Origin of the sequence: Actinacidiphila glaucinigra (assembly GCF_900188405.1) — a bacterium.
GTDB lineage: Bacteria > Actinomycetota > Actinomycetes > Streptomycetales > Streptomycetaceae > Actinacidiphila > Actinacidiphila glaucinigra.
On record NZ_FZOF01000001.1, the window covers coordinates 509,749 to 566,945 of the forward strand.

Sequence of the window (57,197 nt, forward strand, 5' to 3'; positions counted from 1 at the left end):
GCGCGGCCCGGACCCGGATGTCGTCGCCGAGCCGCGGCCGGTCCGCCGCCGGGCCCCGGGACGGTCCGGGCCGGACGCCCAGCGCGGCCAGCACGGCCGCCGCCTTGGCGTGCGTCTCGGCGACCTCCGCGTACGGGTCGGACCTGCGGACCAGCGTCGCGCCCACCGGGACCTTCAGACCGCCCGCGGCGTCCACGTCGGCCGTGCGGATCAGGATGGGGGAGTCCAGGGTCTGCGCGCCGCCCGCGTCCCGCCCGATCAGCGCGAGGGCGCCCGCGTAGTAGCCGCGGCCGCCCGGCTCGTGGCGCTCGATCACCCGGCAGGCGTTCTGCACCGGCGAGCCGGTGACCGTCGCGGCGAACATCGTCTCGCGCAGGACGTCCCGCACGTCCATGGTGCTGCGGCCGCGCAGCTCGTACTCGGTGTGCGCCAGGTGCGCCATCTCCTTCAGGCGCGGGCCGACGACGACACCGCCGAGGTCGCCGACGGTGCACATCATCTTGAGTTCCTCGTCGACCACCATCGTCAGCTCCTCCACCTCCTTCGCGTCCCGCAGGAAGGCGAGCAGCCCCTCCGCGTCCGGCCCCTGCGCGGGGTAGCGGTAGGTGCCGCTGATGGGGTTCATGACGACCGTGCCGCCTGCCATCCGCACGTGCACCTCGGGGCTCGCGCCGACCAGGGTCCGCTCGGGGGTGCTCACCACGAACGTCCAGTAGGCGCCGCGCTCGCCGTCGAGCAGCCTGCGGAACAGCGCGAGCGCGTCCGCCGCCGCGAACCCCGGGATCTCGCCGCGGAAGGTGCGCCGGATGACGAAGTTCGCGCCCTCGCCGCGCCCGATCTCGTCCTCGATGACGCGCTCCACGATCCCGGCGTATGTGTCGTCGTCGACGTCGAACGCCCCGCCCTCGACGCGCACCGCGTGCGCGGGCAGGGCCGCCATGAGCTCGGGCAGCGGCAGCTCGTACGTCTCCAGGGGGCGGAGCACGAGCAGCGGCGTCCCGTCGTCGCGCACGTCGAAGCCGCGTTCCCTGATCTGCCGGTACGGCACCAGCGCCAGCGCGTCGACCGCGGGCCGGGCCCCCTCGGGGGCGCCGGTGGGCAGCGCGATGTCGGTCAGCCGCTCCGCCGTCCCGACCGGGCCGAGCAGCACTTCGACGCTGTCCGCGGCGCATCCCGGCGCTCTGCGCCTGAGCAGCGCGAACGGTGGGCACGCGGGGTCCAGCAGCCGTTCGACGAGCGCGGCGGCAAAGGGCGCGGTGCTGGGGTCGTGGTTCTCCACGGCGGTTCCTTCCGGTCTTCGGCGAGGGAAGGGACGGCCGCGCAAACACCGAAGGCCGCCCTTCGGGCGGCCTGAGCGTCTGACTGTGCGTACGCGCTGCTAGTGGGCCGCCGGATCCGCGGTCCACCACCACTGCAGGTGCGTCTGCTGCGCGTACATGTTCCGCACCCTAACGCATGCGTCCACGACGCGACGGTCGTGTCTCACGCTTTCGGGGCACCGCGGGGACGTACGGCCCCGGTACTCTCGGGGATGCGTCCGGAATCCCGTCCATGGGAGGAACCATGACCGCCGAACCATTGCCGGCCTGGGCGATTCCGCCGCGCGGCGGCTTCACCTCGGACGACCTGGACCGCATTCCCGACCTCCCGCCGCACACGGAGTTGATCGACGGGAGTCTGGTGTTCGTGAGCCCGCAGAAGAGCTTTCATTCGCTGGTGGTCGATCTGCTGGTGCTGACTCTGCGAGCGGCGGCCCCGGATACAGTGCGGGTGCGCCGGGAAATGAGCCTCGTGCTGAACCCGCGCAACCGGCCCGAGCCGGACCTCGTCCTGGTGCGCGCGGAGGCCGCGAGCGACGCGGCCGACGAGACCGGGTACCGGGCGCCCGACGCCGTGCTGGTCGTCGAGGTCGTATCGCCCGACTCCGAGGAGCGGGACCGCAAGCGCAAGCCGCAGCTGTACGCCGAGGCGGGGATCCCGCACTTCTGGCGGGTCGAGAAGGGCGAGGGCCGGCTCCCCGTCGTCTACGTCTTCGAACGGGAGCCGGCCACCGGCGCCTACGTCGCCACCGGCATCCACCACGACCGCCTCAAGGTGTCCGTGCCGTTCGCCGTGGACATCGATCTCAGCGGGATCGATCGGCTGTAGCCGCCGCCTCCTGGAAGCGGCGCAGGAGTTCCCGGCCGGGTGCGCTGCCGGCGTCGAAGGCCTGTATGCCGCGCAACTCCGCGGGCACGAGCGGGCCGAGCAGCAGCGCGCCGTTGCAGCGGAAGCAGAGGGCGACCTCGAAGAGGACCTCGTGGGCGCTGTGGGCGCGGACCGCGTAGCCCGGCACGAAGCACCGGGCCCGCTCGCCTTCCGGCACCTCGCCGAGCAGGCCGAGGACGTGCCGCGCCTCGTCCTCGACCCAGACGTCGATCGTGTCCCCCGGCACGGTGCGTGGCCGGGGGAACAGATCGGCGGTGACGCGTACGGCCTCGACGAACTCGATCGGCGCGGCGGCGACGGGAAGCAGCATGCGCACAGCATGGCCGCTTCCCGGCCGGCTCACCTCACCGCACCAGCCGCCACAGGGACGCCCACTGCGCCGCCGTGAGGTCCTTGGGCAGGGCGTACGGCGGCACTCGCTCGGCGCGGAGCCAGTCGCGCAGTGCCGCACGGTCGAAGTGACCGGTGCGGGTGAGGACTTCGCGCAGGCCGCGGCCCGGGCCGGTGAACACCCGCTGGACGAACGCCTGATACGCGTGGCGGTCGCCGGGGACGAGGGGCTCCGGGCGCCGGGTCATGGTGAGCAGGCCGCCGTCGACGGAGGGCGCCGGGCGGAAGGCGCGCGCCGGGACGCGGGAGTGGAGGGCGAAGTCGTACCAGGGCCACCAGGAGGCGGTGAGGAGGGTGGCGCCGCCGACGCCCGCCCGGCGGCGGGCGACCTCCCACTGGACGAGCAGCACCGCGGACTCCCACCGGTCGGCGGCCAGGACGCGCCGCATGATGGTGGTCGTCAGGTGGAAGGGCAGGTTGCCGACGATCACGTGCGGCTCGCGCGGGAAGCGGTAGCGCAGGACGTCGGTGTTGACGACGTGCGCGCCGCGCGGGAGCCGCCGCTGGAGGCGCTGTGCGCGCCGGGGGTCGATCTCCACGGCCGTGAGGGGGCGGCCGGTGCGGCTGAGAGGGAGGGTCAGCGCGCCGTCGCCCGGGCCGATCTCGACGATGGGCCCGCTGGTGGCGGCGACGAGGGCCTCGATGGAGGCGATGACCGTGCGATCGGTGAGGAAGTTCTGGCCGAGCTCGTGTCGGCCACCCACCATGGACCGGTGGTGAGGCATGGGTGTGCACTCCGCGACATAAGAGGTTCCGACGATGGACCCGATGCCGCGGCGAAGAGCGCCGCGGCTATGCCCGGCGCAGCCTGATGCAGTAGGTGCAACCCATGTGCGGCACGGTATCCCGGTCCCGTTCGGTTCCGCACGTGGTTTTCCGTGCCGGTCCGTGGACGCTCGCGTATGGGATGGAGCGTTCGGGCCATGTTCCGTCTCACGGTGCGCGGCTTCACTGGTCGCATGACTTCCCGAGACGCCGTCCTCGTCGCGGCCACCGTCGCCGTCGGTCTCATGGCCGGGCTGTTCTTCGCCTTCTCCACCGCCGTCATGCCGGGTCTCGCCAAGGCGGCCGACCGCACGCTCGTCGACGCGATGCAGCGCATCAACGTCGCCATCCAGAACGGCTGGTTCCTCCTGGTCTTCGGCGGTTCGCTGCTGCTGTGCGCCGCCGCCGTGGCGCTCTGCCTGCGTGACGGGGGCCGCGGACCGCTCCCGTGGGTGATCGCCGCGACCGTGCTCTACCTGGCGGTGCTCGCCGTCACCTTCGGCGTCAGCATCCCGCTGAACGACCGGCTGGACGCGGCGGGCGACCCGGGCGCCCTCGCCGATGTCGCCGCCGTGCGCGAGCGGTTCGAGGCGGCCTGGGTCCGCTGGAACCTGGTGCGCACCCTTCTGTGCACGGGTGCGCTGGGCTGCCTGGGGCGGGCGCTCGTCCTCAGCGGACGGGCCGCGGCGGAAGCGGCGATTCGCACAGGGCACATGTGAAGTCGCCGTCCTTGACGAGGCTGCGCTCGCCGCACCGCGGGCAGTGCCGGAAGACGACCGCCTGGGTGAACCACCGGGGGCGGGCGAGGCCCGCGCGGTCGAGGGCCTCCGCCAGGGCCGGCCAGGACGTCTCGGGGTCGGGGCAGTAGCCGGTCGACTGGTTGCTGACCTCGGTCACCTCCCATCCGCCGTCCTCGCGCGGGGCGAACGTGATCTCCCCGGCGGCCAGCACGGGTCCGCCTCCGGCGCACGCCACGTGCTCGCTGCGGCGCGGTGCCAGAAGGAGGGTGCCGGTCAGGTCGACGACATAGGTGAACGGCTCCTCGCGGTCGGCGGGGCCCGCCCCGTCCAGCCACTCCCGTAGGCCCACCGGTGACCGCACCGCCCGGCCCGTCGTGCCGGGCCGCACCACGGCGGCGCGGATGTCGTCCGGTCCGACGTACGTGAACTGCTCGGACGGCGCCGGCATGGCGGCGGCCCCCTTCCCATGGCGGCAGCGGTGTGCGGGGCCGAGCGTATGCCCTCGGCGGGGGCGTCTCACTGGGTGGACCCCGCGGCAGGCACAAAGGCCGGACGCGCCGTCGCCGCGCGCCGGGCGGCGCCGGCGCAAGGGCCCTGCGAGCGCACGCCGTCCGGGCCCCGGAGGCCCGCCCGGGGCGGGCCGGAGGGGGCTCCGCGGGGGTCACCCGGTCGTCTCATCCTCTGGTCCGGTGCGCAAAGGAACGGACACGACCCCGTAATGTGGGCTTCGTGACCGTGAACGCTGAAACCCACGCCGGGCGCCAGACCTGGCGCTCACTGCCCGCGGCGCAGCAGCCTGAGTACCCCGACCCCGAGGCTCTGCGCGAAGTGATCGCGGACCTCGAGTCGTATCCGCCGCTCGTCTTCGCAGGCGAGTGCGACCAGCTGCGCGACCGCCTGGGGGCCGTGGCCCGTGGTGAGGCGTTCCTGCTGCAGGGCGGTGACTGCGCCGAGGCCTTCGACCAGATCGCCGCCGACCAGATCCGCAACAAGCTGAAGACGCTGCTGCAGATGGGCGCCGTCCTCACCTACGCCGCGTCCGTGCCGGTCGTGAAGGTGGGCCGGATCGCCGGCCAGTACAGCAAGCCGCGTTCGAAGCCGACGGAGACCCGGGACGGGGTGACCCTCCCCACCTACCGCGGTGACTCCGTCAACGGCTTCGAGTTCACCGAGGCGGCCCGGGTGCCGGACCCGGAGCGGCTGAAGCGCCTGTACAACGCGTCGGCCGCGACGCTGAACCTGGTGCGTGCCTTCACCACCGGCGGTTACGCCGACCTGCGGCAGGTGCACGCCTGGAACCAGGACTTCGTACGGTCCTCGCCGTCCGGGCAGCGCTACGAGGCCCTGGCCCGGGAGATCGACGGCGCGCTGAACTTCATGCACGCCTGCGGCGCGGACCCGGAGGAGTTCAAGACCGTCGAGTTCTACGCCTCCCACGAGGCGCTGCTGCTCGACTACGAGTCGGCGCTGACCCGCGTGGACTCGCGCACCGGCCGGCTGTACGACGTGTCCGGCCACATGGTCTGGATCGGTGAGCGCACCCGTCAGCTCGACCACGCGCACATCGAGTTCGCCTCGAAGATCCGCAACCCGCTCGGGGTGAAGCTCGGCCCGACGACCACGCCCGAGGAGGCGCTGGCGCTGATCGACCGGCTGGACCCGGACCGCGAGCCCGGCCGGCTGACCTTCATCACGCGCATGGGCGCCGGCAAGGTGCGCGAGCTGCTGCCGAACCTGGTGGAGAAGGTCACCGCCTCGGGCGCGCAGGTCGCCTGGGTCTGCGACCCGATGCACGGCAACACCTTCGAGGCGGCCTCGGGCCACAAGACGCGCCGCTTCGACGACGTGCTCGACGAGGTCAAGGGCTTCTTCGAGGTGCACCACGGCCTCGGCACCCACCCCGGCGGCATCCACGTGGAGCTCACCGGCGACGACGTGACCGAATGCGTGGGCGGCGGCGACGAGATCTTCGTCGACGACCTGCACCAGCGCTACGAGACGGCCTGCGACCCCCGGCTCAACCGCAGTCAGTCCCTCGACCTGGCGTTCCTGGTGGCGGAGATGTACCGCGGCCAGTAGCGGCGGCCGTCCCGTCACGGACATCGCGGACCCTGAGAGGGGCGCGGATCACATCGATCCGCGCCCCTCGTCGGTTTTCAGCCACTCGCCCGGCGGGTAAGGTTAGGTTAACCTCAGGCCGGGATCGAGAGAGGGGAGAACCGCGTGTACGTCTGCTCGTGCTTCGGCATCACCGAAGAGCAAGTCAAGCAGCATGCGGACGCCGGCCGCTGCACCCCTCGCCAGATCGCCTCCGCCTGCAAGGCGGGTACGGACTGCGGTTCCTGCGTACGCCGGATACAGGCGCTTCTCGGCCGCGGCGAGGGCTGTGCCACCCGTACGAAGCTCGACACGGCGAAGCCCGGCACGCCCGCGGCGCCCGCCGCCCCCGCGCCGGCCTCCCTGCCGGTCCCGCCCGCGCTGCCGGTGCCGGTGACGGCTCCGCTGCCCGCGGCCGCCAGCGCCGCCTGAGCTACTACCGAGCCGCCGAGCCGCTCAGCTGTCGGGCTGCTCGATGAGCTGCGCGATGTACAGCGGCTCCCCGAGCTTCTCGATGAGTTCGAGCTGGGTGTCGAGGTAGTCGATGTGGTGCTCCTCGTCGGCGAGGATGTCCTCGAAGATGTTGGCCGACGTGATGTCGCCCTTCGCCCGCATGACCTCGATGCCGCGCCGGAGGCGGTCGATCGCCTCGACCTCGACCTGCCGGTCGGCCTGGAACATCTCGGTGACGGTCTGCCCCACGCGGACGTGGAAGAGCCGCTGGTAGTTCGGCAGTCCGTCGAGGAAGAGGATGCGGTCGGTCAGCACCTCGGCGTGCTTCATCTCGTCGAAGGACTCGTGCCGCGTGTACTTGGCGAGCTTCGTCCAGCCGAGGTTCTCCTGCATCTTGGCGTGCAGGAAGTACTGGTTGATCGCCGTCAGCTCGCCCGTCAGCTGCTCGTTCAGGAACTCGATGACCTCGGGGTCGCCCTGCATGGCAAGCCCGTCCTTTCGGGAGGAATCCACACGATGGGCGCATCTTCGCACCGCCGGTGGAAGCGATCCAGTAAGTTCACACTTACTCCGCTGACCCGGGTTGTCATACTTTGCCCAGGTGCTGGTCGGTAGCACTGCATCCGGTCTGTCACCATGGACGCATGGGTCAGTCCGAACGCCGCGAAGGGGAGCTTCCTCCCGGGCAGCGGCTCCAGCGGGGCTGGCCGGTCACCCACTACGGTCCGGTGCCCAGGTTCAAGCCCGAACGGTGGGAGTTCCAGGTCTTCGGCGCCACGGCGGACGGCGGCAAGCGCGCCTGGGGCCACGAGGAGTTCGCCGCGCTGCCGTACGCGACGGTCATGGGCGACTTCCACTGCGTGACCAGGTTCAGCATGCTCGGGGTCGAGTGGGGCGGCGTCTCCACCGCCGAGATCCTGCGGCTGGCACCGCCCGCGCCCGACGTCACGCACGTCATGGTGTGGGCCGAGTACGGCTTCAGCTCCAACCTGCGGCTGGCGGACTTCGCCGACCCCCGGTCGATATTCGCGACCCACCGCGGCGGAGAGCCGCTGACCGCGGAACACGGCTTCCCGGTCCGGCTGATCGTGCCCCACCTCTACGCCTGGAAGGGTCCCAAGTGGGTCCGCGGCGTGGAGTACATGACCTCCGACCGCCGCGGCTTCTGGGAGGAGCGCGGCTACCACAACATCGGCGACCCCTGGAACGAGCAGCGCTACTCGTACCAGGAGGAGCCCGGCGACGGGCCGGAGTTGTAGCCGCCGGGCCCCTGCCGCGGGATCAGTGGTACCCGTGCACGACCGCGTGGCCCTTGCCGCGGCCGATCATCCACTTGTTGACGGGCGTGGTCACCAGGAAGGCGACCACGAAGGCCAGTGCGAGGCTCAGCCAGAACAGCGCGTCCGACAGCGTCGCGTCCATCGCGCCCGGGAACAGCAGGATCGTCCCGTTGTCCGCGATCTCCATGAAGACGATCGAGACGGTGTCGGCGGCGAGCGCCACCCGAACGGCGCTGCGCAGGTCGAGGCCCGCGCGCAAGACGCCGCGCATGGTGAGCGAGTAGCCGAAGACGAAGGCCAGCACGATCGCCAGGGCCATCGTCGGGACGTTGTGCCAGCCGAGGGCCGTACCGATCAGCATGCCGAGGACCTCACCGATCGCACATCCGGTGAGGCAGTGCAGCGTGGCCTGGACGGCGGTGCCCCAGGAGGCCGGGCCGGCGGTGTGTCCGCCGCCGTGGTGCCCGGCGCCGGTGTGCGCGGTGTCATGACGCGCGGTGCCGTGGTGCTCGTGGTGGGAGTGCTCGACGTGCTGCATCCTGTGTCCCCCAGGGATGGGTGCGGGTGTCGCCGTGTGCTGTCCCGGGTCTCAACGGTATACCCCCCGGGGGTATTCCCTGCCCCGTCCGGTCAGGCCGGGCGCAGCGACTTCAGGACGGCGACGTCCGTGGCCATCCCGGTGCCCTTGGGGCCGCCGTTCGGCGTCTCCACGATCAGCGGCACGCCTTCCGTGGCGGGGTGCCGGAACAGCTCCCCGAAGGCGGCGGCACCGATGTGACCTGCGCCGATGTTCTCGTGGCGGTCCTTGTGGGCGCCGACGACATCCTTGGAGTCGTTGGCGTGGATCAGCTTCAGGCGGCCCTCGCCGACCGTCGCCACCAGTTCGTCCAGCGTGGCCTTGACCCCGCCGACCGCCGCGAGGTCGTGCCCGGCCGCGAACACATGGCAGGTGTCCAGGCAGACGCCCAGCCGCGGGTGGTGGTCGAGGGTGTCGAAGTACGGGCCCAGGTCCTCCACGAGCGAGCAGAGCGAGAACCCCTGACCCGCGGTCGGCTCCAGCAGCAGCCACGGGTCGTCCTCGTGTGTCAGCTCCTCCAGCAGCGGCAGCATCCGCTCCCGGACCTGCGCCAGCGCCGTGGCCCGGGAACGGCCGCCGGTCGCCGACCCGGTGTGCACGACCGTGCCCAGCGCGCCGATCGCCCGCCCCCGGCGCAGCGAGTGGCGCAGCGAGTCGACCGAGTGGTCGACGGTCGCCGCGGTGTGCGAGCCGAAGTTGATCAGGTACGGCGCGTGGACGTACGCGGGGACGCCCTGCGCGGCACAGTGCTCGCGGAACTCCTCGTCCTGCCGCGGACTGCCGGGCGGGGTCGCCCAGCCGCGGGGGTTGGCGACGAAGACCTGCACGGTCTCGGCACCCATCCGCGCGGCCTCCGCCAGGCCTGTGGCGGCCAGGCCGCCGGCCACCGCGACATGGCCGCCGACGGGGTTGCGGAGCGCGGCGGCGCCGCCCTTGGACGTGGCTATCGCACCCACAGTGTGATCGTGCTGCCCTTCGGTGCCTCGGTGCCGCCGGCCGGCGACTGGTTGTTGACCTGGCCGGTGAAGAAGAACTGGATCACGCGGACGTCGAAGCCCGCGTCCTCCAGTTTCGCCTTCGCCTCGTCGACGTCCAAGCCTTCCACGTCCGGGACCCCGATCATCTCCTGGCCCTTGGAGACCGTCAGCGTGACCGTGTCCCCGGCCGCCAGCCGCGTGTTCGCGCCGGGTGTCTGCCCGGCGACCGCGCCCTCGTCCGCCTGGTCGGAGAAGACCCGCCGCGGGTCCACCTTCACCCGGAGGCCGGCTTCCTCCAATTGCCGGCGGGCGTCCGCCAGCGGCTGCCCGAGCAGGTCGGGGGCGTCGACCGGCACGCCCTTGCTCACCACCAGCGACACGGCCGAGTCCGGCCGCCGGCTGGCGCCCGAGCCGGGGTCGGTGGAGATCACCCGGCCCTGCGGCACCTCGTCGCTGAACTCCCGGGACACGGTTCCCGGGCTCAGGCCCGCGGCCTTCAGCCGCCGCCTGGCCTCGGCCAGCTCATCGCCCACGACGCCGGGGACCGTCACCCGCTCCGGGCCCTTGGACACGGTGATCGTCACCGTGCCGTTGTCCCGGATGCGCTCGCCGGTGCCCGGGTCGGTGGAGGCCACCTTTCCCCTGGTCATGGTGGGGTCGAACGCCTCGACGACCTCGACCCGGAGTCCTGCGTCGCGCAGCTGGCGCTCCGCCTGCGCCTGCGGCAGCCCGACGACGGCGGGGGTCCTGGTGAACTGGCCGTCATTGATGTACCAGATGCCCGCGCCGACCCCGAGGATCAGCAGCAGGGTCGTCACGACCGCGATCACCCCGGGACGCCGCCGGGACCGCGACCCCGGCCGGGACGCCACCCGGGGCTGCTGCCGGGTCGGCTCGGGCGACAGCTCCAGGCGCGCGGTGCGGTGCACCACCGTCGTCGGTTCCTCGGAACCGGCAGGTGCGGAGGGGGCCGGGGCGGGAATGCGCGCGCCCGGCGGCACCAGGTCCAGCTGCTCGGGCGTCATGCCCTGGCGTACCGAGTGCAGCCGCCGCAGCAGCTCCGCGGCGTCGGCCGGACGCCGCGCGGCGACGCGGGCGGTCGCCTCGGCCACCAGCGCGTCCAGCTGCGGGGGCAGCCCGGGGGAGGCGGCGGACGGGGCGGGCACGTCCTCGTTCACCAGCTGGTGGATCACCTGCACCGGAGTCCTGCCGCGGTGCGGCTTGCGGCCGGTGAGCATCTCGTAGAGCAGCACCCCGCAGGCGTACACGTCGGTGCGCTCGTCGGTCGTGAGGTTCTCGACCTGCTCGGGTGCCATGTACGAGACCGTGCCCAGCACCCCGCTGGTCGAGGTGTCCGTGTGCGTGCCCGCGATCCTGACCAGGCCGAAGTCCGCCACCTTGACGCGGCCGTCGTCCCCGATGAGGACGTTCTCGGGCTTCATGTCGCGGTGCACCAGCCCCGCCCGGTGCGCCGCGCCGAGCGCGGCCAGCACGGGCTCCAGGATGTCCAGCGCGGCGCGGGCCGGCAGCGCGCCGCGGTCGCGCAGCACGTCGCGGAGGGTGCAGCCGGCGATGTACTCCATGGCCAGGTAGACGTAGGTGCCGTCGGTGCCCTGGTCGTAGACCTGCACCACATTGGGGTGGTCGAGGCGGGCGACGGTCTTCGCCTCGCGGATGAAGCGCTCCACGAAGCCGGGCTCGGCGGAGAGGGCGGGGTGCATGACCTTCAGGGCGAGCAGCCGGTCCAGGCGGGTGTCCAGCGCCCGGTAGACCGTCGCCATGCCGCCGACCGCGATCCGGGACTCCACCCGGTAGCGGCCGTCGAGCGTCTGCCCGACGAGCGGGTCACGAAGCGTCGTCCTGTCCACGAAGGTGCAGTTTACGGTGCCGACATGACCCTTCTGGGCTAACGCGCCCAGGTTGTACCCCACCCGTGCGGTACCGCAACCGCCCCGTGACCCGGCGCGGCGGCGGCGTCCCGCTCGGGCACGGCCCCGGCCCGGGCGGGTTCCGCGCAGGTCGCGGCCCGCGCCGGGCCGCCGGTCAGGGGGCGCCGAAGGCGGGACGCTCCGGGTCGAACGTGGCGAGGCCCACAACGGGGGAGGACGCGGTCGCGTGGTGGCGGCGGGGGATGCGTCCCGCCCGGTACGCCAGGCGCCCGGCCTCGACGGCGTGCCGCATCGCCTCCGCCATGAGCACCGGTTCCCTCGCACGGGTGACGGCGGAGGCCAGCATGACGGCCGCACACCCCAGCTCCATCGCCAGTGCCGCGTCCGAGGCCGTCCCCGCCCCCGCGTCCAGGACCACCGGCACCGTCGCCCGCTCGACGATCAGCTCGAAGTTGTGGGGGTTGCGGATGCCGAGCCCCGATCCGATGGGCGAGCCCAGCGGCATGATCGCCGCGCAGCCCACGTCCTCCAGCTTCCGGGCGAGCACCGGGTCGTCGTTCGTGTAGGGCAGCACCGTGAAGCCGTCGTCCACGAGGATCTCCGCCGCGTCCAGCAGCTCCACCGGGTCGGGCAGCAGGGTGCGCTCGTCGGCGATCACCTCCAGCTTCACCCAGTCCGTGCCCAGCGCCTCCCGCGCCAGGCGGGCGGTGAGCACGGCCTCGCCCGCGGTGTAGCAGCCGGCGGTGTTCGGCAGCACGCGGATGCCGTGCCGGGCGAGCACCGACAGCACGGAGCCCTTGACCGTCGGGTCCAGCCGCCGCATGGCGACCGTGGTCAGCTCGGTGCCGGAGGCGAGCAGTGCCTGCTCCATGATCTCCAGGCTGGGCGCGCCGCCCGTGCCCATGATCAGCCGGGAGTCGAAGGTGGTGCCGCCGATGGTCAGCGGGTCGTCGGCCATGGGGGTCAGCCTCCCTGGACTGCGGTGAGGACCTCGACGCGGTCGCCGTCGCGCAGCGGCGTCGCCGGCCACTGCGCGCGGGGGACGACGGTCTCGTTGAGCGCGGCCGCCACCCCGGACGGAGCGGTGGCCAGGGACGCGACGAGGCGGTCGAGGGTCACGCCCTCGGCCACCTCCCGCGCCTCGCCGTTGACGGAGACGGACACAAGGACGGGCGCGGTCATGCCTGCTGCTCCTGGAGGGCGAAACGGTCGGGGGAGAAGGGCTCGGCCTGCGCGGGGACCGCCGACCCGGTGAGGACCTCGGCCATCACGTCGCCGGTCAGCGGGGTCAGCAGCACGCCGTTGCGGTGGTGGCCGGTGGCGAGCACCAGGCCGTCCAGTGCGCCGCGGCCGAGCAGCGGCGCGTTGTCGGGGGTGCCGGGACGCAGCCCCGCCTGCGTCGCGGTCAGCGGGAGTTCGGTGATGCCGGGGAGCAACTCGTGGGCGTCGCGGAGCAGTTCGTACACCCCGCCGGCGGTGACGGTGGTGTCCCAGCCCATCTCCTCGCTGGTGGCGCCGACGACCAGTTCGCCGTTCTCGCGCGGCACCAGGTAGACGTGCCCGCCGCGCACCACGGCCCGCACCGTCCGCGACAGGAACGGCGCATACGCCGGCGGCACCCGCAGCCGCAGCACCTGCCCCTTCACCGGCCGTACGGGCGGCAGCGCCCGTGCGGGCAGCCCCTCGATCCGGGCGCTGAGGCTCCCGGCGGCCAGCACCACCTGCCCGGCGGCGATCCGGGTGCCGTCCTCCAGGACGACCCCGTGCGCGCGGTCGCCCGCGACCTCCACCCGCGCCACCCGCGAGCGCCGGAACTCCACCCCCGACAGCTCGCAGGCGCGCACCAGCGCCGCCGCCAGCCGCCGCGGGTCGATCTGGTGGTCGCCGTCGACCCGCAGGCCGCCGTGCACGCCGGGGGCGAGCATCGGCTCCAGGCGGCGGCACTCGCGGCCGCCGAGCCACTCCGAGGCCAGACCCAAGGACTGCTGGAAGGCGTGGAGTTCGCGCAGCTGCGCACGGTCGTCGGCGTCGAGGGCGACGGCGAGGGTGCCGCACGTGCGGTATCCGAGGTCGAGGCCCGTGGTCTCCTCCAGCTCGGCCACGAAGGACGGGTAGCGCCGCGCCGCCGCCAGGTTGAGCTCCAGCAGCGCCTGCTCGCCGTACTGCACCTCGGTGACCGGGGCCAGCATCCCCGCGGCCACCTGGGCTGCCCCGCCGCCCGGTTCGGGGTCCGCGACCGCCGTGCGCAGGCCGCGCTGACCGGCCCGCCACGCGGTGACCAGTCCGATGATCCCGCCGCCGATCACGACGGCGTCATGACGGTGCATGATGTTCCCGCTCCTCCCTTCGCCGGCATGACCCGGATCAGGTTCGTACGGTCGGCGGCCGCTCCAGCCGCCCTCTCAGCCCGGTGCGCCGGGCTCCCGCGAGTGCTCCCGACCCACCTTAGTACGCACCATCCGCGGCGAGTAGGGCACCGGTACCGGCGGACGGCGCCCCCGCGGCGTTACGGTGATCGCGTGACCAGCAGCAGCGAACAGCGCGTCGTCGTCGTAGGGGCCGGGATGGCCGGGGTGCAGACCGCCGTGTCCCTGCGCGAGCAGGGGTGGGGCGGGACGATCACGCTGATCGGCGCGGAGCGGCACGCCCCCTACGACCGGCCGCCGCTGTCCAAGGGCGTGCTCTTCGGCGCCGAGGAGGGCCCGGCGCTGGACGTCGACTTCGCCGGCATCGGCGTCGAGCTGCTGCTCGGGCGGCACGCGAGCGCCCTGCGCACCGGCGAGCGGGAGGTCCTCACCGACGGCGGCCCGGTCGCGTACGACAAGCTCGTGCTGGCCAGCGGCGCCGAGCCCGTCATGCTCCCCGGCAGCGAGGGAACGCCGGGCGTGCACGTGCTGCGCACCCTGGACGACGCCACCGCGCTGCGCCCGGTGCTGGAGGGCCGGCACCGGGTCGTGGTGGTCGGCGCGGGCTGGATCGGCGCCGAGTTCGCGACCGCGGCACGTCACGCGGGGTGCGAGGTGACCGTCGTCGAGGCCGCCGACCGCCCGCTCGCCGGTGTGCTGCCCGCGCACATCGCCGAACGGATGCGCGGCTGGTACGCGGAGGAGGGCGTCGAGCTGCGCACCGGCGCGGTCGTCGCCTCCGTCGAGCCGGGCGCGGTGCGGCTGGCCGACGGCAGCGTGCTCGCCGCCGAGGCGGTCGTCGTCGGGATCGGCGCCCGGCCGGCCACCGGGTGGCTGGCCGGTTCCGGCGTGGAGCTGGGGCCGGACCGCTCGGTCCTCGCCGACGACCGGCTGCGCACCTCGGTGCCGGAGGTGTACGCCGTCGGGGACTGCGCCTCCTTCCCGTCGGCGCGGTACGGAGAACGGCTGCTGATCCACCACTGGGACAACGCGGTGCAGGGGCCGCGCACGGCCGCCGCGAACATCCTGGGCGGGGACGAGCCCTACGACCCCGTCCCCTACTTCTGGTCCGAGCAGTTCGGGCGTTTCGTGCAGTACGCCGGATACCACGTCGACTCCGACCACATGCTGCTGCGCGGCGACCCCGACGGCACCGCCTGGTCGGTGCTGTGGCTGCGCGACGGCCAACTGGTGGCCCTGTTCGCCGTGGGACGGCCCCGCGACCTGGCGCAGGCCCGCAAGCTCATCGCGCGCGGCGCCCACCTCGACGAGGCACTGGCGGCCGACCCGGCGGTCCAGCTGCGGGCCGCGCTCGTCTGACCCGCGGGCCGGGCCGGACGGGCGCTGCGGCGTCGGCGGCGCGTAGCGGACCCGTCAGGACGGAGCAACGGGGGGCGTGAGCGGTTCCATGGTGTCGGTCCGGGATGGCACGCTTGTCCTGTGACCGAGATCGACGCAAAGACCGACTCCCTCGTCCCCTCCTGGCTGTACGTACCCGACGTCGCCGAACGCCTCGGCGTCGAGGTGACCCGGGTCCGCCAGTTCATCAAGGAGGGCCAGCTCATCGCCGTGCGGCGCGGTGAGAACCGGGCGCTGATGATCCCCGCCGACTTCATCGGCGAGGAGAAGATCGTCAAGGGCCTCGTGGGCACCCTCACCGTCCTCAAGGACGACGGGTTCAGCGACGAAGAGGCCCTGGAGTGGCTGTTCACCCCGGACGAGAGCCTGCCCGGCACCCCCGTCCAAGCGCTGCGCGACAACCGCGGCACCGAGGTGAAGCGGCGCGCCCAGGCGCTCGCCGTCTGACCGTACGACCCGCCACCGACGCAGCCACCCGAGGGGGACCCGCCCGTATGAGCACGCGTACGAGCACGAGCAGCAGCACGAGCAGCAGCACGAGCACCAGCCCGAGCAGCAGTACCCGCGCCCAGCTCGCCGATGCCCGGCTCTACCTGTGCACGGACGCGCGCAGGAGCCACGGAGGCCTGGCGGAGTTCGCGGCGTTCGCGGACGCCGTGCTGGCCTCCGGGGTGGACGTCATCCAGCTGCGCGACAAGGGCCTGGAGGCCCGTGAGGAGCTGGAGTACCTCGCGGTCCTCTCGGAGGAGTGCGGACGCCACGGCAGGCTGCTCGCGGTGAACGACCGCGCCGACGTGGCGCACGCCGCCGGGGCGGACGTCCTGCACCTGGGCCAGGGCGACCTGCCCGTGCCGGCCGCCCGCGCGATCCTCGGCGACGAGGTGATCATCGGGCGGTCCTGCCACTCCGAGGCGGAGGCGGCCGCGGCCGCCGCGGAGCCCGGTGCGGACTACTTCTGCACCGGGCCGGTCTGGCCCACCCCGACCAAGCCCGGCCGGTCCGCGCCCGGAATCGGCCTGGTCCGCTACGCGGCGGGCCTGGGCACGGACCGGCCGTGGTTCGCGATCGGCGGGATCGACCTGGCCAACGTGGAGCAGGTGCTCGACGCCGGGGCCCGCCGGATCGTGGTCGTACGGGCCGTGACGGAGGCGGACGACCCGGGTGCCGCGGCGGCCGAGCTGGCCAAGCGGGTGCGCGCGTACGACGGGTGAGCGAGGTCCCGGCGGGGGCCCGCGCCGGCCGGGTGGCTTACGGCTGCCGGGCGCCCCGCGGGGCCGTCTCGCGCCGCGAGCGCCGGATGTCCAAGGGGTGGACATTTGGGCGTCGCCTGTTGGGACGGCCCAGCTCTCGCCGCTAGCCTGAGGCGCATGGCCCTCGGAACCGCCTCCACCAGGACCGATCATGCGGTCACCATTCGTGAGCTGCTGGCCTCCGGTGAGCGCTCGTACTCCTTCGAGTTCATGGCGCCGAGGACCGAGAAGGGCGAGCGGACCCTGTGGAACGCGATCCGCCGCATCGAGGCGGTGGGCCCGACGTTCGTCTCCGTCACCTACGGCGCGGGCGGCAAGTCCCGGGAGGGCACGGTCCGGGCGACCGAGCGGATCGCCTCCGACACCACCCTGACCCCGGTCGCCCACCTGACCGCGGTCGACCACTCCATCGCCGAGCTGCGCAACATCATCGGCCAGTACGCGGACGCGGGCATCCGCAACATGCTCGCGCTGCGCGGGGACCCGCCCGGCGACCCCATGGGGGAGTGGCTGCGGCACCCGGAGGGCGTCGACTACGCCTACGAACTGGTGCGGCTCATCAAGGAGTCGGGCGACTTCTGCGTGGGCGTCGCCGCCTTCACGGAGATGCACCCCCGCTCGGCCGACTGGGAAAGTGATACGCGTCACTTCGTCGAGAAGTGCCGGGCGGGCGCGGACTACGCCATCACCCAGATGTTCTTCAACGCCGAGGACTACCTGCGCCTGCGTGACCGGGTCGGGAAGGCGGGCTGCGAGACCCCGATCATCCCCGAGATCATGCCGGTCACGAACGTGCGGCAGATCGAGCGCTTCGCCCAGCTCGGCAACGCGCCTTTCCCGCAGGAGCTCGCGGACCGTATCCTCGCGGTCAAGGACGATCCGGCCGCGGTGCGGGCGATCGGGGTCGAGTACGCGACGGAGATGTGCCGGCGGCTGATGGCCGAGGACATCCCGGGGCTGCACTTCATTACCCTTAATCACTCCACGGCGTCGTTGGAAATCTACGAGAATCTGGGACTGCACCAGAGGTCGTGAGGGCGGACCAGCCGCCCCTGTTGGCCGACGACGGTGAACGGTGAGGAAGTGCGCTCATGGCCTACACAGTGCTCTACATCGCCTTCGGGGTGGTCGCGCTGTGGCTGCTCGGTGAAGTGCTGCTGCAGTACAAGGCACGGCTGAGGTGGCGCCTGCTGGCCTTCGCGGGGTTCCTCGGAGTCGTCCTGGGCGTCTACCTGCCCTCGGTCCTCGTCATCGTGGTGGGTGCGCTCGCCTTCGGCGCCGGCCAGACCTTCGTCACGCTCTCCTACCGCCGAGGCTTCGTCGAGGGCTGGGCGCTGCGTTCCCCCAAGGAGGGTGCCGACGACGAGGACGACGACGCGCCGCCGCTGCCGCGCCGTGGCGCCGGGCGCCGCGGCCGGGGCGCGCAGTACGAAGAGCCGTCTGCCGACGACCTGTCGACGCCGTACGAGGAGCCCGGCAACGAGGCCCCGGCCGGTGCGGGCGTCGGGCAGTCCTACGACAGCTACGCCACCGCCGGCCAGGCCGCCGCGGCCCCCGCGGGGACGGACTCCACGCAGGTCTACCAGCCCATGCCCATGCACGAGGAGAGCGGCGAGTACCCGATGTACGACGGGCAGCCGCAGCCGAACTACGCCCAGGACCCCTACGCGGGCGCCGGCGCCGGCTACCAGAACTACGACGCCACCACCGGCTACGGCGACTGGAACGGCGGCCAGCAGCAACAGCAGCCCGCCGCCGCCTCGTACGACGGCTACGGCCAGCAGCAGCAGACCGGCGGCTGGGAGCAGCAGCAGACGGCCTACGGCAACTACGCGGGCGGCTACCAGGACCCGTACCAGGGGCAGGGCGCTCCACAGCAGCAGCAGTACGGCTACGACACCCCGGCGGGCGGCGTGTGGGTGCCGCAGCAGGGCGGGGAGCAGCAGCCCTACGCCCCGCAGCAGCAGAACTCCTACGACCAGCAGGGCCAGCAGCAGGCGCAGCAGCAGGGCCAGGGCCAGGGGCAGTACGACCAGTACGACCCCTACCGCTACAACTAGCGCCCGACGGCGGGCCCGTCGGCAGGCCGGCGGCGGCAGCGGCGCGCGCGACTCAGCGGCTGCCGCCCGGGCCGCCCATGACGAGGTCGGCGGCGATGGCACCGGACATGCCGGTGTGGGCGAGGCCGCCGCCGGGGTGGGACCAGCCGCCCACCAGGTACAGACCCGGGACGAGCAGCCGGTTGCCGGGGTGCAGATGTGTCCCGTCCGCGCCCGCCAGGGCGGGGCGGGGGAGCCGGCCGCCCGGGGTGCCGGTCTCCTCCTCGGTGTCGGCGGGGGTGTGCACGGCCCGCCACAGCAGGCGGTCCGTCAGATCGGGCAGCACGGCGGCCGCGGCCGCCTGCGCCGCGTCCGCGGCGCGCTCGGCCAGGCCCGGCGCACGCCAGTCCACCCCCGAGGGGCCGTGGGGCGGGACCGTCACGCCGAGCGTGACCGACTCCGAGGCGCCGTCGGGCCGCAGGGCGTCGTCGTCGGGGCGCAGCACCGTGACCGTCGGGCTGTCGTACAGCTCGCCGCGCGCCACGGCCGCCGCCTCGGCCTGCAGGTCCGCGGTGTGCACCACCGTACGGTGCACGGCGTCCGAGGGCCGGGCCCCGCGCAGCGCCAGGCAGACCGTGAGGCGCCCTGGGCCCTCGCAGCGGGGGCCGGGACCGACCCCGTCCCACACCCGGTCGGCGGGCCAGGCGCCAGCGGCGCCGTGCGAGACCAGCGGGGGCAGCAGCCACGGGGCGACACCGGCGACCACGGTGTCGGCCTCCACCCTTGTGCCGTCGGCGAGTTCGAGGCCGGCCGCGCGGCCGTCCTTCTCCACGATCCCCGCGACCCCGGTCCCGAAGTGGAACTCCACCCGCCGCGCCACGCACCGCGCGTGCACGGCGTCGGCCAGTGCCCGCATGCCGCCGCGCACGTACCAACTGCCGAAGGTCTGCTCCATGTACGGCAGCACGGCGGCGCTCGCGGGCGCGGTACGCGGGTCGAAGCCGTACGCCAGGGCGTGGGAGCCGAGCAGTGCGGCGAGCCGCGGATCGTCCAGTTCACGCCGGGCGACGTCGGCCAGGGTGGGTGCGCCGCGCCGGAACAGCCCACGGCGTACGGCGGGCGCCGGATACGGATCGCGGCCGAGCGCGGACGGGTCGCCCGCGAGCGCGTCCTCCAGCAGGGGGCGGCGCGTGGCGTCCCAGACCTCCCGGGCCCGCACCAGCAGCTCGCTCCAGCGCTCGCCCGCGCCGGTGCCGAGCGCCGCGTCCAGGGCCGCGACGACGCCGCCGCGCGACGCGTTGGGCAGCGACACGGACGTGCCGTCGGAGAAGACGTGGCGGCTCGCCGGGTCGACCTGGGCGAGTGAGACGCTGTCCTCCAGACTCTCCCTGCCGGTCTTGACGAACAGGTCGCGGTAGACCGCCGGCAGGTGCAGCAGACCGGGGCCCGTGTCGAACCCGAAGCCCGCGCGCTCCAGCCGCCGCACCGCGCCCCCGTGGGTGCCGGCGCGCTCGTACACCGCCACCCGGTGCCCGCCGATCGCGAGCCGGGCGGCGGCAGCCATGGCGCCCATCCCCGCGCCGATCACCGCAATCCGTGCCATGAGGGGGACTCTAGCCCCAGCCACCGACAACGCCGCGACCGGCCTTGCGGCGCTCTCTTCGGGCCTTCCAGCGCTGCCAGGCACGGCGGATCCGCGACAGTATGAAGATCACCAAAATGATGCCCAGCACCAGCAGCACCGCCGCGACGCAGGCCGCGGCCACCGGGTGGAAGAGCGCGAAGACGATGATCGTGGCGACGCCGGCGTCCTCCGCCAGGCTGATAACGATGTTGCTCGCGGGTTCCGGAGAGGTGTTGACGCCCAACCGGAGCCCGGCCTTCACCAGATGGCTCACCAGCGCCGTCGTCCCGCCGACCGCGCCCGCCGCCAGTTGCGGCAGCGAGCCGTCCTGTCCGGCCAGCAGGGCCGCCACCACAGCTCCGGCGACCGGCCGGATCGCCGTGTGCACGGCGTCCCACGTGGTGTCCACGTACGGGATCTTGTCCGCGACCGCCTCGCAGAGGAACAGGATCCCCGCGACGACCAGCACGTCGGTGCGCTCCAGCGCCGGCGGCACCTCGTCGCTGACGCCTGTGACGCCCATCAGGCCCAGCAGGAAGACCACGGCGTAGGCGTTGATCCCGCTCGCCCAGCCGCTGGTGAACACGAGCGGAAGTACCGACATGGGCCGTGATGCTACCGAACCCCCGGAAAGGCACCGCCGCCTTTGAGCGATACGACCCGGTGATGAGTACCTGTACTCAGACCCCCACTTGAGTACCTGCGCGGATGAGCGCGGACCGGCCCGGACGCCAAGGTGGAGGCAACGGAAGGGCACGGCACCGGCACCGCCGACACGGGGCGGCGGAACGGCTGCGACGCCCGGCCGGAGCGGGGGTGCACGGGGGAGCGCCGTCCCGGAACGGCCCGACGGGGGATCGGGCCGCGCCGGGGCGGTGCGCCACCGGGCGCGCTCAGGCGCGGGCGTGCCCCGCGACCCGTCCCTGCAGGAGCCGCGACAGGGCCGCGTGCACGTCGTCGATCGAACGCTCGGGCTGGAAGGACAGCCAGTCCAGCGCCGCCACGAGCACCATCCCGAAGAGCGCGGCCGCCGTGAGCGGCACGTCGATCTCCTCGGACAGCTCGCCCGCCGCCACCGCGTCGCGCAGCGTCTGCTCCACGACCGCGACCGCCTCCTTGCGCAGCACCATGAGCGTGTCCTGCCAGGCGCGGTTGGTCCGCCACAGCTCGGCCACGTACAGCTGCGTGAAGGACGGGTACTCCGCGATGAAGGCGAGCCCGGCCCTGACCATCGCGTCGATGGCGTCCACGTGGCTGCCGCCGCGCGCGGTGACGTCGGCGCCCGCCTCCCGCAGGGAGGCCGTCAGCAGGCCCACGCCGTGCCTCAGCAGCTCCTCGAAGAGCTCGTTCTTGCTGGCGAAGTTGTAGTAGACGGTGCCCTTGGCCACCCCGGCGCGCTCGGCGATCTCGTCGACCGTCGTCGCGGAGAAACCCTGCTCGGCGATGAGCGTGACCGCGGCCTGGAAGAGCCTCTGCCGGGTGGCCTGCCGTCGTGCACTGTTCATGACGACGATTCTCTACGCTCCGGGCGGTCGTATCGGCGCGGCCTCACAGGGAGAGCTCCGGATGCAGCCGGTCCACCGTCCACACCTGCTTGCGGCGGGCCGACACCGCGGTCAGCGCCAGCGCCCCCGCGGTGAAGGCGAGCAGCACCAGGACGGCCCGCCACACCGGCCAGAGCCCACCGCCCGTGATGAGGTGGCGCAGCCCCTCGACGACGTAGGTCATCGGCAGGAAGGGGTGGATCGCGTTGAAGAAGTCCGGACTGGTCTGCACCGGGTAGGTGCCGCCCGCCGAGGTGAGCTGCAGCATGAGCAGCGCCAGCACCAGCACGCGGCCGGCCGGCCCGAAGCGGGCGTTGAGCCACTGCACGACGGCGGCGAAGCAGGCGGTCACCAGCAAGAGGAAGCCGATCGTCCCGGCCGGCCGCACCATCTGCAGGCCGATCGCCCAGTGCAGCACCGCCATCAGGGCCAGCGTCTGTAGCACCCCTATGGCCAGCACCGGCAGCCACCCGGCCACGGCGATCCGCCGGGCGGGGGCGCCCGCGGCCATGGCGCGCCTGCTGAGCGGCTGCAGCAGCATGTAGGCGACCATCGCGCCGACCCACAGCGACAGCGGGATGAAGTAGGGGGCGAAGCCCGTGCCGTAGTTGGGCGCCCTGTGCACCGACCGCGCGGCGAGCCGGACCGGGTCGGCCATCACCTCGGTGCGGCCGGCGCGCTCCGGGCCGTCGTAGTCGGGGATCCGGGACGCGCCGTCGTGCAGGCCGTCGGCGAGCTGCCCGCTGCCGTCGGTGAGCCGGGTCAGGCCGGTCGTCAGCCGGTTGCTGCCGTCCGAAAGCCGGTACATACCGCCCGCCAGGGTGTCGGCGCCCGAGGCCAGGTCCCGCAGCCCGGCGTCCAGGGCGCCCGCGCCGGCGGAGGCGGTCCGCAGTCCCTTCGCCACCTTGTGGGCGCCGTCGTTGAGCCGGTTGACGCCGTCGACGGCGCTCTGGAGCTTCGTGGCGAGCGCCGGGTCGGACAGCTCCACGGCCGCCGAGTGCAGCGTGCCCAGGTCGTCGCGGAGCCCGTCCAGGTCCGCGGAGTGCCCGTGCACATAGGTGTCGAGGCGGCGCGCGACGTCCGCCACGTCGTCGGCGGCGTCGACGGCCTTCCGCAGCGTCCGGCACTGCGGGGTGACCGCGCCCAGGGGGCACTGCTCGTCATAGGCGTCGTGGATCCCCGCGGCGGCGTCCTCGGCGTCCTGGGCCGACCGCGCCGCCTGCCCCGGCAGGTCGTCGATGCCGTCGCGGGCGGCCTGCGAGCCGCGGGCGACGACCAGCGCCACCGCGTTGATCTCCTTGACGTGCTCTCTGACGAAGGTCAGTTCGTCCGAGGCGCCGTTGACCTTGTCCGCCAGTGACTGCGTCCCCGCGGCGACCTGCCCCGCTCCGGTGTCGAGCGCTCCCAGCCCGCCGGCGAGGGAACCGCTGCCCTGCTTCGCCGTGTGCAGGCCGTCGGCCAGCCGCCGCGCGCCGTCCTCGGCGCCGGAGATGCCGTCGCCGAGCTTCTTGGAGCCCGTACGGGCCGTGCCCGCGCCCTTGGTGACGTCGTCGGCGCCGTCGGCGGCCTCGACCGTCTCGTCGTGGAGGTCGGAGAAGGCCACGAAGATCCGGTCGTAGAAGTTCCTCGACGCCTTGGTGGAGGCGGCGGACCGCACTTCGGAGAAGACCGTTCGCGAGATCTGCCCCACGATGTAGTTGTTGGCGTCGTTGGTGCGCACCTGGAGCGCGCCGGTGCGCGGGTGGTCGCCCGAGCTCGACGCGACGCGCGCGCTGAAGTCCCGCGGGATGGTGAGCGACAGGTAGTAGTCGCCGTCCTGGACGCCCCTGGCGGCCTCGGCGGCGCCGGTCTCGTGCCAGTCGAAGGTGCCGCTCTCCCGCAGGCCGTCCACGATGGAGTCGCCCGCGGCGAGCCGTCGTCCGTCCACGGTGGCGCCCTCGTCGGCGTTCACCAGGGCGACGGGGATCTTGTCCAGCCGCCCGTAGGGGTCCCAGAACGACCACAGGTACAGGGCGCCGTAGAGCAGCGGCAGGAGCAGCAGCGACACCATGGCCGCGCGTGGCAGCCGACCCCTGCCGAACTTCCTCAGCTCAAGCGCTGCCAGCCTCGGCGTGCGCATCGGCCGCCCCTTCCTCGTCGGTGTCGTCGTGGTGCTCGTCGCGGTGCTCGGCGTCGCGCTCGGTCGCGTGGCCGTCCGCGTGGCCGTCCGCGGCGGGTGCCCGGGTGCGTACCACCACGGCGTCCTCCGGTGCCTGCGTGCACACCGCCAGCACGGTCGTGCCGTTCGCGGCGATGCCGCGCAGCATCGCCCAGGCCCGCTCGCGTTCGGCCGGCGCCAGCTTGTGGTCGGTGTCGTCCACCGCCAGCACCTCGGGACGGGTCAGCAGCGCGAGGGCGGTGCCCAGGCGCAGGGCCTCGAGCCGCTCCAGGTCCCGGGCGGCGGTGCGTTCGGCCTTGGGCAGTGCCGACAGGTCCAGCCCGGCGGCCGAGAGCGCCTCGTCGACGCGCGCCGCTTCGGTCCCGCCGGGCCGCAGCAGTTCGCGCAGCGAGCCACCGAACCGCCGCCGCAGCAGCGCGCGTTCGCGCAGGTGCTCGCCGACGGTGAGGGCGGGGTCGAGTTCCGAGACCCCGGTGACGGAGCCGAGCGCGGCGACGCGGCGGACCGCGGCGAGTTGCTTGGGCAGCCGGAGCCCGGCCACCTCGGCCCGGCCCTCGGTGGCGCGCATACGCCCGGTCAGCGACAACAGCAGGCAGGTCCGGCCCGAGCCGGAAGCTCCCTCGACGGCGATCAGACTGCCCGCCGGCGCGGTGAAGGTGACGTCCCGGAACACCCGGCCCCGGGGCCCCTCGAGCCCGAACCCCTCGGCGGTGATCACCCGGTCACTCCTTTCTTTTGAACTGACTGGTCAGTGCAAAAACTCTAGCCCACGGGGCCGCCGGGCCGCGAATCCCGGGACGTTCGAGGACGTACGAGGGACCGCCGTCCGGCCCGCGGCCGCCGTTTTCGCAGGTCAGCGCGATTGTCAGAGGTGTGCTTCACGATGAGTGGTGAAGGCAGGGAAGTGTCGGACACGTCATGCGAAGACAGGAGGTATGTGATGACCGCGTCAGTCCGCAGCGGCGCCGTCGCCAGCGGCAGTGCCGCCGACGTCCACCCCGTGCTGCGCAGGGCCAACGCCCCCGCGGCCGCCCTCGACCTGCTCGTCCAGGCCCGGCGGGGGCTCGACGAGGCCGCCGTCCTGGAGATCCCCAACGACCGCTTCGCCACCGCCCACTTGGCCGCCCTGCGTACCGCGGCCGCCGTCCTCGCCGTGCGCGGCCGCCCCGAACCCACCAGGCGGCGCCGGCAGCGGATACGCAGCGCCTGGGAGGTGCTGCCCGAGGTCGCGCCCGAACTGGCGGAGTGGAGCGCCCTGTTCGAGGCGGGCGCCCAGCAGCGGGCCCGCGCCGAGGCCGGCATCCAGGGCGCGGTCAGCGCCCGCGAGGCCGACGACCTCGTCCGCGCGACGGAGATGTTCCTGCGGCTCGTGGAGCGCATGCTGGCGCTGCAACCCGTGCTGGACCGGCCGCAGACCGGCCGTCCCGCTTGATCGGCCGCCGGGCGGCAGCCCACTAGAGTGGGTCCCAGGCTGGGCCGACCGGTCCCCAGCCCCGCCCGTCCGCGAGGAGCCGTCCGCATGTCCCGTCCAGGAGGGGCCGAACCGCTGCGGCCCCGCGCAGCCCTGCGTACCGCCGTGGTCTGGGAGGTCCTGCGCGATGCGCTGGACCGGCAGGCCAAGGCCGCCGGACGGGACGTCCTCGACGTGCTCGACACCGGTGGCGGCACCGGCAACTTCGCGGTGCCCGTTGCCAGTCTGGGCCACCGGGTCACCGTGGTCGACCCGAGCCCCGACGCCCTCTTCGCCCTCGAACGCCGTGCGGCGGAGGCGGGCGTCACCGAACGTGTCCGCGGGGTCCAGGGCGACGCCCACGGGCTGCTCGACGTCGTGCCGGCCGGCAGCCACGACGTCGTGCTCTGCCACGGCGTCCTGGAGTACGTGGACGACCCCGCCGAGGGAGTGCGGAACGCCGCCGGCACCCTGCGCGCCGCCGGCGCCCTCAGCCTGCTCGCCGCCGGCCGCCACGGTGCCGTCCTCGCCCGGGCACTCGCCGGTCACTTCGGCGAGGCCCGGCACACCCTGGACGACCCCGACGGCCGCTGGGGCGAGGGCGATCCGATGCCCCGCCGCTTCACCGCCGACGAGCTCACCGCCCTGGTCGCCGACGCCGGGCTGCGGGTCGGATCGGTGCACGGCGTCCGCGTCTTCGCCGACCTGGTGCCCGGCGTCCTGGTGGACACCGAACCGGGCGCGATGGACGCCCTGCTGAGGCTGGAACTGGCCGCCGCCGAGCAGCCCGCCTTCCACGCCGTGGCGACCCAGCTGCACGTGCTTGCCGAGCGCGGCTGAGCCGGAACGGGAGGCGGCCGGCGTTGCCTCTTCCGGTCACCCAGCGGGAGGAGTCCGTCACACGCCCCCCGATTCCCGGTCAAGGGCCTTATGCTGGCATGACGTGGCGTTCGACGGGGAAAACACCCCCCGTCGGATTGGCGTAGTGGGGCGGGTTTCACGGGGGCGATTCCCTGCCTATCCTGGAAGGGTCGTACCGGTCGCTCCCCCGCGACCGACGAGGAGGAGGACTCCGTGCCGCTCTCGGAGCACGAGCAGCGCATGCTCGAGCAGATGGAGCGAGCGCTGTACGCCGAAGATCCCAAGTTCGCGTCGGCGCTTGAGGGAAGCGGGCTGCGCACCTACACCAGGCGGCGCGTCTACCTGGCTGTGGCGGGCTTCCTGGTGGGCATCGGGCTGCTGATGGGCGGCATGATCGCCCAGCAGCCCTGGATCAGCGTCGTGGGCTTCCTCGTGATGCTCGGCTGTGCCGTTCTCGCCGTCACCGGCTGGCGTCGTGCCGCCAAACCGGGTGCGGCCGCCGCTCCCGCGGGGCAGCCCCAGCAGGGGGCCGCCGGACGGGGCCGTCGCAACCAGCCGCGGCGCAAGATGATGGACCGCATCGAGGAGCGCTGGCAGCGGCGCCGCGACGAACAGGGCCACTGACACACAGACGAAGACGAAGGGGGCGGGGTTCCGGTCGGAACCCCGCCCCCTTCGCCATGCCGCTCTGCTGTCGCCCCGTGGTGCCGCGGCGTGCGACACACGGCGTGCGCGCCGTGCGGGCTCCCGGGGGCGGCCATCCGGCCGCCCCCGGGAGCCCTCAGGAGGTCCGGCGCTGCCGCAGCGGCCGCTTCACGGCGTCACCCGCACCGCGCAGCCGGGCCGACACGCGGGCCGAGAACGCGGACCAGCGCTCCGCGGACCGCCACACGACCCGGACCGCGGACCGCGGCAGCAGCACGGCGCGGATCCGCGTCTTGGCGTCCGCGTTCCTGCGCAGCCCCTCCCGGACCAACTGCACGTCCTTGGCCGAGCCCGTGGCGGTCGGCGGCCGCGGCGAGAACAGGGCCTGCTCCACCGCGGTCGCCAGACGCTGCGCCGCCTCCGCGGCGGCCCCTTCCAGGCCACCGTCGCCGACGAGGCGCCCCGCGACCCGGCGCGGTGTCTCGGACTCGTCGGGCCGCAGACCGTAGTCCCAGGCGGTGTCGATCAGCTCCAGCCAGGCCGCCAGGGTCCGGGCGCCGTCGCGGGCGCCCATGGCGTCCAGCTCGCCGGGGGTGAGGGCCTTCGAGGCCCCGCCCTGCCCGTCCCCGCCGTCCGCCGCCGTGCCCCGGGCGCGCCCGGTGAGCTCCAGCCACGCCGCCAGGGCGGCCGGGTCCTGGCCGCCGCCCAGCCGCTGGAAACGCTGCCTGCGCCGCCAGAACAGCGGCAGCAGCAGGACGAGCACCACCAGCGGCACCACGGCCCAGGCGAGGACGCGCAGCGTCCACTCGAAGATCCGCGGCCACAGCCCCTCGTCATCCCCGTCGATGCCCGAGGCCTGCGCCAGGGGGTCGCAGTTGCCGAGCTGGGCGTCCTTGCCCACGCAGGTCGGGGCCACGGTCGGGCCGGTGCTCGCGCCCGCCCCCGCGGACTCCTCCGGCGTGTCGGGTGCCGAGGGCCCCGTGTCGGAGGTGGCCGTCTCCTGGGTGTAGCCCGGCAGGGTGCCACGGGTGGGCGTGGGCTCGAACCGCGTCCAGCCGACACCCTCGAAGTACAGCTCGGGCCAGGCGTGAGCGTCCTTCAGCCCCACCGCGTACGCGCCGTCCGCCTCCGCGGTGCCGGGCGTGAAGCCGACCGCCACCCGCGCCGGGATGCCCAGGGTCCGCGCCATCGCCGCCATGGTGAAGGCGAAGTGGATGCAGAACCCTTCCTTGTTGCGCAGGAAGCGGGTGATCGCCTGCACGCCGGTGCCGGAGCGCACCGAGGTGTCGTACGAGAAGGCGCCCGAGGTGAACCACCGCTGTAGGGCGAGGGCCCGCTCGTAGTCGTTGCCGGCGTCCTTGGTGACGTCCAGGGCCGTCTGCGCCACCACCTGCGGCAGCGAGTCCGGCACCTTCGTGTACTCGGCCCGCAGCCGGTCGTCGGCCGGCGGCGCGCTGGCCAGCTGCTGCGCGGTCGGCTCCAGGGCCAGGCTGCTGACCTGGTACTGCGTGCCGGAGGTGGTCTGGCCCCGGTCGCCGATGATGGTGCGGCCCGTGGTCTCGAAGCGCCAGCGCCCGTCGACCTGCACCTGGGTGGCCGGGTACGGCAGCGGCAGCCACATCTGGACGTAGCTCTTGTCCGCCGCGACCGAGGTGGCGACCTCCGCGGCCTTGACTTCGGGGCCGAGCCCCTGGGGGCTGGGCAGCACCTTGGGCACGCCGGTGAGGGAACGCTGGGCGGGCTCCCACTTGTCACCGGTGAAGCGGTCGAGCGCCACGATCCGCAGATACATGTCCGCGTTGGAGACGGCGTTCGTCCGGTAGCGGAGCACCACCCGGTCATCGGACTGGTTCAGGTTGTCCTGGAGCGCGACCACGGGGTTGACCGCGGAGATCGTTCCGCCGCCGCGCCCGTTGCCCGAGCCGGAGCCCCCGGTCGGCAGCAGCCCCACGCCCATGGAGGGCAGCACGGCCGGCGCCACCAGGGCGATGCCGAGTGCCATCGCCCCGATACGGCGCCCGGTCCGCACCGGGGCCACCGCCCCGGTCGGCCCTCCGTAGCCGGCGCGCGCCCCGGATCCGACGCCGCCGAAGACCCGGCCCCAGCGGGAGATCCGGTCGCGGCCCTCGGCCAGCAGGAGCATCAGGTAGCCGACGGCGGCCAGCAGGAAGTACGGCCAGCGGGTGCCGTCGCCCCCGGCCAGTCCCGCCGCGATCGAGTACAGCGCGAGCAGCGGCAGCCCGGCCGGGGCCGCGCTGCCGTAGGTCACCGCCAGCGCGTCCACGGCCAGCCCGATCAGCAGCACCCCGCCGAGCAGCAGCAGCCGGATGCCGGGGGTGACCGGCGCCGGGATGGCGAACTGGGTCACGTCCTGCATCGCGGCCGTCAGCAGGTTGCCGAACTGGGTGTAGGCGGCGGGCCCGGGCAGGAACCCGAGCAGGGCCTGCTCGCTCGCGAACATCAAGGTCAGCACCAGCAGCGAGAACACCGCCTGTGCCAGTACGGTCAGCGGCCGGGCCAGTGGCGCCCGGCGGGTCAGCGCACCCACCCCGCTCTGCAGCAGCACCAGGAAGACGGCCTGCAGGATCCACGAGTTCGGCGTCGCCAGCGGCAGCAGCGAGCAGGCGGTCATCAATGTCGCCGCCGCCGCGCAGACCGCGAGCCGTCCCCGTCCGCTCATCATCGCGTCCCCGCCTCCTCGCGCGACCGGTGCCGGTCGGCCCGCTGCCACAGATCGGGCAGCCCGTCGCCGGCGGAGGCCTGGAGCACCGTCCAGCCCGCCTCGTGCAGCATCCGCACGGTCCGCGCCGCGGCGCCCTCGGGGGCGTCCCCACCGGTGTCCGGCCGCGGGGCCGCGGGCTGTGCCGTCCCGTCCTCGTCCAGGGCGCCCCAGGCTGCGCTGTCCAGGACGAAGGCGACGGCCGCCCCCGCCCGCTGACGCATCCGCCCCGCCATCGCGGCCTGCTCCTCGTCGAGGTCCCCGAAGAAGGCCACCAGCAGGCCCTCGCTGCCCGTGCGCAGCACGTCGAGCGCGCGGGAGAGCCCGGCGCCGTCCGAGTGGTCGACCACGGCCAGGGTGTCCAGCATGGCGCCTGCCGCGTCCGAGGATTCGGTGCCGCCGAATCCCTCGGACCCGGGCACCGTGCTGCCGGTGTCGGTGAGCAGCCGGACGGAGTACCCGCGCTCCAGCATGTGCATCGCCACCGACGCCGCCCCGGACACCGCCCACTCGAAGGCCGAGTCGGGACCGGCGCCGAAGTACCCCACGGCACGGGTGTCCAGCAGCACCGTGCACCTGGCGCGGTGCGGCTGCTCCTCCCGGCGCACCATGAGCTCGCCGTACTTGGCGGTGGAGCGCCAGTGCACCCGGCGCAGGTCGTCGCCGTGGCGGTAGCCGCGCGGGATCACGTCGTCCTCACCGGCCAGGGCCAGCGCCCGGGTGCGGCTCTCCCCGTAGCCGGAGGAGTCGCCCTTGAGCTTGACCGGCGGCAGCGGCTCCACGCGGGGCACCACGGTCAGGGTGTCGTACGCGCTGAAGGAGCGGGTCAGCTCGCACATGCCGAAGGGGTCGGTCAGCCGCAGCTGCAGCGGCCCCAGCGGGTAGCGCCCGCGCAGGTCGGAGCGGACCCGGTAGGACACCTCGCGGTGCCCGCCGGGCTCCACCCGGTCCAGGATGAAGCGGGGCCGGGGCCCCAGCACGTAGGGCACCCGGTCCTGGAGCATCAGCAGCCCGGTGGGCAGCCGCGACACGTTGTCCACCCGCAGGTGCACCCGCGCCTCGGACATCGCCGGCACGCGCGAGGGCGACAGCCTGCGGCTGCCGGCGACGCGGTAGCGCGTGCGGTACAGGACCGCGACGCAGACCAGCGGCAGCACGGCCAGCAGCAGGCCGACCCGCAGCAGGTCCGGCTGCCCCAGGACGTAGGCGCAGACGGCCGCCGCGATCCCCGCGGCGAGGAAGGAGCGGCCGCGTGTGGTGAGGCCGCCCAGGGCGGCCCGGAAGCCGCTTTCACGCTCGGTCACGCGGCACCTCCAGCGCCCCCGCCCGTCGTCCGGGTCACCGGTTGCCGTACGGGTCGGGGACCGGCGTGCGCTGCACGATCTCCGCGATGACCTGCTCCGGGGTGCGCCGGTTCAACTGGGCCTGCGCGGTCGGCAGCAGACGGTGCGCCAGTACGGCCGAGGCCAGCGTCTGGACGTCGTCGGGGAGCACGTAGTCCCGGCCGTCCAGGGCCGCCGCCGCGCGTGCCGCGCGCACCAGGTGCAGCGTGGCGCGCGGGGAGGCGCCGAGCCTCAGGTCCGGGTGGTCCCGGGTGGCCGACACCAGGCTCACCGCGTAGTGCCGCACGGCCGCGGACACGTGCACCGTCCGTACCGCTTCGACCAGTTTGACGATCTCGTGCGCGTGGGCGACCGGCTGCAGATCGTCCAGCGGGCTGACGCCCGCGTGCACGTCGAGCATCTCCAGTTCGGCCTCCAGGCTGGGGTAGCCGATGGAGACCCTGGCCATGAAGCGGTCCCGCTGCGCCTCGGGCAGCGGATACGTTCCCTCCATCTCCACCGGGTTCTGGGTGGCGATGACCATGAAGGGGCTCGGCAGCGGGTAGGTGCTGCCGTCGATGGTTACCTGCCGCTCCTCCATCGACTCCAGCAGCGCCGACTGCGTCTTGGGCGACGCGCGGTTGATCTCGTCGCCGACCACGATCTGCGCGAAGATCGCGCCCGGTTTGAACTCGAAGTCGCGGCGCTGCTGGTCGAAGACGCTCACGCCGGTGATGTCCGACGGCAGCAGGTCCGGCGTGAACTGGATGCGCCGGACCGAGCAGTCGATCGACCGGGCCAGCGCCTTGGAAAGCATCGTCTTGCCGACGCCGGGGACATCCTCGATCAGCAGATGTCCCTCGGCGAGCAAGACCGTCAGCGCAGTCCGTACGACCTCGGGCTTGCCCTCGATCACGTTCTCCACCGACCGGCGTACGCGGTCCGCCGTGGCAGTCAGATCGCTGAGGCTCGCTCGTGCGTCATAGGTCGTCACCCGGTTCTCCTCGGCCCGTTCCTAGGGTCGCGGTCATCCCTGGACCGGCCCTCCCCGTCACACGAAGCATTCTCTCCTTCAACTATGCTCCGCGTCACTCCGCTTCCGTTACTCGTTTGTGATTTCGCGCAGCAGGCCGGTGTGCACGTCGAACACAAACCCCCGCACATCGTCCGTGTGGGCCAGGAAGGGGGACGTCCGGACCCGCTGCATCGACTGCCGCACATCCTGGTCGACGTCGCGGAAGGACTCCACCGCCCAGGTGGGACGCTGGCCCACCTCCTCCTCCAGCTCCGTGCGGAACTCCTCGGTCAGCGACTCCAGGCCGCAGCCGGTGTGGTGGATCAGCACGACCGAGCGGGTGCCCAGCGCGCGCTGGCTGATGGTGAGCGAGCGGATGGTGTCGTCGGTGACCACGCCGCCGGCGTTGCGGATGGTGTGGCAGTCGCCGAGTTCCAGGCCCAGCGCCTTGTGCAGGTCGAGGCGGGCGTCCATGCAGGCGACCACGGCCACCTCGAGCACGGGGCGGGCGTCCATGCCGGGGTCGCGGAACTTCTCCGCGTAGCGCCGGTTCGCCTCGACCAGCCGATTGGTGACGGACGCCGTGCCTGTGCCGGCGGGAACCGCGGACTGATGCGCGTTTATCGACATGACACGACCGTAGAGCGCGCGGTCTCTTCCGACCTGCTGTGGGGTCCGGCAAATCTCGGTCAAACCGGTGCACTGTGAGGTAACCCACAGGCGTCGCGCGCGCTCGCCCGTGCGGGTGATTCGCTCGCCCGGGCCCGCGAGGGCGCCTGCGCCAGTGCGGGCTTCTCGTTGACCGTGGGGACCGGTGGAGTAAAGTGGCGCGAAGTGGGTCGCCAGCCTAGCGCGGGAGGTGCGGATGTTCCTCGGGACGTACGCGCCACGGCTGGACGACAAGAGCCGGCTGGTCCTCCCCGCGAAGTTCCGCGAGCAGTTCGCGGACGGCCTGGTCATCACCAAGGGCCAGGAGCGCTGCCTGTACGTATGGCCGGTCGAGGGCTTCCGCGCCCTCACCGAGGAGCTCCGCCGGGCCCCCCTCACCTCCAAGGCGGCACGCGACTACATGCGGGTCCTCTTCGCCGGCGCCCACGACGAGGTCCCCGACAAGCAGGGCCGGGTCACCCTCCCGCAGCCCCTGCGCGACTACGCCGGACTGCGCCGCGAATGCGCGGTGATCGGCGCCAACACCCGGGTCGAGGTGTGGGACGCGGCGGCCTGGGAGGACTATCTGGCGGGTCAGGAAGACGCCTTTTCGGCGTTGTCCCAGGAGGTGCCTCCCGGCTTACTGTGACCTCGCCCGTAGCCTGATGACTCACGTCCGTGTACGTGACGCTCGGCCTCCTCCCGCTCCCCGGTCCGCTGGCACTCCTTCCCCGGTGCCAGATGGCCGCCCACGAGCGGGCGGGGACCCAGTGGTACGTCCCCGCGAGCAGATGAGAAGGGCTTCATGAGCACCACCCCGTCCGAGCCACGCCACGTCCCGGTCATGCTGGACCGCTGCCTGGACATGCTGGCCCCCGCCGTCGAAGCGCCGGGCGCCGTGGTCGTGGACGCCACCCTCGGCCTCGGCGGGCACAGCGAGGCACTGCTGAGGCGGTTCCCCGAGGTCCGGCTGATCGCCGTCGACCGCGACCCCGCCGCGCTCAAGCTCGCCGGTGAGCGGCTCGCGCCGTACGGGGACCGGGCCACCCTCGTGCACGCGGTCTACGACGAGATCCCCGAGGTGCTGGAACGGCTGGGCGTCCCCAAGGTGCAGGGCGTCCTGTTCGACCTCGGCGTCTCCTCCATGCAACTGGACGAGGCCGACCGGGGCTTCGCGTACGCCCAGGACGCGCCGCTGGACATGCGCATGAACCAGACGGCGGGCATCAGCGCCGCCGAGGTCCTCAACACCTATCCGCCGGGCGAGCTGGTGCGGGTGCTGCGCGAATACGGCGAGGAGAAGTTCGCCCGCAAGATCGTGGAGGCGGTCGTCCGCGAGCGGGAGCGCGAGCCCTTCACCAACAGCGCCCGGCTGGTCGAGCTGATCCGCGAGGCGCTGCCGCAGGCCGCCAAGCGCACCGGCGGCAACCCGGCCAAGCGCACCTTCCAGGCGCTGCGCATCGAGGTCAACGGAGAGCTGACGGTTCTGGAGCGGGCCATCCCGGCGGCCGTCGCCGCGCTCGCGGTGGGCGGCCGGATCGCCGTGCTGTCGTACCACTCCCTGGAGGACCGCCTCGTCAAGGGCGTCCTCGCGGCCGGCGCGGCCACCACGGCGCCGCCCGGGCTGCCCGTGGTGCCGGAGCAGTACCAGCCGCGGCTCAGGCTGCTCACCCGCGGCGCCGAGCTGCCCACGGAGGACGAGATCGCCGCCAACCGCCGGGCCGCCCCGGCCCGCCTGCGCGGCGCCCAGCGGATCCGCGAGGCACTGAAATGAGGCGGCGCAGCTCGGCGGCGCGCTCACCCTTCGTGCTGCTGATCGTGCTGCTGCTGGGCGGCGGCCTGATCACCCTGCTGCTGCTCAACTCGGCGGTGAACCGGGACTCCTTCAAGTTCAGCGAACTGCAGAAGAAGACCACCCAGTACACCGACGAGGAGCAGGCGCTGCAGCAGGAGGTCGACCGGTACTCGGCGCCGGACGCGCTGGACGAGCAGGCCCGCGAGCTGGGCATGGTCCCCGGCGGCAACCCGGCCTTCCTCGCCCCCGACGGCACCGTCCTCGGCAAGCCCGGCGCCGCGCCGTACGTTCCGGCGCCCAGCCCGAGCACGGCGCCCGCCACCGTCGCGCCCAGCGGCTCCGCGGCCGCCTCCCTGGGCCCGACGCCGTCAGCCAAGCCCAGCACGAGCCCGCAGGAGACCCCGTGACCACAGCTCCGGGGCCCCGTGCCCTCCGCCCGCCCCGATCCGCCCGTCCGGCCGGCCGGGAAGGTGCCGGGGCGTGGTGACCCGCGACGGGGAGCCGCCGCGCGAACGGGGCGAACGGGGCGAGCGGCGTGACCGGGCCGGTCGGCCCGACCGGGAGAAGGGCGCCGGACGCCCGGGGCGCGATGCCCAGGGCCGCGGTGACCGCGGTGACGGTGGCGGGGCCGCCCCCCGGCGCCGGCAGGTGCCCCGAGGGCGCGACGGCGACGCCGGAGCCCCCGCACGCGGCGGCGAGGCCGCGGAGCCCCGGCGCAGGACGACGCCCGGCCAGCAGGGGGCGCGGCGGCCCGCCGCACGCGGCGCCCGGCCGCGCGAGGACGCCGCCCGGGCCGCCCGGGGGGCGGGCCGCGACCCGCGCGCCCGCAGGACCACCCCCGGCGAGGAGGGACCGGGCACCTCCGGCGTGGCGCACGGCCGCACCCCCGGCGCCCGCAGGCCGGCCGGCGGGCGTGACCGCGACGCCGCCGCCCGGGACCGGGCCGGCCGCGCGGCCGTACCGCCGCGGCGCAGGCCCCCGCGCCCGGTCACACCGGCCGGTGCCCCACTGCTGCGGCTGGGCCGGCCGCGTCCGCGTCTGCGGCTGGTCAGCTTCGCGCTGACCCTGGTGATGCTGACCTTCGTCATCCGGCTCTTCCAGGTGCAGGCCGTGGACGCCGCGACGTACGCCGCCAAGGCCGAGGTCAACCGGAACGTCAAGGTGACCCTCGCCGCCGAGCGCGGGACGATCACCGACCGCAACGGGGTCGACCTGGCCACCACCGTGGACGCGTACGACATCACGGCCGACCCGATGCTCTTCACCCCCAAGTACGCCAAGGCCGAGGACGCTCCGGCCCGCGCCGCCGAACTGCTCGCGCCGATCGTCGACGGGGACGAGAAGAAGATCGCGAAGCAGCTCGCCAACTACCCGGGGTCGCGCAACGAGATCATCGCCCGGCAGCAGTCGCCGCAGGTCTGGAACCAGATCAAGGACCTGCAGAGCGCGCTCGCCGACCGGGCCGACAAGGGCGACGGCGTCAACTACCTCGCCGGCGTCTTCCGGCTCCGGCACGCCAAGCGCGTCTACCCCGCGAGCGACCTCGCGGCGGGCGTGGTCGGCTGGGTGAACGCCTCCGGCGCGGGCGGCGGCGGCCTGGAGAGCCGCCTGGACAAGGCGCTCGCGGGCAAGGACGGCACCGTCACCTACGCGCAGTCCGGCGGCCGCCGGGTGCCGACGGCCAGCATGCAGGAGCGTGCCGCCGAGCCCGGCACCGACGTGGAGCTGACGCTGGACCGGGACATCCAGTGGGCGGCCCAGCGGGCGATCACCCAGCAGGTGCGGGCGTCCGACGCCGACCGCGGCTACGTGATCGTCCAGGACACCCGCACCGGGCAGGTGCTGGCCATGGCCAACGCCCCCGGTTTTGACCCCAACGACCTGACCCGGGCGGACCCCACCGCCCTCGGCAACGCCTCCCTGCAGGACGCGTACGAGCCCGGCAGTGTCAGCAAGCTGATGTCCATGGCCGCGGTTCTCGACGAGGGCGTGGCCACCCCCGACACCCACGTCACGGTGCCCGGCACCCTGCCGCGCGCCGACCGGGTCTTCCACGACGACGTGGACCACGGCACCTGGTACCTCACCCTGAACGGCGTGCTCGCCAAGTCCAGCAACATCGGCACGATCCTGGCCGCCGAGCAGCTCGGCAAGAACCAGAAGCAGGCCAACCGCGTCCTCTACTCTTATCTGAGGAAATTCGGCATCGGGCGGCCCACGGGGGTCGGGTTCCCCGGGGAGACGCCCGGCATCCTGGCGAGGCCGGACCAGTGGAACGCGTCCCAGCAGTACACCATCCCCTTCGGGCAGGGCCTGTCGCTCAACGCGCTGCAGGCCACCTCGGTCTACTCGACGATCGCCAACGGCGGGGTACGGGTCGAGCCCAGCCTGGTGCGCGGCACGACCGGCCCGGACGGCCGCTTCGTCCCGTCCCGGGAGCCGGCGAGGACCCGGGTGGTCAGCACCAAGACCGCCAGGACGCTCTCCACCATGCTGGAGTCCGTGGTCGGCGACGAGCAGGGCACCGGAACCAAGGCCCGGATCGCCGGGTACCGCGTGGCGGGCAAGACCGGCACGGCCAACCGGGTGGACCCGGAAACGGGCACCTACAGCGGCTACACGGCCTCCTTCATGGGGTTCGCCCCCGCGGACGACCCGCGCCTGACCGTGTCGTGCGTGATCCAGAACCCGACCCGCGGCAGTTATTTCGGTGGTCAGATCTGCGGCCCGGTGTTCAAGCGGGTCATGGAGTTCGCCCTGAAGTCCCTGCAGGTGGCACCGAGCGGAGCCAAGACCCCGAACCTGCCGGTCGAGTGGGACCCCTCGAAGCCGTGACCGGCGAGCAGGGGAGGAAGGAACGGCGGCCGTGAACGGACACGACCCCACAGCTCCGGGTACGGGCGGTAGCCCCGCGCACGCGGACCGTACCGGAGGAAGCAGCAGGCCGGAAGCCCGGCGGGGAGCTTTTGGCCCGGACCCGGGCCCGGCGGGTACTCTCACGGCCGTGTCACACGCTGATCAGTCCCCCGGCCCCGAACAGAAGCAGCCGGGCGCACCCCGCCCGGCCCAGGTCCGCCCCGTACCGCCCGCGGAACTGGCCGCGCGGCTGGGCGTGGAACCGCCCGCGCCCGGTGCCGCCCCGGTCACCGGGATCACGCACGACTCACGGGCCGTCCGCCCCGGCGACCTGTACGCCGCGCTGCCCGGCGCCCGCTTCCACGGTGCCGACTTCGCACCGCAGGCGGCCGAACTGGGGGCCGCGGCGATCCTCACCGACCCCGCCGGCGCCGAGCGCGCCGCCGCGACCGGCCTGCCGGTGCTGACGGTCGAGGACCCCCGGTCCCGGATGGGCGACCTGGCCGCCGAGATCTACGGCCGGCCGGGTGAGGGCCTGCTGCAGATCGGGATCACCGGCACCTCCGGCAAGACCACCACCGCCTACCTCATCGAGGGCGGCCTGCGCGCCGTGCACGGTGACAGGACGGGACTGATCGGAACGGTCGAGTCGCGGATCGGCGACGAGCGGCTCAAGAGCGAGCGCACCACCCCCGAGGCCACGGATCTGCAGGCGCTCTTCGCGGTGATGCGCGAGCGCGGTATCGAGGCGCTGGTCATGGAGGTCTCCAGCCACGCCCTGGTGCTGGGCCGGGTGGACGGCGCGGTCTTCGACGTCGCCGTCTTCAACAACCTCAGCCCCGAGCACATGGAGTTCCACTCGGGCATGGAGGACTACTTCCAGGCCAAGGCGCAGCTGTTCACCCCGCGCCGCAGCAAGGCCGGGGTGGTCAACATCGACGACGAGTACGGCCGCCGCCTGGTCCGCGAGTCCCAGGTCCCGGTCACCACCTTCTCCGCCGAGGGCCACCCGGACGCCGACTGGCGCGCCGAGCACGTCGTGACCGGGCCGCTGCGCTCCACCTTCACCGTGGCCGGTCCCGGCGGCGTGCGGATCGAGGCCGCCTCGCCCCTTCCCGGGCCCTTCAACGTCGCCAACGCGCTCGCCGCGATCACCGCCCTGGCGGCGGCCGGGATCGACCCGCAGACGGCCGCCCAGGGCGTCGCCGCCGTCCCGGGCGTACCGGGCCGGCTGGAACGCGTCGACGCCGGACAGCCGTACCTCGCGGTCGTCGACTACGCGCACAAGACCGACGCCGTGGAATCGGTGCTGCGGGCCCTGCGCAAGGTCACCAAGGGCAGCCTGCACATCGTCCTCGGCTGCGGCGGAGACCGCGACGAGACCAAACGCGGCCCGATGGGCGCCGCCGCGGCACGGCTGGCCGACACGGCCGTGCTGACCTCCGACAACCCCCGCTCCGAGGACCCGCTCGCGATCCTCACCGCGATGCTGGCGGGAGCGGCCGGGGTGCCCGCGCACGAGCGGGGTCATGTCGTCGTCGAACCCGACCGGGCGGCGGCCATCGCGACCGCCGTCGCCCTTGCCCGGCCGGACGACACCGTACTGGTGGCCGGCAAGGGCCATGAGCAGGGCCAGGACATCGCCGGAGTGGTACGCCCCTTCGACGACCGACAAGTGCTGCGCGCGGCCGTCGAACGGGCCGCCGCCACACCAGCGCAGGAGAAGGACCAGGACCAGCTGTGATCCCACTCACCCTCGCCGAGGTCGCACACGCGGTCGGCGGGAGCACGCACGACATACCGGACCCGACGCTGCCCGTCACCGGGTCCGTCGAGATCGACTCCCGCAAGGTGACGCCGGGCGGCCTGTTCGTCGCTTTCCAGGGCGAGCACGTGGACGGCCACGACTACGCGAAGCAGGCCGTCGCGGCCGGAGCGGCGGCCGTGCTGGCCGCCCGGCCGGTCGGCGTGCCCGCGATCGTCGTGGACGACGTCCAGCTCGCCCTCGGCGCCCTGGCCGCGCACGTCATCGAACGGCTCGGCGCGACCCTCGTGGCGCTGACCGGATCGGCGGGCAAGACCAGCACCAAGGACCTCACCGCACAGGTCCTCAAGCGGCTGGCCCCGACCGTCTGGACGCCCGGCTCGCTCAACAACGAGATCGGGCTGCCGCTGACCGCGCTGAGCGCCGACGCCTCCACCCGGCACCTGGTGCTGGAGATGGGCGCCCGCGGCATCGGCCACATCCGCTACCTCACCGAGCTGACCCCGCCGCGCATCGGCGTCGTCCTCAACGTCGGCACCGCCCACATCGGCGAGTTCGGCGGCCGCGAGCAGATCGCCCAGGCCAAGGGCGAGCTGGTCGAGGCGCTGCCGGAGGCCGCCGAAGGCGGCGTCGCCGTACTGAATGCGGACGATCCCCTCGTACGTGCCATGTCCTCCCGCACCGCGGCGCGCGTCGTGCTGTTCGGCGAGTCCGCCGACGCCGACGTCCGCGCCGAGAACGTCCGCCTCAACGACCGAGGTCAGGCCGTCTTCACGCTCACAACACCTACCGGGTGCAGCGAAGTGACCTTGCGCCTGTACGGTGAGCACCACGTGTCGAACGCGCTTGCCGCGGCCGCCGTTGCCCGTGAACTCGGCATGCCCGTCGACGAGATCGCCACCGCGCTCTCCGAGGCGGGGACGCTGTCCCGCTGGCGTATGGAGGTCGTCGAACGGCCTGATGGCGTAACGGTCGTGAACGACGCCTACAACGCGAACCCCGAGTCCATGCGAGCCGCCCTGCGCGCGCTCGCGGCCATGGGGCGTGCCGCCGAGGCACGCGGGGGACGCACGTGGGCGGTGCTGGGCGAGATGGCGGAGCTCGGCGGGGAGGCCCTCGCGGAGCACGACGCTGTCGGACGGCTCGCCGTCCGGCTCAACGTCAGCAAGCTCGTGGCAGTCGGCGGCCAGGCGGCCGCCTGGGTGCAAATGGGCGCCTACAACGAGGGTTCGTGGGGTGAGGAGTCGGTGCACGTGTCCGACGCTGAGGCGGCGATCGACCTGTTGCGCAGTGAACTGCGTCCGGGGGACGTCGTGCTGGTGAAGGCATCGAGGGCGGTCGGCCTGGAGCGGGTCGCACTCGCGCTGCTCGACGGCGTCGAGGGCGGGGGCGCTCAGTAATGAACCAGATCCTGGTCTCGGGCGTGCTCGGGCTGTTCCTGTCCCTCATCGGCACTCCGATGCTGATCAAGCTGCTGGCCCGCAAGGGCTACGGGCAGTTCATCCGCGACGACGGCCCGAAGGAGCACCACAGCAAGCGCGGTACGCCCACCATGGGCGGCATCGCCTTCATCCTGGCCACGCTCGTCGCGTACGCGCTCACCAAGGTCATCACCTCGGAGCGCCCGACGATCTCCGGCGTGCTGGTGCTCTTCCTGTTCACGGGCCTGGGCGTGGTCGGGTTCCTCGACGACTACATCAAGATCGTCAAGCAGCGCAGCCTCGGTCTGCGGGCCAAGGCGAAGATGGCGGGCCAGCTGATCGTCGGCATCACCTTCGCGGTGCTGTCGCTGCAGTTCGCCGACTCCCGCGGCGTCACCCCGGCCTCCACCCGGCTGTCCTTCACCCAGGACTTCGGCTGGTCGCTAGGCCCGGTGATCTTCGTGATCTGGGCGCTGTTCATGATCCTGGCGATGTCGAACGGCGTGAACCTCACCGACGGCCTCGACGGCCTGGCCACCGGCGCCTCGGTGATGGTCTTCGCCTCCTACACCGTCATCGGCGTGTGGCAGTACGGCCAGTCCTGCTCCAACGTCATCACCGCGGGACCAGGCTGCTACGACGTACCGCACCCGCTCGACCTGGCGGTCGTGGCCGCCGCGCTCATGGGGGCCTGCTTCGGCTTCCTGTGGTGGAACACCTCGCCGGCCAAGATCTTCATGGGTGACACCGGCTCCCTCGCGCTCGGCGGAGCCCTGGCCGGTCTGGCCATCTGCTCCCGCACCGAGATGCTGCTGGCGATCCTGGGCGGCCTCTTCGTCCTGATCACCCTCTCCGTGGTCATCCAGGTCGGCTCCTTCCGCCTGACCGGCAAGCGCGTCTTCCGCATGGCACCGCTCCAGCACCACTTCGAGCTCAAGGGCTGGAGCGAGGTCCTGGTCGTGGTCCGCTTCTGGATCATCCAGGGCATGTGCATGGCCGTCGGTCTCGGTCTCTTCTACGCGGGCTGGGTGGCCGCACAGTGACCCCGGTCCCCGGGCAGGATCCCGGCCCCCGTCAGGACGGACCTCCGCCGGCCGCCGTCGAGGCGGCCGGGCGGCTCGGCCTGCCGGGCCGCCGGGTCACCGTCGCCGGCCTGGGCGTCTCGGGGGTGCCCGCCGCCAAGGCGCTGCACGCCCTCGGCGCCCGGGTGACGGTCGTCAACGACGGCGACGACGAGCCGGCGCGGGCCCAGGCCGCCGAACTGGAGGCGCTGGGCGTCACCGTGCGGCTCGGGGACGGCCGGACCCTGCCCGAGGGCACCGAACTGATCGTCACCTCGCCGGGCTGGCAGCCCGCCGCCCCGCTCTTCAGGGCCGCCGAGGCCGCGGGTGTGCCCGTCTGGGGCGACGTGGAGCTGGCCTGGCGGCTGCGCGGCCCCGGGGCGGCGCCCTGGCTCGCCGTCACCGGCACCAACGGCAAGACGACGACCGTGCAGATGCTCGCCTCCATCCTGGCCGCCGCGGGCCTGCGCACCGCCGCGGTCGGCAACATCGGCACGCCCGTCCTGGACGTCGTCCTGTCCGGCGAGGAGTACGACGTCCTCGCCGTCGAGCTGTCCAGCTACCAGCTGCACTGGGCCCCCTCGGTCCGCCCGCACTCGGCCGCGGTCCTCAACCTCGCCCCAGACCATCTCGACTGGCACGGCTCCATGGCCGCCTACGCCGCCGACAAGGGCCGCATCTACGAGGGCAACCAGGTCGCCTGCGTCTACAACCTCGCCGACCCGGCCACCGAGGCGCTGGTGCGCGAGGCCGACGTCGAGGAGGGCTGCCGCGCGATCGGCTTCGGCCTGGGCAGCCCGCGGCCCTCGGAGCTCGGCGTCGTCGACGGCATCCTGGTCGACCGGGCCTTCGCGCCCGAGCGCCACAAGAACGCCCAGGAGCTGGCCGAGGTCTCCGACGTGCACCCGCCGGCGCCGCACAACATCGCCAACGCCCTGGCGGCGGCCGCCCTCGCCCGCGCGTTCGGCGTCCCGCCGGCCGCCGTCCGGGACGGCCTGCGCGCCTTCCGGCCGGACGCCCACCGCATCGCCCACGTGGACCGGATCGACGACGTGGACTACGTCGACGACTCCAAGGCCACCAACACCCACGCCGCCGAGGCCTCCCTCGCCGCGTACGAGCACATCGTCTGGATCGGCGGCGGCCTCGCCAAGGGCGCCGCCTTCGACGAGATGGTCAAGGCCGCGGCCAAGCGGCTGCGCGGCGTGGTGCTGATGGGCGCCGACCGCGCCGTCATCCGTGAAGCGCTCGCGCGACACGCCCCCGAGGTCCCGGTCGTCGACCTCGACCGCACCGACACTGGGGCGATGGCGGCGGCCGTCCACGCCGCGCGGGACCTCGCCCACCCGGGGGACACGGTGCTCCTGGCACCGGCCTGCGCCTCGATGGACATGTTCGCGAACTACAAGGCTCGCGGAAACGCCTTCGCGGAGGCCGTACGGGATCTGCGGGCGCCCGGCGCCGGGCAGTAGCCGGAGCCGCTCCGGCCCGCACCGCGACCTAGGAGGGGACATGACGGCAGCCGACCACGGCGACGCCTCCGGTTCTCGTTCCCGCAACGCCCTGAAGGCGCCCGCCCGCTCCCCGCGGGCGGCGCCGCCCCGCCCCGGGGCCGCGGCCCGCGGGGCGCGTACGCCCGGCGGCAAGGCGCCGCGGGGCAGCGTGCTGCGCGGCGCCAGGGTCGTCCTGGACCGCGCCATGCGGGCGTGGGACCGCCCGCTGACCGCGTACTACGTCATCCTCGGCAGCAGTCTGCTGATCACCGTGCTCGGCCTGGTGATGGTCTTCTCCGCCTCGCAGATCAAGGCGCTGGAGTACGGGCTGCCGTCCACGTACTACTTCCGCAAGCAGCTGTTCGCCGCCGTGCTCGGCACCGGCCTGCTCGTCGCGGCCTCGCGGGTGCCGGTACGGCTGCACCGCGCGCTGTCCTACCCGCTGCTCGTCGGCTCGGTGTTCCTGATGGCCCTGGTCCAGGTGCCGGGGATAGGGCAGTCCGTCAACGGCAACCAGAACTGGCTCTACCTCGGCGGCCCGTTCCAGCTGCAGCCCAGCGAGTTCGGCAAGCTCGCGCTCGTCCTGTGGGGAGCGGACCTGCTGGCCCGCAAGGAGGACCTCAAGCTCCTCGTCCAGTGGAAGCACCTGCTGATCCCGCTGGTGCCGGTGGCCTTCCTGCTGCTCGGCCTGATCATGCTCGGCGGTGACATGGGCACCGCGATCATCCTCACCGCGATCCTGTTCGGCCTGCTGTGGATCGCCGGCGCCCCCACCCGGCTGTTCGCGGGCGTGCTGGGCGTCGCGGGGGCCATCGGCTTCCTGCTGATCAAGACCAGCGGCAACCGCATGGAGCGGCTGGCCTGCATCGGCGCCACCGATGTCACTCCCGGTGGCGGGTGCTGGCAGGCCGTGCACGGGATCTACGCCCTCGCCTCGGGCGGATGGTTCGGTTCGGGACTCGGTGCGAGCGTGGAGAAATGGGGCCAACTGCCCGAACCGCACACCGACTTCATCTTCGCCGTGACCGGGGAGGAACTGGGGCTGACGGGCACGCTGTCGGTGCTCGTCCTCTTCGCGGCTCTAGGCTATGCGGGTATCCGCGTGGCCGGTCGAACGGAGGACTCCTTCGTCAGGTTTGCCGCGGGAGGCGTGACGACGTGGATCACGGCGCAGTTCGTGGTCAACATCGGTGCGGTGCTCGGCCTGCTGCCGATCGCCGGAGTCCCGCTCCCGCTGTTCTCCTACGGGGGCTCGGCCCTCCTGCCGACCATGTTCGCGATCGGGCTGCTCATCTCCTTCGCGAGGAGCGAGCCCGGCGCGCGAGCGGCGCTCAACGCGCGGGGGCCCGGCTACTGGCCGGGGGCAATGACACGGACGATGAGGCGGTTCGTCAGACGGCGACCGTCCGGAGAGCGGTGAATTTCGGTGCATGTCGTACTCGCCGGTGGGGGGACCGCCGGCCACATCGAGCCCGCGCTCGCGCTCGCCGACGCCCTGCGCAGGCAGGACCCGACCGTGGGGATCACGGCACTCGGCACCGAGCGGGGTCTGGAGACCCGCCTCGTGCCCGAACGCGGCTACGATCTGGCGCTCATCCCCGCGGTCCCGCTGCCGCGCAAGCCCACCCCCGAGCTGATCACCGTCCCAGGGCGGCTGCGCGGCACCATCAAGGCCGCGGAGCAGATCCTGGAGCGCACCAAGGCCGACGCGCTCGTCGGCTTCGGCGGCTACGTCGCCCTGCCCGGCTACCTGGCCGCCAAGCGGCTCGGCGTGCCGATCGTGGTGCACGAGGCCAACGCGCGTCCGGGCCTCGCCAACAAGATCGGCTCCCGCTACACCAGCTTCGTGGCCGTGAGCACCCCGGACAGCAAGCTCCGGCACTCGCGCTACGTCGGCATCCCGCTGCGCCGGTCCATCGCGACCCTCGACCGCGCCGCGGTCCGCGCCGAGGCGCGTGCCGCCTTCGGCCTCGACCCGACCCTGCCGACGTTGCTGGTCTCCGGCGGCTCGCAGGGCGCCCGGCGGCTCAACGAGGTGATCGCCTCCGTCGCCCCGCGCCTGCAGCAGTCCGGCGTCCAGATCCTGCACGCGGTCGGCCCGAAGAACGAGCTGCCGCACGCGGACAACATGCCCGGCATGCCGCAGTACATCCCGGTCCCCTATCTGGACCGGATGGACCTCGCCTACGCCGCCGCCGACATGATGCTCTGCCGGGCAGGCGCCATGACCGTCGCCGAGCTCTCTGCCGTGGGCCTGCCGGCCGCGTACGTCCCGCTGCCGATCGGCAACGGCGAGCAGCGGCTGAACGCGCAGCCGGTCGTCAAGGCGGGCGGCGGCGTCATCGTCGACGACGCCGACCTGAGCGCGGACTGGGTGCTCGGCAATGTGCTGCCGGTCCTGACCGACCCGCACCGCCTGTACGAAATGTCGCGCGCGGCCGCCGAGTTCGGCCGGCCCCACGCCGACGAGCTGCTCGTCGGCATGGTCCACGAGGCGATCGCCGCCCGCCGCGGCTGAACCCCGGTGCCGGCCGGGCACCTCCGGCACCCCCCGCGCCCGGCGCCGGGGGTGCCCCCGTGCTCCGTTGGGGTCACGGGGGAGGGGGCCCGGCCCGCCGGGCGGCGCGCGGCCGCCCGGCCACCCAGCACGACGACTAGCCTGCCCGGAAGCGGAAGGCAGTTCCGACGACCCCGGAGGCGAACGTGGCCGTACCGACGACCGTCGAGGCGGCCGGCGACCAGGACGGCGGGACCGGACTCCCGCCGCGCCGGAGCCGGCGCGTCATCGTCCTGACGGCGCTCGCCGCAGCCACCGTGCTGGGCGGCACCGGGACCTGGCTGCTGTACGGCTCCGCCTGGCTGCGCGCGACGCAGGTCCGCGTGACGGGCACCGAGGTGCTCCACCCCGACGAGGTCCGCGACGCCGCGCAGGTCCCGCTCAACGGGCCGCTGGTTTCCGTGGACACCGACGTGATCGCCCGCCGGCTCAAGGCCCGGCTGCCGCGCATCTCCGCGGTGGAAGTGGAGCGTTCGTGGCCGCACGCGATCACACTGAAAGTGACGGAGCGAACTCCCGCCGCCCTGGTGAAAGGTGACGGGTACTTCGCCGAAGTGGACGCGGACGGCTTCCGGTTCGACGAACGGGACACTCCCCTGAAGGGTGTACCCATCATCGAATTGCGCCCCGACCGCGACTCCGCGAGCTATCGACTTTTCGGTACAAAACGACTATTGGCAGCGGCTGTTCGAGTCGCGGCGGACCTGCCGAAGGTCGCATACCGGGACGCGCAGCTCATTGAGGTGCGCTCATATGACGACATTACGGTCGAACTGACGGGTGGGCGCGCGGTGATGTGGGGGAGCGCGGATCAAGGGGCGGAGAAAGCGGTTGCTCTGGCCGCCCTGATGAAAGTCGAGCGGCATGCCGAGTTCTTCGACGTGAGTGCCCCAACATCCCCTGCGGCATCGGACGGTTGACGTCCCAGCCTTCTGTTCGACACCCTGGTTGGTCCGGCTCTGGCGTGATCACATAGGGTCAAAAGAAAAGCGGGAGGTTCGGCGTGTTCGTTGAACGCGAACCGCTTGTCGATTTAGTGTCCTGTCCCAAAGACAGTGCGGGACAGACATACTGGTAACCCTAAACCTCAGGGTTAGGGTTCGGATCGGCCGGCCTTCCCGACCGTCCCCACAGGTATACGTAACTCGAGGCGAGAGGCCTTCGACGTGGCAGCACCGCAGAACTACCTCGCAGTCATCAAGGTCGTCGGCATCGGCGGCGGTGGCGTGAACGCCATCAACAGGATGATCGAGGTCGGTCTCAAGGGCGTCGAGTTCATCGCGATCAACACCGATGCACAGGCCCTGCTCATGAGCGACGCCGACGTCAAGCTGGACGTCGGCCGGGAGCTCACTCGTGGACTCGGCGCCGGCGCCAACCCCGATGTCGGCCGCAAGGCCGCCGAGGACCACCGCGAGGAGATCGAAGAGGTGCTCAAGGGCGCCGACATGGTCTTCGTCACCGCGGGCGAGGGCGGCGGCACCGGCACCGGCGGGGCGCCCGTGGTCGCCAACATCGCCCGTTCGCTGGGTGCCCTCACCATCGGTGTGGTGACCCGCCCGTTCACCTTCGAGGGCCGCCGCCGGGCCAACCAGGCCGAGGACGGCATCGCCGGGCTGCGCGACGAGGTCGACACCCTCATCGTGATCCCCAACGACCGCCTCCTGTCGATCTCCGACCGCCAGGTGAGCGTCCTGGACGCCTTCCGTTCCGCGGACCAAGTACTCCTCTCCGGTGTCCAGGGCATCACCGACCTGATCACCACCCCCGGTCTGATCAACCTCGACTTCGCCGACGTGAAGTCCGTGATGTCCGAGGCGGGTTCGGCCCTGATGGGCATCGGCTCGGCCCGCGGGGACGACCGCGCGGTCGCCGCCGCGGAGATGGCCATCTCCTCGCCGCTGCTGGAGGCGTCCATCGACGGCGCCCGGGGCGTGCTGCTCTCCATCTCCGGCGGCTCGGACCTCGGCCTGTTCGAGATCAACGAGTCCGCCCAGCTGGTCAGCGAGGCGGCCCACCCCGAGGCCAACATCATCTTCGGCGCGGTCATCGACGACGCCCTGGGCGACGAGGTGCGGGTCACGGTCATCGCGGCCGGCTTCGACGGCGGGCAGCCGCCGACCCGCAACCGCGACAAGGTGCTCGGCTCGTATTCCTCCTCCCGCGAGGAGAACTCCTCCCCGGCCCCGGCCCGTCCGGCCGCCCAGCCCGCCGAGCCGGCCCGCCCCGCCTTCAGCGGCCTGGGCAGTGTCACGCAGCGTGAGGAGGAGCCGAAGCCCGAACCGGTCGCCGAGGTTCCCGCCCAGCCGATCGCCCCGCAGGTTCCCCCGGCGCGTCCCTACCAGGACACCGCCGCCGAGGAACTCGACGTACCCGACTTCCTGAAGTAAGCACAGCCACACGTGATAACGCTCAGCAACGCACGTCCGGGCGGCGCCCACTTCGCCTTTACCGACAGGTGGGGCGGGGTGAGCGCCGCTCCGTACGACAGTCTCAATCTCGGCGGCGCCGTCGGTGACGACCCGGCCGCCGTCCTTGCCAATCGCGAAGCCGCCGCACGCGGTCTGGGCCTCGACCCCGCCCGCGTGGTGTGGATGAACCAGGTGCACGGCAACGACGTCGCCGTCGTCGCCGCCCCCTGGGCCGACGGCCGCGTCCCCGACGTGGACGCCGTCGTCACCACCCGGCCCGGACTCGCCCTCGCGGTGCTGACCGCCGACTGCGTCCCGGTCCTGATGGCCGACGCGCACGCCGGGGTGGTGGCCGCGGCCCACGCCGGCCGCCCGGGTCTGCTGGCCGGAGTCGTCCCCGCCGCGGTCGAGGCCATGGTCGGCCTCGGCGCCCGCGCGGAGCGGATCACCGCGATGACCGGGCCCTCCGTCTGCGGCTCCTGCTACGAGGTGCCCGAGGCGATGCGCGACGAGGTGGCCGCGGCCGTCCCCGAGGCCCGCGCCACCACCAGCTGGGGCACCCCCTCCCTGGACATCGCCACCGGAGTGCACGCCCAACTCGCCCGGCTGGGTGTGCCGATGGGTGAGAAATCCCATATTTGTACGATGGAGTCCGGGGATCACTTCTCGTACCGCCGCGAGCGGACCACCGGACGGCTCGCGGGATATGTCTGGCTGGACGGACCGAGTGACTGACCGTACGCAAGAGCGAAGGGCCGAGCTGGCCGGGAACCTGGCCGCGGTCGAGGAGCGCATCGCGGCGGCCTGCGCGGCGGCCGGCCGGGCGCGGGACGAGGTGACCTTGATCGTGGTCACCAAGACCTACCCGGCGAGCGACGTGCGGATCCTGTCGGAGCTCGGTGTGCGCGAGGTGGCGGAGAACCGCGACCAGGACGCCGCCCCCAAGGCGGAGGCCTGCGCCGACCTGCCGTTGACCTGGCACTTCGTGGGACAGCTGCAGACGAACAAGGTGCGCTCGGTGGTGCGCTACGCGGACCTCGTGCACTCGGTCGACCGCCTCCGGCTGGTCGACGCGCTCTCCTCGGCCGTCATGAAGTCCGAGCGGGCCGACCGCGAGCTCGGCTGCCTGCTCCAGGTCGCGCTGGACGCCGAGTCCGGGGCGGAGGGCTCCCGCGGCGGAATCGCACCCGATGCCGTCGAAGGGATCGCCGAAGCCGTCGCGGCTGCCCCCGGGCTCCGCCTCGACGGACTGATGACGGTCGCACCGCTGGCGGGGCCGTACGCGGGTCAACCCCGCGCCGCCTTCGATCGGCTGGCGGAAATCGCATCCTGCCTGCGCGCCGCGCATCCGGCTGCAAACATGGTCTCGGCAGGGATGAGCGCGGACCTCGAAGAGGCCATCGCCGCCGGTGCGACACACGTACGCATCGGTAGCGCGGTACTCGGAGTCCGGACCGGGCTCGGGTAACGTCACCAAACAAGTCGGACCACACAAAAAATATGGTCTTTCCCCGCTGAGAGGACGCAGAGCATGGCCGGCGCGATGCGCAAGATGGCGGTCTACCTCGGCCTCGTGGAGGACGACGGGTACGACGGCCCGGGATTCGACCCCGACGACGAGTTCGAACCCGAACCCGAGCCGGAGCGCTCCCGCCGACCGCACCAGTCCCACCAGCCACCACATCAGACACAACCGGAGGAACCGGTACGCATCGTGCATGCCCCGGCCCCCCGGGAACCCCGGATCGCCGCAGTGGCATCCATCACACAAGAACGCCATAGCCTGGAGAAGAACGCGCCGGTGATCATGCCCAAGGTCGTGTCGGAACGAGAGCCGTACCGGATCACGACACTCCACCCCCGGACGTACAACGAAGCCCGTACGATCGGGGAACACTTCCGTGAAGGCACTCCGGTGATCATGAATCTGACGGAGATGGACGACACGGACGCGAAGCGACTTGTCGACTTTGCCGCCGGACTGGTCTTCGGGCTGCACGGCAGCATCGAGCGGGTGACGCAGAAGGTGTTTCTGCTGTCGCCTGCTAACGTCGATGTCACGGCGGAGGACAAGGCCCGCATCGCCGAAGGCGGGTTCTTCAATCAGAGCTGAGATACGCAACCGTACGAAACCGGCCGTGAGGCCCATGAACAAGCAGGGGAGAGGGCAGCGCGATGGACATCGCACTCCAGGTGCTGTGGATCGCGTTGATGTGCTTCCTGCTTGTCCTGATCTTCCGGTTGGTGATGGACTATGTTTTCCAGTTCGCTCGATCGTGGCAGCCTGGGAAGCCCATGGTGGTCGTCCTGGAGGCCACCTACACTGTCACCGATCCGCCACTCAAGCTTCTGCGGCGGTTCATCCCGCCGCTGCGCCTCGGGGGCGTGGCGCTCGACCTGTCCTTCTTCGTATTGATGATCATCGTGTACATCCTGCTCACCGTCGTAGGGGGCTTGCGAGGATGACCGATGCGGGCTCCCGATATGTCGACGATCACGTTGAGGTGAAGAGATGCCACTGACCCCCGAGGACGTGCGGAACAAGCAGTTCACGACCGTCCGCCTCCGAGAAGGCTATGACGAGGACGAGGTCGACGCCTTCCTTGACGAGGTCGAGGCGGAACTGACGCGACTGCTCCGCGAGAACGAGGACCTGCGCGCCAAGCTGGCCGCGGCGACCCGTGCCGCCGCCCAGAACCAGCAGCAGGGCATGCGCAAGCCCGAGCCGCAGGACGGCCGCGGTCCCGGGGCTCCCGTGCCCGCCGCCATATCCGGACCGCAGCCGGTGCCGCCCCAGCAGATGGGCGGCCCCGGTCCCCAGGGACCCGGCAGTGGCCTCGCCCTGCCCGCCGGGCCCAGCGCACAGCAGGGCCCCGGTCCGATGGGCCAGGGTCCGATGCAGGGCGGTCCCATGGGTCAGGGCCCGATGGGGCAGGGCCCCATGGGTCAGGGTCCGATGGGTCAGCAGCACCCCATGCAGGGCGGCCCCATGGGTCAGGGCCCGATGGGTCAGCAGCAGCACCCCATGCAGGGCGGCCCCATGGGTCAGGGCCCGATGGGTCAGCAGCACCCCATGCAGGGTGGTCACCCGATGCAGCAGCAGGGCCCCGGTGGCGACAGCGCCGCCCGTGTGCTCTCGCTCGCCCAGCAGACGGCCGACCAGGCGATCGCCGAGGCGCGTGCCGAGGCGAACAAGATCGTCGGCGAGGCCCGCAGCCGCGCCGAGGGCCTGGAGCGCGACGCCCGCGCCAAGGCCGACGCCCTTGAGCGGGACGCGCAGGAGAAGCACCGCGTGGCCATGGGCTCCCTGGAGTCCGCCCGCGCCACGCTGGAGCGCAAGGTCGAGGACCTGCGCGGCTTCGAGCGCGAGTACCGCACCCGCCTGAAGTCGTACCTGGAGAGCCAGCTGCGCCAGCTGGAGAACCAGGCCGACGACTCGCTCGCCCCGCCGCGCACCCCCGCGGCCGCGTCCCTCTCCTCCGGTTCCGGAGGGATGGGCGGCACCATGGGTGGCGGCGGCATGGGCGGCACGATGGGCGGCGGCATGGCCACCGCCGGTGCCGGCACCATGGGTGGCAACCAGGGCTACGGCGGCCAGGGCATGGGCGGCGTCGGCGGGCAGAACCCGACGTACGGCGGCCAGCAGCAGATGTCGCCGGCCATGACGCAGCCGATGGCACCGGTGCGGCCCCAGGGGCCGGCACCGCTGCAGCAGGCGCCGACGCCGATGCGTGGGTTCCTGATCGACGAGGACGACAACTAGTCGCTTGCGCGACTGCGGCACCACAGGGCCGGGCCCCCAGGGAATCGCTTCCCTTGGGGGCCCGGCCCTTTCCCGCGCCGCGGTCGCGGTGCCGCTTCTGCGGGGGTGCCGTGGTTGCGGCCGGTGGTTGTGTGCGGGTGCGTTGCGCCTACGGCGGGCATCCCCCGCCCGCCCGCCCGATTGCCCGGCGCGGTCAGTGCGGGCCTCGCACGGTTCGTGGTGGGCCGGGGTCGGGGCCTCCGGGGCTGGGCATTCTGTACCGCATATTTATGTGCATGGCGGGCGGTCCAGGTCGGACCCGGGATGCCGCACAACAAATACACGTCAGCGTCCAGAACACCCACCCCTACGACCCCGCCCCCTCCGTATCGATGGGCGACAACGGCCGGAGGATGGTGAGGGGAGGGCGCCCCTCCCCGCACCGCTGGAAGCTGCCCTCACCAGGGGGTCCCCCGGCCGCAGGCCGAGCGATGGGTGCGCGCACCGGTAGCGCGGCCGACTCACCGGCATCGAGCCGGATTGTGTGGGCGTTCGGTGAGGCGCGTGCGGCAACCCCGGACTGCCCCCTCACCACCCTCCGGCCGTCATGCGCCCAACCCACCGGAGGGGGTGTGGCGGGGTGCGCCCGGAAACGACGAGCGGCGGACCCGGCGCGGAATGATGTCGGGGTAAACCGCGAGCGTTGAGGACGTGCGCCGGCGCGGCCCCGCCCCACAGACGAACGGAGCGCAGGCCCGCACTGACCGCGCCGGGCAATCGGGCGGGCGGGCGGGGAAACAGCCCGCCGCAGGCGCAACGCACCCGCACACAACCACCGGGCAGCCCGGCGCAGCCGCCCGCAGGCGCAACGCACCCGCACACAACGACGCCCCCCGCCCACGGGAAACGTGGGCGGGGGGCGTCGTGCGGTAACCGACCCCGGAGGGGTCAGCGCTTGCGGAGGTGGAACGTGAGCCCCAGGGCCTCGTCCGTGAAGGCGGGGCCGTAACCCTCCTCCGGGGCGCCGGAGGCGAAGTCCGTCGCGAGGACCTCGTCCGCGACGAGCCGCGCGTGCTCCGCGAGCGCCTCCGCCAGTTCCGCGTCGGCGGCGGCCCAGCGCAGCGCGATGCGGTCGGCGACGTCCAGGCCGCTGTTCTTGCGGGCCTCCTGGACGAGCCGGATGACGTCGCGGGCCAGACCCGCCCGGCGCAGCTCCGGGGTGATCTCGAGGTCGAGCGCCACGGTCGCGCCGGAGTCGGACGCGACGGACCAGCCCTCGCGCGGGGTCTCCGTGATGATCACTTCCTCCGCGGACAGGGCGACCGGCTCGCCGTCCACGACCACGGAGGCGTTGCCCTCGCGCAGAGCCATCGACAGCGCCGCCGCGTCGCACTCGGCGACGGCCTTGGCGACGGCCTGGACGCCCTTGCCGAAGCGCTTGCCGAGGGCGCGGAAGTTGGCCTTGGCCGTGGTGTCGACCAGGGAGCCACCGACCTCGCTCAGGGACGCCAGGGAGGCGACGTTGAGCTCCTCCGCGATCTGCGCCCGCAGTTCCTCGCCCAGCGCCTCGAAGCCCGAGGCGGCCACCAGGGCCCGCGAGAGGGGCTGGCGGGTCTTGACCCCGGACTCGGCACGCGTGGCGCGGCCCAGCTCCACCAGGCGGCGTACGAGGGCCATCTGCTCGGACAGGACGGGGTCGACCAGCGCCTCGTCCACCGTGGGCCAGCTCGCCAGGTGCACCGAGCCGGGGGCGCCCGGGGTGACCGGGACGACCAGGTCCTGCCAGACGCGCTCGGTGATGAACGGCACCAGCGGCGCCATCAGCCGGGTCACCGTCTCGACGACGTCGTGCAGGGTGCGCAGCGCAGCCTTGTCGCCCTGCCAGAAGCGGCGCCGCGAGCGGCGCACGTACCAGTTGGACAGGTCGTCGACGAAGGACGAGAGCAGCTTGCCCGCGCGCTGGGTGTCGTAGGACTCCAGCGCGTCGGTGACGTCGCGCACGAGCGCGCCCAGCTCGCCCAGCAGCCAGCGGTCCAGCAGCGGGCGGTCGGCCGGGGCCGGGTCGGCCTCGCTCGGGGCCCAGCCGGAGGTGCGGGCGTACAGGGCCTGGAAGGCGACCGTGTTCCAGTACGTCAGGAGGGTCTTGCGGACGACCTCCTGGATCGTTCCGTGGCCGACCCGGCGGGCCGCCCAGGGCGAGCCGCCGGCCGCCATGAACCAGCGCACGGCGTCGGCGCCGTGCTGGTCCATGAGCGGGATGGGCTGGAGGATGTTGCCCAGGTGCTTGGACATCTTCCGGCCGTCCTCGGCGAGGATGTGGCCCAGGCAGACCACGTTCTCGTAGGCGTTCCGGTCGAAGACGAGGGTGCCGACCGCCATCAGCGTGTAGAACCAGCCGCGCGTCTGGTCGATCGCCTCGGAGATGAACTGCGCCGGGTAGGTGCCCTCGAAGAGCTCCTTGTTCCGGTACGGGTAGCCCCACTGCGCGAACGGCATGGAGCCCGAGTCGTACCAGGCGTCGATGACCTCGGGCACGCGCACGGCCGCGGCGGAGCACTGCGGGCAGGCGAAGGTCACGTCGTCGATGAACGGACGGTGCGGGTCGAGGCCGGTCTGGTCGGCGCCGGTCAGCTCCGACAGCTCGGCCAGCGAGCCGACGCAGGTGAGGTGGCCCTCCTCACAGCGCCAGATGGGCAGCGGCGTGCCCCAGTAGCGGTTGCGGGACAGCGCCCAGTCGATGTTGTTGTTGAGCCAGTCGCCGAAGCGGCCGTGCTTGACCGCCTCCGGGTACCAGTTGGTGCGCTCGTTCTCGCGGAGCAGGGCGTCCTTGACCGCGGTCGTGCGGATGTACCAGGACGGCTGCGCGTAGTAGAGCAGCGCGGTGTGGCAGCGCCAGCAGTGCGGGTAGCTGTGCTCGTACGGCAGGTGACGGAAGAGCAGCCCGCGCGCCTGCAGGTCGTCGACGAGGGCCTCGTCGGCCTTCTTGAAGAACTGGCCGCCGACCAGCTCCAGGTCCTCCTCGAAGGTGCCGTCGGGGCGCACCGGGTTGACCACGGGCAGTCCGTAGGCGCGGCAGGTCCTGAGGTCGTCCTCGCCGAAGGCGGGCGCCTGGTGGACCAGGCCGGTGCCGTCCTCGGTCGTGACGTACTCGGCGTTGACGACGAAGTGCGCGCCCTCCAACTCGACCAGGTCGAAGGGGCGCTGGTACGTCCAGCGCTCCATCTCCCGGCCGGTGAAGCTCTGGCCGGTGGCCTCATAGCCCTCGCCGAGCGACTTGCCGAGCAGCGGCTCGGCGACGACCAGCTTCTCCCGGCCGTCGGTGGCGACGACATAGGTGACGTCGGGGTGGGCGGCGACCGCGGTGTTGGAGACGAGCGTCCAGGGAGTGGTCGTCCACACCAGGAGCGCGGCCTCGCCCGCGAGCGGGCCGGAGGTGAGCGGGAAGCGCACGTACACCGAGGGGTCGACCACGGTCTCGTAGCCCTGCGCCAGCTCGTGGTCGGACAGACCCGTGCCGCAGCGCGGGCACCAGGGCGCGACGCGGTGGTCCTGGACCAGCAGGCCCTTGTCGAAGATCTGCTTGAGCGACCACCAGACGGACTCGATGTACTCCGGGTCCATCGTCCGGTAGGCGTCGTCGAGGTCGACCCAGTACCCCATGCGGGTCGTGAGCTCGGCGAAGGCGTCGGTGTGCCGGGTCACGGACGCGCGGCACATGGCGTTGAACTCGGCGATGCCGTACGCCTCGATGTCCTTCTTGCCGGAGAAGCCCAGCTCCTTCTCTACGGCGAGCTCGACCGGAAGACCATGGCAGTCCCAGCCGGCCTTGCGGGTCACGTGGTGGCCCTGCATCGTCTTGAAGCGCGGGAAGACGTCCTTGAAGACGCGGGCCTCGATGTGGTGCGCGCCCGGCATGCCGTTGGCGGTCGGCGGGCCCTCGTAGAAGACCCACTCCGGCTTGCCCTCGGTCTGCTCCAGGGAGCGGGCGAAGACCTTGTTCTCCTGCCAGAACGCGAGCACCTCGTGCTCCAGCGCGGGCAGGTCGACCTGGGCGGGGACCTGGCGGTACTGCGTCATCGGATCTGCCTCCGGCGGACACGTTCGCGTGCGTATTCCGTCGGAGGGACGAGAGCGCCTGCTGTGAGTGCTCCCGCGGTACCACCCTCCTTGGCCGCGGACGGGCCCCTTCGGGCTCGCTCCGCAACCCCCTCATTGGGGTCGCGCTGCCGGTTCTACTCGCCCTCGCGGGCTTTCCTCCGGCGGCTCCGGGGTGATCTTCACGTCGCGCACACCCCCGGGCTTCCACCGTCCCCGGGTCGCTATGGGCTGCGTACGGCGCTACTCGTCCCCTTCCACGCCTTTCGCTCCGCCCAGTGTAAGGGGCCGCGGGGTGCGGTGTCGGCCGGGTTTCCGCGGGGGGCAGGAGTGACCCGAATGGCCCGGTCCGCACCCTGTTACCCGTTGGTACCGGAATACCTCGCGGAGAGCTGGGCACAACGGATGCAGACCTGCCTCCCGACCCGGCACGGCAGGCGGATCAGGCGGCGTGCCCCGTTGCCGCGGGTCCGGAGCCGATTTATCGTTCCGGCACGATTCGCGAGCAAGATCGCAATATGTGAAGGGGCCTCGGCCATGGTGGGGAAGAAGACCACCGTCACGAAGAAGACGACGGCGAAGAAGACGGCACCGGCGGCCGCCTCCGCGGCCCGCACGAATGCCGCGCCCCCCGCGCGGAAGGCGGCGGCCAAGCGCCCGGCCACGGCCGCTTCCCCCGCTCGCAGGAAGGCCGCCGCGGCAGGCGGAGGGGCGTCCGAGGGGAAGCGGGGCACCGCGAAGAAGGCCGCGGCCGGGAAGAAGGCGCCCGCGAAGAAGGCTGTCGTACGCAAGGCGGCACCCGCCGCGAAGAAGGCCGCGGCGCCCGCCGCGGGGAAGACCGCGGCCAAGGCCGCAGGAAAGAAGGCGGCCGTGGCGGAGGAGACGACGACGAAGGCGGCGTCCACGCGCAAGACCACGGGACGTACGGCGAGCAAGACCGCGCCTCCCGCCAAGAAGGCGGTGACGGCGGCGGAGAAGCCCGCGAAGGCGCCGGCCGCGGCCAAGAAGGCCGCACCGGCGAAGAAGGCCGCGAAGACGGCCAAGACCGCCACCGCCAGGACCACCGGCAGCACCAGGGGCACCAGCACCGCCAGGACGGCCGCTGCGGCGGCACCCGCGAAGACCACGAAGGCCGCGAAGGCCACGAAGACGGGAGCCAAGAAGGTGGCAGCGAAGAAGACGGCGGCCGGTACGGCCGCGGCAGGGGCGTCCGCCTCCGCGGTTCCCACGGCCCGCATCGCCGAGGCGGCGGGCGCCGTCGCCGCGGGCGACCTGGCCGTACGGCCTGACGAGGAGCCGTGGTCCGAGGCGGAGGTGGAGGCGGCGCGCACCGAGCTGCTGGCCGAGATGGACCGGCTGCGGTCCGAGATCACCACCTCGGAGGACGCCATCACCGGGCTGCTGCGCGACTCGGGCGACGGGGCCGGTGACGACCAGGCCGACACCGGCACGAAGAACATCACGCGCGAGCACGAGATGGCGCTGACCGCCAACGCCCGCGAGATGCTCGCGCAGACCGGGCACGCGCTGGAGCGGCTGGACTCCGGCACGTACGGGCTCTGCGAGTCCTGCGGCAAGCCGATCGG

Annotated in this window: 52 protein-coding genes and 1 riboswitch (2 of these 53 only partly in view); of the genes, 31 read left to right on the plus strand and 21 right to left on the minus strand. The window is 72.9% G+C overall.

Translation table 11 applies throughout. The features are described 5' to 3' along the window. On the minus strand, positions 1-1,279 hold the 5' portion of the coding sequence (locus CHF15_RS02350) for an anthranilate synthase family protein (protein ID WP_089221875.1). Its footprint begins 665 nt before the window's first position; 1,279 of the gene's 1,944 nt are visible here — the first part of the coding sequence; the start codon lies at positions 1,277-1,279; its stop codon lies off the left edge, out of view. Between the two features lie 284 nt (positions 1,280-1,563). Between CHF15_RS02350 and CHF15_RS02355 the strand changes: the two genes are divergently transcribed. Continuing rightward, positions 1,564-2,148, plus strand: coding sequence for a Uma2 family endonuclease (locus CHF15_RS02355; RefSeq protein ID WP_089221876.1), 585 nt, complete (start codon positions 1,564-1,566; stop codon positions 2,146-2,148). Here the strand turns inward: CHF15_RS02355 and CHF15_RS02360 are convergent. Next, on the minus strand, positions 2,126-2,518 hold the full coding sequence (locus tag CHF15_RS02360) for a hypothetical protein (protein ID WP_143681511.1): 393 nt from the start codon (positions 2,516-2,518) through the stop codon (positions 2,126-2,128). The genes CHF15_RS02355 and CHF15_RS02360 overlap by 23 nt on opposite strands. 34 nt (positions 2,519-2,552) lie before the next feature. Then, positions 2,553-3,305: a 23S ribosomal RNA methyltransferase Erm gene (erm, locus tag CHF15_RS02365; RefSeq protein WP_089221878.1), complete on the minus strand. Its 753-nt coding sequence runs from the start codon at positions 3,303-3,305 to the stop codon at positions 2,553-2,555. A 252-nt stretch (positions 3,306-3,557) separates the two neighbouring features. Between erm and CHF15_RS02370 the strand changes: the two genes are divergently transcribed. After that, positions 3,558-4,082 (plus strand): anthrone oxygenase family protein, encoded by a 525-nt coding sequence (locus CHF15_RS02370; protein ID WP_245938626.1) that lies wholly within the window; start codon positions 3,558-3,560, stop codon positions 4,080-4,082. Here CHF15_RS02370 and CHF15_RS02375 read toward each other — a convergent pair. Continuing rightward, positions 4,033-4,551: a hypothetical protein gene (locus tag CHF15_RS02375; protein ID WP_089221880.1), complete on the minus strand. Its 519-nt coding sequence runs from the start codon at positions 4,549-4,551 to the stop codon at positions 4,033-4,035. The two genes, CHF15_RS02370 and CHF15_RS02375, sit on opposite strands and share 50 nt — an antisense overlap. Before the next feature lie 281 nt (positions 4,552-4,832). On the opposite strand from CHF15_RS02375, the gene CHF15_RS02380 reads away from it, so the two are divergent. Both CHF15_RS02380 and CHF15_RS02385 read left to right on the plus strand, forming a co-directional pair. Beyond that, positions 4,833-6,182, plus strand: coding sequence for a class II 3-deoxy-7-phosphoheptulonate synthase (locus CHF15_RS02380; RefSeq protein ID WP_089222178.1), 1,350 nt, complete (start codon positions 4,833-4,835; stop codon positions 6,180-6,182). A 144-nt stretch (positions 6,183-6,326) separates the two neighbouring features. Next, complete coding sequence (locus CHF15_RS02385) at positions 6,327-6,632, plus strand: (2Fe-2S)-binding protein (RefSeq protein WP_089221881.1); 306 nt, start codon at positions 6,327-6,329, stop codon at positions 6,630-6,632. Positions 6,633-6,656: 24 nt separating this feature from the next. Here CHF15_RS02385 and bfr read toward each other — a convergent pair whose 3' ends face one another. Continuing rightward, on the minus strand, positions 6,657-7,136 hold the full coding sequence (gene bfr / locus CHF15_RS02390) for a bacterioferritin (protein WP_089221882.1): 480 nt from the start codon (positions 7,134-7,136) through the stop codon (positions 6,657-6,659). A 161-nt stretch (positions 7,137-7,297) separates the two neighbouring features. On the opposite strand from bfr, the gene CHF15_RS02395 reads away from it, so the two are divergent. Further along, positions 7,298-7,912, plus strand: coding sequence for a sulfite oxidase-like oxidoreductase (locus CHF15_RS02395; RefSeq protein WP_089221883.1), 615 nt, complete (start codon positions 7,298-7,300; stop codon positions 7,910-7,912). A 22-nt stretch (positions 7,913-7,934) separates the two neighbouring features. On the opposite strand, the gene CHF15_RS02400 is transcribed toward CHF15_RS02395, so the two are convergent. From CHF15_RS02400 to thiO, 6 genes are all read right to left on the minus strand, one after another. Then, positions 7,935-8,471 (minus strand): DUF4396 domain-containing protein, encoded by a 537-nt coding sequence (locus tag CHF15_RS02400; RefSeq protein WP_089221884.1) that lies wholly within the window; start codon positions 8,469-8,471, stop codon positions 7,935-7,937. A 92-nt stretch (positions 8,472-8,563) separates the two neighbouring features. Then, on the minus strand, positions 8,564-9,466 hold the full coding sequence (locus CHF15_RS02405; RefSeq protein WP_089221885.1) for a deoxyribonuclease IV: 903 nt from the start codon (positions 9,464-9,466) through the stop codon (positions 8,564-8,566). Next, positions 9,454-11,355 carry a Stk1 family PASTA domain-containing Ser/Thr kinase gene (gene pknB / locus CHF15_RS02410; protein ID WP_089221886.1) on the minus strand — a complete coding sequence of 634 codons (1,902 nt, stop codon included), beginning with the start codon at positions 11,353-11,355 and terminating at the stop codon, positions 9,454-9,456. Before pknB ends, CHF15_RS02405 begins: the two co-directional genes overlap by 13 nt. A 175-nt stretch (positions 11,356-11,530) precedes the next feature. Beyond that, the gene (locus CHF15_RS02415; RefSeq protein ID WP_089221887.1) at positions 11,531-12,334 is read right to left on the minus strand and encodes a thiazole synthase; all 804 of its coding nucleotides are present in this window, start codon (positions 12,332-12,334) and stop codon (positions 11,531-11,533) included. Positions 12,335-12,339: 5 nt separating this feature from the next. Then, a complete protein-coding gene (gene thiS / locus CHF15_RS02420) occupies positions 12,340-12,558 on the minus strand; it encodes a sulfur carrier protein ThiS (RefSeq protein ID WP_089221888.1) in 219 nt (72 codons plus the stop codon). Beyond that, positions 12,555-13,703 (minus strand): glycine oxidase ThiO, encoded by a 1,149-nt coding sequence (gene thiO / locus CHF15_RS02425; RefSeq protein ID WP_089221889.1) that lies wholly within the window; start codon positions 13,701-13,703, stop codon positions 12,555-12,557. The genes thiS and thiO overlap by 4 nt, the downstream gene beginning before the upstream one ends. Next, positions 13,700-13,813: riboswitch (TPP riboswitch) on the minus strand. It overlaps the preceding gene by 4 nt. Positions 13,814-13,895: 82 nt before the next feature. Here thiO and CHF15_RS02430 point away from each other — a divergent pair. The 5 genes from CHF15_RS02430 to CHF15_RS02450 all read left to right on the plus strand — a co-directional run bounded on the left by CHF15_RS02430 (position 13,896) and on the right by CHF15_RS02450 (position 18,450). After that, positions 13,896-15,101 carry an NAD(P)/FAD-dependent oxidoreductase gene (locus CHF15_RS02430; RefSeq protein ID WP_089221890.1) on the plus strand — a complete coding sequence of 402 codons (1,206 nt, stop codon included), beginning with the start codon at positions 13,896-13,898 and terminating at the stop codon, positions 15,099-15,101. A gap of 120 nt (positions 15,102-15,221) precedes the next feature. Then, on the plus strand, positions 15,222-15,587 hold the full coding sequence (locus tag CHF15_RS02435; protein ID WP_089221891.1) for an Rv2175c family DNA-binding protein: 366 nt from the start codon (positions 15,222-15,224) through the stop codon (positions 15,585-15,587). 47 nt (positions 15,588-15,634) lie between these two features. Continuing rightward, positions 15,635-16,351 carry a thiamine phosphate synthase gene (thiE, locus tag CHF15_RS02440; protein ID WP_089221892.1) on the plus strand — a complete coding sequence of 239 codons (717 nt, stop codon included), beginning with the start codon at positions 15,635-15,637 and terminating at the stop codon, positions 16,349-16,351. Positions 16,352-16,507: 156 nt separating this feature from the next. Further along, entirely contained in the window at positions 16,508-17,425 is a 918-nt protein-coding gene (metF, locus tag CHF15_RS02445; RefSeq protein ID WP_089221893.1) for a methylenetetrahydrofolate reductase [NAD(P)H], read from the plus strand. A 56-nt stretch (positions 17,426-17,481) separates the two neighbouring features. Beyond that, entirely contained in the window at positions 17,482-18,450 is a 969-nt protein-coding gene (locus CHF15_RS02450) for a hypothetical protein (protein WP_089221894.1), read from the plus strand. A 52-nt stretch (positions 18,451-18,502) separates the two neighbouring features. Here the strand turns inward: CHF15_RS02450 and CHF15_RS02455 are convergent, their stop codons facing one another. From CHF15_RS02455 to CHF15_RS02475, 5 genes are all read right to left on the minus strand, one after another. Beyond that, positions 18,503-20,032 carry a phytoene desaturase family protein gene (locus CHF15_RS02455; RefSeq protein WP_179279624.1) on the minus strand — a complete coding sequence of 510 codons (1,530 nt, stop codon included), beginning with the start codon at positions 20,030-20,032 and terminating at the stop codon, positions 18,503-18,505. A 10-nt stretch (positions 20,033-20,042) separates the two neighbouring features. After that, entirely contained in the window at positions 20,043-20,657 is a 615-nt protein-coding gene (locus tag CHF15_RS02460; protein WP_089221896.1) for a DUF4126 domain-containing protein, read from the minus strand. A gap of 289 nt (positions 20,658-20,946) precedes the next feature. Continuing rightward, a complete protein-coding gene (locus CHF15_RS02465; protein ID WP_089221897.1) occupies positions 20,947-21,558 on the minus strand; it encodes a TetR/AcrR family transcriptional regulator in 612 nt (203 codons plus the stop codon). A gap of 43 nt (positions 21,559-21,601) precedes the next feature. After that, positions 21,602-23,716 carry a YhgE/Pip domain-containing protein gene (locus tag CHF15_RS02470; RefSeq protein ID WP_089221898.1) on the minus strand — a complete coding sequence of 705 codons (2,115 nt, stop codon included), beginning with the start codon at positions 23,714-23,716 and terminating at the stop codon, positions 21,602-21,604. Next, positions 23,688-24,473, minus strand: coding sequence for an ATP-binding cassette domain-containing protein (locus tag CHF15_RS02475; protein WP_089221899.1), 786 nt, complete (start codon positions 24,471-24,473; stop codon positions 23,688-23,690). The genes CHF15_RS02470 and CHF15_RS02475 overlap by 29 nt, the downstream gene beginning before the upstream one ends. Positions 24,474-24,695: 222 nt before the next feature. Between CHF15_RS02475 and CHF15_RS02480 the strand changes: the two genes are divergently transcribed. The 3 genes from CHF15_RS02480 (at position 24,696) to CHF15_RS02490 (ending at position 26,690) form a co-directional block, all read left to right on the plus strand. Beyond that, positions 24,696-25,187, plus strand: a complete 492-nt coding sequence (locus tag CHF15_RS02480; protein ID WP_089221900.1) for an SAV_6107 family HEPN domain-containing protein — start codon at positions 24,696-24,698, stop codon at positions 25,185-25,187. 87 nt (positions 25,188-25,274) lie between these two features. Continuing rightward, positions 25,275-26,045 (plus strand): class I SAM-dependent methyltransferase, encoded by a 771-nt coding sequence (locus tag CHF15_RS02485; RefSeq protein WP_089221901.1) that lies wholly within the window; start codon positions 25,275-25,277, stop codon positions 26,043-26,045. A gap of 234 nt (positions 26,046-26,279) precedes the next feature. Continuing rightward, positions 26,280-26,690 carry a DUF3040 domain-containing protein gene (locus CHF15_RS02490; protein WP_089221902.1) on the plus strand — a complete coding sequence of 137 codons (411 nt, stop codon included), beginning with the start codon at positions 26,280-26,282 and terminating at the stop codon, positions 26,688-26,690. Positions 26,691-26,847: 157 nt separating this feature from the next. Here CHF15_RS02490 and CHF15_RS02495 read toward each other — a convergent pair whose 3' ends face one another. From CHF15_RS02495 to CHF15_RS02510, 4 genes are all read right to left on the minus strand, one after another. Continuing rightward, entirely contained in the window at positions 26,848-29,391 is a 2,544-nt protein-coding gene (locus tag CHF15_RS02495) for a transglutaminase TgpA family protein (protein ID WP_089222179.1), read from the minus strand. Further along, positions 29,391-30,734, minus strand: coding sequence for a DUF58 domain-containing protein (locus CHF15_RS02500; RefSeq protein WP_089221903.1), 1,344 nt, complete (start codon positions 30,732-30,734; stop codon positions 29,391-29,393). Before CHF15_RS02500 ends, CHF15_RS02495 begins: the two co-directional genes overlap by 1 nt. Positions 30,735-30,768: 34 nt before the next feature. Next, complete coding sequence (locus tag CHF15_RS02505) at positions 30,769-31,746, minus strand: AAA family ATPase (RefSeq protein WP_089221904.1); 978 nt, start codon at positions 31,744-31,746, stop codon at positions 30,769-30,771. Positions 31,747-31,854: 108 nt separating this feature from the next. Next, a complete protein-coding gene (locus CHF15_RS02510; protein ID WP_089221905.1) occupies positions 31,855-32,397 on the minus strand; it encodes a beta-class carbonic anhydrase in 543 nt (180 codons plus the stop codon). Between the two features lie 235 nt (positions 32,398-32,632). On the opposite strand from CHF15_RS02510, the gene mraZ reads away from it, so the two are divergent. From mraZ to CHF15_RS02595, 17 genes are all read left to right on the plus strand, one after another. Beyond that, a complete protein-coding gene (gene mraZ / locus CHF15_RS02515; RefSeq protein WP_089221906.1) occupies positions 32,633-33,064 on the plus strand; it encodes a division/cell wall cluster transcriptional repressor MraZ in 432 nt (143 codons plus the stop codon). A 156-nt stretch (positions 33,065-33,220) separates the two neighbouring features. Continuing rightward, a complete protein-coding gene (gene rsmH / locus CHF15_RS02520) occupies positions 33,221-34,189 on the plus strand; it encodes a 16S rRNA (cytosine(1402)-N(4))-methyltransferase RsmH (RefSeq protein WP_089221907.1) in 969 nt (322 codons plus the stop codon). Beyond that, positions 34,186-34,617: an FtsB family cell division protein gene (locus CHF15_RS02525; protein WP_089221908.1), complete on the plus strand. Its 432-nt coding sequence runs from the start codon at positions 34,186-34,188 to the stop codon at positions 34,615-34,617. The genes rsmH and CHF15_RS02525 overlap by 4 nt, the downstream gene beginning before the upstream one ends. Positions 34,618-34,690: 73 nt before the next feature. Beyond that, positions 34,691-37,045, plus strand: coding sequence for a peptidoglycan D,D-transpeptidase FtsI family protein (locus tag CHF15_RS02530; RefSeq protein WP_089221909.1), 2,355 nt, complete (start codon positions 34,691-34,693; stop codon positions 37,043-37,045). A 169-nt stretch (positions 37,046-37,214) separates the two neighbouring features. Continuing rightward, positions 37,215-38,810: a UDP-N-acetylmuramoyl-L-alanyl-D-glutamate--2,6-diaminopimelate ligase gene (locus tag CHF15_RS02535; protein WP_089221910.1), complete on the plus strand. Its 1,596-nt coding sequence runs from the start codon at positions 37,215-37,217 to the stop codon at positions 38,808-38,810. Then, positions 38,807-40,231, plus strand: a complete 1,425-nt coding sequence (locus CHF15_RS02540) for a UDP-N-acetylmuramoyl-tripeptide--D-alanyl-D-alanine ligase (RefSeq protein ID WP_089221911.1) — start codon at positions 38,807-38,809, stop codon at positions 40,229-40,231. The genes CHF15_RS02535 and CHF15_RS02540 overlap by 4 nt, the downstream gene beginning before the upstream one ends. Beyond that, on the plus strand, positions 40,231-41,295 hold the full coding sequence (gene mraY / locus CHF15_RS02545) for a phospho-N-acetylmuramoyl-pentapeptide-transferase (protein WP_018557111.1): 1,065 nt from the start codon (positions 40,231-40,233) through the stop codon (positions 41,293-41,295). The genes CHF15_RS02540 and mraY overlap by 1 nt, the downstream gene beginning before the upstream one ends. 80 nt (positions 41,296-41,375) lie before the next feature. After that, positions 41,376-42,785, plus strand: a complete 1,410-nt coding sequence (murD, locus tag CHF15_RS02550) for a UDP-N-acetylmuramoyl-L-alanine--D-glutamate ligase (protein WP_089222180.1) — start codon at positions 41,376-41,378, stop codon at positions 42,783-42,785. Between the two features lie 40 nt (positions 42,786-42,825). Next, a complete protein-coding gene (gene ftsW, locus CHF15_RS02555) occupies positions 42,826-44,226 on the plus strand; it encodes a putative lipid II flippase FtsW (protein ID WP_089221912.1) in 1,401 nt (466 codons plus the stop codon). A 6-nt stretch (positions 44,227-44,232) separates the two neighbouring features. Continuing rightward, positions 44,233-45,324 carry an undecaprenyldiphospho-muramoylpentapeptide beta-N-acetylglucosaminyltransferase gene (gene murG, locus CHF15_RS02560; protein ID WP_018557114.1) on the plus strand — a complete coding sequence of 364 codons (1,092 nt, stop codon included), beginning with the start codon at positions 44,233-44,235 and terminating at the stop codon, positions 45,322-45,324. A gap of 185 nt (positions 45,325-45,509) precedes the next feature. Then, on the plus strand, positions 45,510-46,283 hold the full coding sequence (locus CHF15_RS02565; protein ID WP_089221913.1) for a cell division protein FtsQ/DivIB: 774 nt from the start codon (positions 45,510-45,512) through the stop codon (positions 46,281-46,283). 246 nt (positions 46,284-46,529) lie between these two features. Beyond that, positions 46,530-47,753 (plus strand): cell division protein FtsZ, encoded by a 1,224-nt coding sequence (ftsZ, locus tag CHF15_RS02570; RefSeq protein ID WP_089221914.1) that lies wholly within the window; start codon positions 46,530-46,532, stop codon positions 47,751-47,753. A 78-nt stretch (positions 47,754-47,831) separates the two neighbouring features. Then, complete coding sequence (gene pgeF / locus CHF15_RS02575; RefSeq protein WP_245938627.1) at positions 47,832-48,509, plus strand: peptidoglycan editing factor PgeF; 678 nt, start codon at positions 47,832-47,834, stop codon at positions 48,507-48,509. After that, the gene (locus tag CHF15_RS02580; RefSeq protein WP_089222181.1) at positions 48,481-49,242 is read left to right on the plus strand and encodes a YggS family pyridoxal phosphate-dependent enzyme; all 762 of its coding nucleotides are present in this window, start codon (positions 48,481-48,483) and stop codon (positions 49,240-49,242) included. The genes pgeF and CHF15_RS02580 overlap by 29 nt, the downstream gene beginning before the upstream one ends. A gap of 63 nt (positions 49,243-49,305) precedes the next feature. After that, a complete protein-coding gene (locus CHF15_RS02585) occupies positions 49,306-49,887 on the plus strand; it encodes a cell division protein SepF (protein ID WP_089222183.1) in 582 nt (193 codons plus the stop codon). Between the two features lie 62 nt (positions 49,888-49,949). After that, a complete protein-coding gene (locus CHF15_RS02590; protein WP_018557120.1) occupies positions 49,950-50,240 on the plus strand; it encodes a YggT family protein in 291 nt (96 codons plus the stop codon). Positions 50,241-50,286: 46 nt separating this feature from the next. Further along, complete coding sequence (locus tag CHF15_RS02595; protein WP_089221915.1) at positions 50,287-51,537, plus strand: DivIVA domain-containing protein; 1,251 nt, start codon at positions 50,287-50,289, stop codon at positions 51,535-51,537. A gap of 927 nt (positions 51,538-52,464) precedes the next feature. Here the strand turns inward: CHF15_RS02595 and ileS are convergent. After that, complete coding sequence (ileS, locus tag CHF15_RS02600) at positions 52,465-55,593, minus strand: isoleucine--tRNA ligase (protein WP_089221916.1); 3,129 nt, start codon at positions 55,591-55,593, stop codon at positions 52,465-52,467. 555 nt (positions 55,594-56,148) lie between these two features. Between ileS and CHF15_RS02610 the strand changes: the two genes are divergently transcribed. Then, on the plus strand, positions 56,149-57,197 hold the 5' portion of the coding sequence (locus CHF15_RS02610) for a TraR/DksA family transcriptional regulator (RefSeq protein WP_089221917.1). It continues 73 nt past the right edge of the window; the window shows 1,049 of its 1,122 coding nt (coding positions 1-1,049); its start codon is at positions 56,149-56,151; the stop codon falls past the right edge of the window.

Bases quoted from the DNA above. Each gene is read 5' to 3' on its own strand.
- mraZ (WP_089221906.1), top strand. From the start codon at position 32,633: ATGTTCCTCGGGACGTACGCGCCACGGCTGGACGACAAGAGCCGGCTG.
- thiS (WP_089221888.1), bottom strand. From the start codon at position 12,558: ATGACCGCGCCCGTCCTTGTGTCCGTCTCCGTCAACGGCGAGGCGCGG.
- CHF15_RS02485 (WP_089221901.1), top strand. From the start codon at position 25,275: ATGTCCCGTCCAGGAGGGGCCGAACCGCTGCGGCCCCGCGCAGCCCTG.
- erm (WP_089221878.1), bottom strand. From the start codon at position 3,305: ATGGTGGGTGGCCGACACGAGCTCGGCCAGAACTTCCTCACCGATCGC.
- CHF15_RS02400 (WP_089221884.1), bottom strand. From the start codon at position 8,471: ATGCAGCACGTCGAGCACTCCCACCACGAGCACCACGGCACCGCGCGT.
- CHF15_RS02415 (WP_089221887.1), bottom strand. From the start codon at position 12,334: ATGGCCGACGACCCGCTGACCATCGGCGGCACCACCTTCGACTCCCGG.
- CHF15_RS02455 (WP_179279624.1), bottom strand. From the start codon at position 20,032: ATGGCACGGATTGCGGTGATCGGCGCGGGGATGGGCGCCATGGCTGCC.
- CHF15_RS02525 (WP_089221908.1), top strand. From the start codon at position 34,186: ATGAGGCGGCGCAGCTCGGCGGCGCGCTCACCCTTCGTGCTGCTGATC.
- bfr (WP_089221882.1), bottom strand. From the start codon at position 7,136: ATGCAGGGCGACCCCGAGGTCATCGAGTTCCTGAACGAGCAGCTGACG.
- CHF15_RS02465 (WP_089221897.1), bottom strand. From the start codon at position 21,558: ATGAACAGTGCACGACGGCAGGCCACCCGGCAGAGGCTCTTCCAGGCC.
- ftsW (WP_089221912.1), top strand. From the start codon at position 42,826: ATGACGGCAGCCGACCACGGCGACGCCTCCGGTTCTCGTTCCCGCAAC.
- metF (WP_089221893.1), top strand. From the start codon at position 16,508: ATGGCCCTCGGAACCGCCTCCACCAGGACCGATCATGCGGTCACCATT.
- CHF15_RS02460 (WP_089221896.1), bottom strand. From the start codon at position 20,657: ATGTCGGTACTTCCGCTCGTGTTCACCAGCGGCTGGGCGAGCGGGATC.
- CHF15_RS02580 (WP_089222181.1), top strand. From the start codon at position 48,481: ATGTCTGGCTGGACGGACCGAGTGACTGACCGTACGCAAGAGCGAAGG.
- CHF15_RS02360 (WP_143681511.1), bottom strand. From the start codon at position 2,518: ATGCTGCTTCCCGTCGCCGCCGCGCCGATCGAGTTCGTCGAGGCCGTA.
- ileS (WP_089221916.1), bottom strand. From the start codon at position 55,593: ATGACGCAGTACCGCCAGGTCCCCGCCCAGGTCGACCTGCCCGCGCTG.
- mraY (WP_018557111.1), top strand. From the start codon at position 40,231: ATGAACCAGATCCTGGTCTCGGGCGTGCTCGGGCTGTTCCTGTCCCTC.
- CHF15_RS02450 (WP_089221894.1), top strand. From the start codon at position 17,482: ATGGCCTACACAGTGCTCTACATCGCCTTCGGGGTGGTCGCGCTGTGG.
- CHF15_RS02375 (WP_089221880.1), bottom strand. From the start codon at position 4,551: ATGCCGGCGCCGTCCGAGCAGTTCACGTACGTCGGACCGGACGACATC.
- CHF15_RS02480 (WP_089221900.1), top strand. From the start codon at position 24,696: ATGACCGCGTCAGTCCGCAGCGGCGCCGTCGCCAGCGGCAGTGCCGCC.
- CHF15_RS02595 (WP_089221915.1), top strand. From the start codon at position 50,287: ATGCCACTGACCCCCGAGGACGTGCGGAACAAGCAGTTCACGACCGTC.
- CHF15_RS02355 (WP_089221876.1), top strand. From the start codon at position 1,564: ATGACCGCCGAACCATTGCCGGCCTGGGCGATTCCGCCGCGCGGCGGC.
- thiE (WP_089221892.1), top strand. From the start codon at position 15,635: ATGAGCACGCGTACGAGCACGAGCAGCAGCACGAGCAGCAGCACGAGC.
- CHF15_RS02585 (WP_089222183.1), top strand. From the start codon at position 49,306: ATGGCCGGCGCGATGCGCAAGATGGCGGTCTACCTCGGCCTCGTGGAG.
- CHF15_RS02495 (WP_089222179.1), bottom strand. From the start codon at position 29,391: ATGAGCGGACGGGGACGGCTCGCGGTCTGCGCGGCGGCGGCGACATTG.
- rsmH (WP_089221907.1), top strand. From the start codon at position 33,221: ATGAGCACCACCCCGTCCGAGCCACGCCACGTCCCGGTCATGCTGGAC.
- CHF15_RS02590 (WP_018557120.1), top strand. From the start codon at position 49,950: ATGGACATCGCACTCCAGGTGCTGTGGATCGCGTTGATGTGCTTCCTG.
- CHF15_RS02395 (WP_089221883.1), top strand. From the start codon at position 7,298: ATGGGTCAGTCCGAACGCCGCGAAGGGGAGCTTCCTCCCGGGCAGCGG.
- CHF15_RS02370 (WP_245938626.1), top strand. From the start codon at position 3,558: ATGACTTCCCGAGACGCCGTCCTCGTCGCGGCCACCGTCGCCGTCGGT.
- thiO (WP_089221889.1), bottom strand. From the start codon at position 13,703: ATGCACCGTCATGACGCCGTCGTGATCGGCGGCGGGATCATCGGACTG.
- CHF15_RS02510 (WP_089221905.1), bottom strand. From the start codon at position 32,397: ATGTCGATAAACGCGCATCAGTCCGCGGTTCCCGCCGGCACAGGCACG.
- CHF15_RS02470 (WP_089221898.1), bottom strand. From the start codon at position 23,716: ATGCGCACGCCGAGGCTGGCAGCGCTTGAGCTGAGGAAGTTCGGCAGG.